Origin of the sequence: Nocardia sp. NPDC058519, from assembly GCF_042719755.1 — a bacterium.
Taxonomy (GTDB): Bacteria; Actinomycetota; Actinomycetes; order Mycobacteriales; family Mycobacteriaceae; genus Nocardia.
This window is the reverse complement of the sequence record NZ_JBHXNK010000030.1, coordinates 1-57,671: the sequence shown is the minus strand read 5'-3', so window position 1 is coordinate 57,671 and position 57,671 is coordinate 1. Positions and strand designations below refer to the sequence as shown.

The window sequence follows — 57,671 nt, the reverse complement described above, 5'->3', positions numbered from 1 at the left end:
CGCGGGCGCCCCACAACTCACCCACACCGAACTGGTTGTGCTCCGCCAGCTTCCCTCCGGCATGACGGCAGGCAATATCGCCGCCGACCTGGGCGTCTCGGTGAACACCGTCAAGACGCACCTGCGCGGCATCTACCAGAAACTCGCCGTCAACGCCCGCGCCGAAGCGATCGCCCAGGCCCGCGTGCTCGGTCTGCTCTGAGCTCAGTCCGGTGCCTGCAACGCGGGGAACCAGACATCGGTGAGGACGGTGGCGGCCTTCTCGGCGGTGACCTCGATGGTGCCCTGCATGGCCCACCGGGTGAAGAACCGTTCGAGCTGGGCGACCAGCAGTTCGATCCGCAGCCTGGCCTCGTCGCGGCGCTGTTCGGGCCAGCGCGCGAGGTAGGCGGGCATGCTGTCGGCCAGCGTCATGATCCCCTCGCGCGCCAGCGCGCGGAACTCCGGCTCGAGCGCGGTGGCTTCGTCCCAGGCCGGGAGCATGTCCCGGTTGGTGAGGAACCAGTAGATCGCGCGGGTCATCCACTCCTGCAACGCGGCCCGAGAACCGGTGGTGAGCACCCGGTCCAGATCGGCGTAGAACTCCCGGACGCTGGTCAGTGTGCCTTCCTGGGCGATCGCCCGCAGCACCTCGCTCTTGCTCGTGAAGTGCAGGTAGAAGGTCGCCCGGCTACAGCCGACGGCGGCGACGATGTCGTCGACACGGACATCGGAGTAGCCCTGCGTCTCGAACAGGCTCCGCGCGGTCTCGACGATCCTGGCCTTCGTCAGGCGCTTCTGTTCCTCGCGCAACGATCCACGACGGGCGGGTTCGGTCGTCATCGGCCTAGCTTAGACGATCCGCCCATTCACTAGACACAATGTCCAGTGAGACGCTATCCTGTGGTCTACGTCACTCGGCATGGTCAAAGGTGACCGAGGCCGCTCAGGAGTTGTGCATGGATTCACGTCAATTACCCAAGGTTTGCGTCGTCGGCGCCGGACCTTCGGGTATCACCGCCGCCAAAAGGCTGGCCGAGAACGGAATTCCGTTCGACTGCTACGAGGCATCCGACGAGGTCGGTGGCAACTGGTACTTCAAGAACCCCAATGGCATGTCGGCTTGCTATCAGAGCCTGCATATCGACACCTCGAAGTACCGCCTGCAATTCGAGGACTTTCCGGCGCCGGCGGATTGGCCGCACTTCCCGCACCATTCCCAGTTGCTGCAGTACTTCAAGGATTATGTCGACCACTTCGGGCTGCGCGATCGGATCCGGTTCAACAGCCTGGTCACCGCCGCCGAGCGTGACGACGCGGGTCTGTGGCGGGTAACGACGGCGACGGGCGAGACCGAGGTCTACGACGCGTTGATCGTCTGCAACGGTCACCACTGGAATCCCCGATTCCCGGACTATCCAGGCGAATTCGACGGCGTGCTCATGCACAGCCACGCCTACAACGACCCGTTCGACCCGATCGACATGCGCGGCAAGCGGATCGTGGTGGTCGGCATGGGTAACTCGGGCCTCGACATCGCCTCGGAACTGTCCCAGCGCTTCCTCGCCTCGAAGCTGTTCGTGTCCGCCCGCCGGGGCGTGTGGGTGCTCCCCAAATACGTGAACGGGCAAGTGGGCGATCGGGCTTCGATGCCCGCGTGGATTCCCGACAAGATCGCGCTCAAGCTCAAGCAGCGCTTCGTTCGCAAGAATCGCGGCGAGATGTCGACCTATGGTCTGCCGACACCCGATCACGAGCCCTTCGAGGCGCATCCGTCGGCGAGTGAGGAATTCCTGCACCGGGCCGGCTGTGGTGACGTGGAGTGCAAGCCCGCGATCACCCGATTGGCAGGTGACACTGTGCATTTCGCCGACGGCAGCAGCGAGCAGGTCGACGTGATCGTTTGCGCGACCGGCTACCACATCAGCTTCCCGTTCCTCACCGACGCCGAGCTGGTGCCCGACGCGGCCAACCGGTTCCCGTTGTTCCAGATGATGATGAAGCCCGGTGTGGACAACCTGTTCTATCTCGGTCTCGCCCAGCCGATGCCGACGCTGGTGAACTTCGCCGAGCAGCAGAGCAAGCTGGTCGCCGCGTATCTGACCGGCCGCTATCACCTGCCCCCGCGCGCGCAGATCGACGAGGTGCTCGGGGCGCAGGAAGCCAAACGTAGTGGGCGCTACTACGATTCGCCCCGGCACACCATCCAGACCGAATTCGAGCCGTACGTGCGCTCGATGACCAAGGAGATGGAGCGCGGGGCGAAACGTGCCGCTGCCGCGGGCAATGCACTGCCGGTGCCCGCTCGGGTGACGGTCGAGGTGGCGCGATGAGCACCTCTTCGGGCTTCTGCCGCGACGAATTCGCCGGGGTGCGTGCGGCATTCGACGAACACCTCACCTCCGGCGCCGAACTCGGTGCCGCCCTGTGCGTCACCGTCGACGGCGATCCGGTGCTCGACCTCTGGGGTGGCTACGCCGATCCTGAGCACGAGACCCCGTGGGGCGCCGACACCCTGGTCAACGTCTTCTCGGTCACCAAGACGATGACCGCGCTGTGCGCGCTGCTGCTGGTCGACCGGGGCGAACTCGACGTCGACCAGCGCGTCGCCCACTACTGGCCCGAGTTCGCGGCGAACGGCAAGGCCGACATCGAAGTCCGCCACCTGCTCTCGCACACCTCGGGCGTCTCGGGCTGGGACAAGCCGATCGAGCTGTCCGACATCTACGACACCGATGCCGCCGCCGCCCGGCTGGCCGCGCAGGCGCCGTGGTGGGAGCCGGGCACCGCCTCGGGCTATCACGCCATCAACTACGGCCATCTCATCGGGGAACTGGTGCGCCGCATCACCGGTCGCTCGCTCGGCCGGTTCTTCGCCGACGAGCTGGCCGGGCCCCTTGGCGCGGATTTCCACATCGGCACCGGCCCCGAGCACGCCGACCGGATCGCCACCCTGATCCCGCCGGAGATGCCGGATTTCGACCTGTCGACCCTCGACCAGGACAGCGTGCTGATCAAGACGCTCACCAGTCCCTGGCTGGAGGTCGCCGAAACCGCGACACCGGCTTGGCGTGCGGCCGAGATCGGCGGCACCAACGGGCACGGCAACGCGCGCTCGGTGGCGCGCGTCCAGTCGCTGATCGCCAACGGCGGCGAGCTGAGCGGCAGGCGGTTCCTCTCACCCGCGACGATCGAGCTGATCTTCCGCGAGCAGGCCGACGGGATCGACCTGGCATTGCTCGCCCCGCTGCGCTTCGGTATCGGCTACGGGCTGCCCCGGCCGCAGACCTTCCCGCATATTCCGGACGGGCGGGTGTGCTGGTGGGCCGGGTACGGCGGCTCGATGGTGGTCAACGACCTGGATCGCCGAATCACCTTCGCCTACACCATGAATCGGATGGCCACCGGTTTGATCGGTTCCACTCGGTGTGACAGCTATCTGAAGGCCACGTTCGACGCGGTCGGAGGCGCCCGATGACCATGCGCGCGATGCAGTTGACGGCCCCGGGCACCCTCGAATTGCGCACGGTGCCCGTGCCCGAGCTCGGACCCGATGATCTGCTGCTGCGGGTCGGTGCGGCCGGGATCTGCCATTCGGATTCGTTCGTACTCGGCTTGCCGTTTCCGATGAGCGAGAAGCCACTCACATTGGGCCATGAGATCGCGGGCACGATCGAGGCGGTCGGCTCGGCGGTGACGGGCCGACGGGCCGGCGAGCGGGGCATCGTGTACCTGTGCTGGTCGTGCGGTGCATGCCGGGAGTGCCTGCGCGGCAACGAGAATGTCTGCCTGGCCGCCGGTCGCACCGCGATGCCGCCGTGCCCTGGTCTCGGGCCCGACGGTGGCATGGCCGAGTACGTCCGCATCCCGATGCGCTCGTTCGTGCCGATCGCCGACGAACTGGATTTCGCCCACGCCGCACCCCTGGCGGACGCGGCACTGACGCCGATGCACGCCATCCGCGGCGCCATGGACCAGCTGTGGCCCGGCGCCACCGCGGTCGCCATCGGCATCGGCGGACTCGGCCACGTCGCGGTCCAGCTGTTGAAGACCCTCACCCAGACCACGGTGATCGCGGTCGACGTGGACCCCGACAAGCTCGCCCTCGCCACCGAATGCGGCGCCGACATCGCGTTGAAGGCCGACGAGAACACCGCGGCCACCATCTTGGAGCTCACCGGTGGACGTGGCGCCGAGGCGGTGTTCGACTTCGTCGGTTCCGATCCCACCGCGAAACTGGCCGTCGAAACGGTCGCCCCGAACGGCGCCTACCGGATGGTCGGCCTCGGCGGCGGTATCCCCGGCATCGACTCGGGACCGGCGGGCGGACCCGGGCTGCCGTGGGGTGCCACCGTTCGAAAGTCCTACGGCGGCACCAGAACCGACCTCATCGACGTGGTGGCGCTCGCCGCCGCCGGCAAGGTGCGCGCCGAGGTCGAGCGGTTCGACCTGGCCGATGCGCGCACCGGCTTCGACCGACTCGACGCCGGCGCGATCCGTGGACGCGCCGTCCTCATTCCCTGATGGAGAAGAAGAACATGACCAACGCTGTAGACCCGCAGGAATTCGTCGCCAAGGTCGCCGCGGGCCTCACCGCCCCCGGCGCGCCGTTCGAGATGACCGTCGAACCCGTTCTCGGCGTCCCGATTCCGGTTTTCGCCAAGCGCTACGCCAGCTTGCGTGAACTGCTGGAGCACTCGCTGAAATGGGGCGAGCGCGACTACCTCGTCACCGAAGACCGCCGGATATCCTTCGCCGAGCACGCCGCGGCCGCGGGCGCGCTGGCTACCGCGCTCGCCGCCAGGTACGGCATCGGCAAGGGCGATCGCGTCGGCATCCTGGCCGCCAACGGCCCGGACTGGGTGATCGCGTTCTGGGCGGCGCAGTGCCTCGGCGCGATCCCGGTCGGCTACAACGCCTGGTGGGCACCTCGGGAGATCGCCTACGGGCTGGAGCACACCACGCCGACCGTGGTCATCGCGGACGCGAAAAGGGCCGCACTGCTGGCCGAGGCGGGGACCGAGCTGCCCATCTTGACCATGGACGAGGATCTGCCCGCCCTGATCGCCGAGTTCGGTGGCGGCGAGATCCCCAGCACGCCGGTCGGCGAAGACGATCCGGCCGTCATCCTCTACACCAGCGGTACCAGCGGCAGGCCGAAGGGTGTTGTCCATTCGCAGCGAAACATGGTGGCGATCAGCGACTACCACCGTTTCACCGACGCCGTGCTCGCCGCGTTCATGGGTCAGGAGCCCGGCGACGGGCCGAGCGAGCGCCGGTACCTGGTCACCGCGCCGCTGTTCCACATCGCCAGCCTGCACAACCTCGTCATCCCGCGGCTGCGGACCGGTGCGGCCGCGGTGTTCCCGCACGGCGGCTTCGAAGTCGGCCGGGTACTGAGCCTGGTCGAGCGCGAGAAGGTCACCAACTGGGCCGCGGTGCCGACCATGGCCTCGCGCCTGCTGGAACATGATGTGGCCCAGCATGATCTGTCCTCGCTCACCGCGCTCTCGCTGAACTCCGCGCCGTCCTCGCCCGCGTTGCTCGCCAGCCTGCGTGCGAAGATCCCGGCCCTGCAATTCGCGCTGACCACCAGCTACGGGCTCACCGAGAGCGGCACCGCGGCGACGGTCGCCACCCCGCTCGACCTGGCCGCGGACGACGCCTCGGTCGGCAGGGCGATCATCGGGGTCGCGATGGAGATCCGCGACGCGCAGGGTAACGCCGTCGGCGACGGTGAAGAGGGTGAGATCTGCATCCGCAGCCCCTATGTGATGCTCGGCTACTGGAACGACGACGCGGCGACCAAGGCCTCGATCGACGACCAAAGGTGGCTGCGCTCGGGCGATTTCGGCACGCTGAACCAGGGCAGGCTGACCGTGTCCGGCCGCCGAACCGACCTGATCCTGCGTGGCGGCGAGAATGTGTACCCCACCGAGATCGAGAACGTGCTCGTCGAACACCCGGCCGTCCTCGATTGCGCGGTCTTCGGCGTGAGCCATCCCGATCTCGGCCAGGAAGTGGCGGCCATCGTCGTCGCCGAACCGGGCACGGTGGACCCGGAGGAATTGCGCGCCTTCGTCGCCGAACGCCTCGCTTATTTCAAGGTGCCCGTCCGCTGGCGCATCACTTCGGACGCGCTGCCGCGCAACGCGACCGGTAAAGTCACCAGGCGCGAGCTCGCGATCTAAAAGGGGTCAGAAATGTTCGACAGCATCATCAAAGGTGGCCGGTTCTTCGACGGCACCGGCGCCCCCTCCGCGGTTCGCCACCTCGGCATCACCGACGGCAAGGTCGCCGAGATCTCGGAGACCCCGCTCGACGAAACCGGCTGCGCCCGGGTCGTCGACGCGACCGGCAAATGGGTCATGCCCGGCATGATCGACATCCACACCCACTACGACGTGGAGGTGCTGCTCGACCCGTCGCTGTCGGAGTCGGTGCGCCACGGCGTCACCACCGTGCTGCTCGGTTCGTGCTCGCTCTCGACCGTGCACGTCGACGGTGAGACCGCGGGCGACCTGTTCGGCCGGGTCGAGGCCATCCCGCGTCAATACGTGGTCGGCGCGATGAACGAAGTCCAGACCTGGAGTACCGCAAGCGAATACATCGACGCGCTCGAGCAGTTGCCACTCGGCCCGAACCTGGCCGGCTTCATCGGCCACTCCGACATCCGTGCGGCGGTGATGGGGCTCGACCGCTCCACCCGCAAGGAAGTTCGGCCGTCCAAGGAGGAGCTGGCCGAGATCGAGCGCATGCTCGTCGACGCGCTCGACGCCGGATTCGTCGGAATGTCCTCGCAGCAGCTGCTTTTCGACAAGCTCGATGGTGAGACCTGCCGTTCGCGGACGCTGCCGTCGACGTATGCCAAGGGCAAGGAACGCCACAAGCTCAACACGATCCTGCGCAAGCGTGGTCGCGCGTTGCAGGGCGGGCCCGACATCACCAACCCCAAGAGCCTGGTGTCGATGGCGGTGTCGAGCATCGGCCTCTGGCGCGATCCGCTCAAGGTGAGCCTGCTGTCGGCGGCCGATGTGAAGGCCGTGCCCGGCGCGTCCAAGATGTTCCCCGCCGTCGGCAAGATCATCAACGGGCTCGACGGCAACTTCCGCTGGCAGCATCTGCCGGTGCCGTTCGAGGTGTACTCCGACGGCATCTCGCTGCCGGTGTTCGAGGAATTCGGTTCCGGCGCCGCCGCTCTGCACCTGTCCGATCACATCGACGAGCAGCGTCACCTCATGCAGGACGAGGACTACCGCCGCTCGTTCCGCAAGGACTACGACAACAAGTACGGCCCCCGCGCGTGGCACCGTGACTTCTTCGACGCCGATATCGTGGACTGCCCCGACGAGACCGTCATCGGCAAGACCTTCGGTGAGGTCGGTGTCGACCGCGGCGGCCTGCACCCGGTCGACGCGTTCCTCGATCTCGTCGTCGAGCACGGTGACAAATTGCGCTGGCGCACAACCATTTCCAACCACCGCCCCGAGGTGGCCGACGTGCTGTCCGCCGACCCGTCGGTCCAGCTGGGCTTCTCCGACGCGGGCGCGCACCTGCGCAATATGGCCTTCTACAACTTCGGCCTGCGCCTGCTGCGCCGGGTCAACGACGCCGTGGACCGCGAAAAGCCGTTCATGACAGTCGAACACGCGGTGCACCGCCTCACCGGCGAGCTCGCCGACTGGTACGGCCTCGATGCCGGTCACCTTCGGGTGGGTGATCGCGCCGATGCCGTCGTCATCGACCCCGCCCACCTCGACGACACCCTCGACGCCTATGCCGAGGATCCGATCGCTGTCTTCGGCAATCTCTCGCGCATGGTCAACCGCAACGACGAGACCGTCACCGCGGTCTTCGTCAACGGGCGCTATGTCTTCGGCGAGGGCGAAGCCGACCCCGCACTCGGCACCGAACGGGTGGGTGCCTTCCTGCGCGCCGAGTAGGACGAGCACAGTCCGTCGACCTGGCCGCGAGGCAGCCGCACCTGTTCGCGGCCGGGTCCTCGGTAGGCGACCCGTCGCGCACGCGCAGCCCGGTGCGCGACGGGTCAACCTCGATCTGCGACCCTCACCTGATGACCGAGCGGTGTTCGACCTGAATCCGGTCGCCACCGCACATCAGCGAGAGGACTCGACATGTCGGACGCGAAACGGATCACCTGGGGCAAACCCCGCCACCCCACCGACGCCGACCGCGACGCCCTACGCGAAGACCTCCTCGCCATGGCTCGCTCGGTCCGCGCCGACGGTTGGGCGGACTACCGCACCGAGTGGTCGGCCGGTCAGGTCGCCGTCGTCGCCTATGTCCTCGGCGATGCCGACGTGCTGGCCGAATTCGACGAGAACGAGGGCACGGTCCTGAGCCGCTACGCCGCCGACCTGTTCGGATTCATCAAGGGACGCAAAGACATCGAGGCCGGACTCGTGGGTACGCAGGCATGGTTCGACACGGTGCGCGCGGCATTGGGTGGCAGCGCCGACTAGTCCGCGCGGGGCCTCACCCAGCGAGGCCGGTAGTCATCGAGCATCGCCGCGATCGTGGGCGACGACGCGGGTGCGCAGAGTGGGAGCGCCCGGTCCGGTGAGGTCATCGCAGTAGGCGGCGCGTCCGGCCATCGCCATGGTCAGCGCGATCGTGGTCCCGCTGACCAGTGGCCCGGTGCCGGTGGTGAACGGGCCGTCGGTGGCTTCGAGGCGCACACCTTGGATGAGGGTGCGGCTGGGGACGGTGAAGTCGCGGCCTGCGAAGAACTCGGCGACGGCGGTGGTGGCTTCGATCGACGGGGTGTAGGTGAGCCCGAGTGGGCGGCGGATGTCCTGGGCGTGGACGACGACCTCGCCGAGCCAGGCCACCGTGGGTCCTGGTGCCGAGGTGGTGCTGGGGATGATCGCCCTGAACTGTCGCAGGGTCTCGGCCGGCGTGCTGCCTCGGTGCTCGGCCTTGCGTCGTTCGTTGTGCTCGTCGAAGTCGAAGCGGGCGGCGAGGACGCTGGTCACCCAGCGCACCCGGCCGACGCTCGCCACGGCCGTGAGATGGGCGAGCGCATCCTCGACCGTCCAGGATCCGCACAGCGACGGGCGGCCCCACTGCTCGGCGTCCAGGTCGGCGAGGTCGTCGGCGAGGGCACCACGTTCGGCGTGCGCCATCGCCCACAGCGCGTCGCGGGAGTAGCCACGGCCGGGGCGGGCGGAGCCTGCGGGCTGGTCAGGCACGGAAAACCTCGATTCGGGCACCAGCGGGCGCTGGAACGCGACGGTGCCGAGGCCGCGTTCCGAAATAGTGACGGTGCGGACTCCTCGAAATCATCGGTACCGGGTCAGCGTGTCCGCTCAGGTCGTTCGCAGGACACCGCGGGTCTTCCGTACACCGTGAACGACGACGGCCCGGCTGATGCGAGATCAGCCGGGCCGTCGAACGGTCGCGCGGACTACCAGCGGTCGGGTGTGACCGGTGCGTCCCACGCCTTGGCGAAGCGGGTCTTGTCCTTGGTTTCCACTTCCTTGCGGCGGTAGACGATGTACGGGCGGGTCATATAGCCGATGGGGGCGCTGAACATGTGGACCAGGCGGGTGTAGGGCCAGGCCGCGACCAGGGCGAGGACCACGAGGCCGTGGAGCTGGAAGGTCCAGGGGACGCCGACCATCAGACCCGGTTCGGGGTTGATCGAGAACAGGCTGCGGAACCAGGGCGAGACGGTGGTGCGGTAGTTGTAGGTGCCCCAGAGCAGGTTGGAACCCCAGGTGTTGAGCAGGCCGGTGACCAGGGCCAAGGTCAGCAGCGTGTACATCATCACGTCGTTGCGGCTGGTGTTCTTGCGCACGGCGGGGATGGCGATCCGGCGGTAGCACAGGATGGCGACGCCGAGCACGACCATGAGCCCGGCGACGGAACCCGCGCCGACCGCGACGATGTGATAGGCGTGCTCGGAGATGCCGATCGCCGCGGTCCAGGATTCGGGGATCAGCAGGCCCATCACGTGACCGAAGAAGACGCCGAGCATGCCGAAGTGGAACAGCGGGCTGCCCAGTTGCAGCAGCTTGGACTCGTAGATCTGCGAGGAGCGGGTGGTCCAGCCGAACTGATCGAAGCGGTAGCGCCAGACATGGCCGAGCACAAAGGAAGTCGCCGCGATGTAGGGCAGGATCAGCCACAGGCCTTCGGGGAGCGGAATGGTGGCGTTCATCGGCGGCCTTCCGTGGCTTCGAAGAGGGCGGGGTCCATGGCGTACGGTTCGAGGCCGACCTCTTCCTCGGGCGGACCCTGGGCGGCGAGTTCGGCGATGCGCCTGCGGTCGGCGGTGGTCACCGGCGGCAAGGTGGTGAGCACCGCGCCGAGTACCCCGCTGTAGGGAGAATTGTTGTCGCCCAGCGACAGCCGAAGCAGCTCCATCACCGGCACGTGCTCGCCGAGCAGGCGTTCGCCGCCGATCGGGTCGATGGTGGCGGCGAATTCCAGCAGCACCGGCAGGTGGTCGGGCAGTTCCTCGTCGCCGAGTTCCACCCCCGCCTGGCGGTAGGCGTGCTTGAACCGCAGCAGCGCCATCCCGCGTTTGCGGGTGTCGCCGAAGGCGTAGAACGTCAGGTGCAGGCTGGCGCGGCGGCGCATGTCGAAGGTCTCGACATAGCTCTGCGCCACCTCGATCGCCGGGGTGTCACGCAGGTAGGCGAAGATCTCGGCGAAGTGCGACTGCACCTCTTCGGGCAATTGCGCTGCGGCTTCGGACAATTGGTCGAGCATGGCCAGGGTCTGCTCGCCGGGGTAGTCGAGCAGGAACGCGGCCAGCCGCCACACGACCAGGCGGTCGCGCTCGGCCATCTCGGTAACCGGTTGGGGCCGTTTACGAATCGACAGCAGACTCATGGCGCGACACCGCTCACCGGAGTGTCGGCGACGGCAGCGCCGTTGCTGCCGTTGCCGTTACCGGCGCCGTTGCCGGTCTCCCCGTTGTCGGCGGTCTTGCCATTCGCGGTCGGCAGGAGTCCACTGGTGCTTCGCCCGTCCCAGTTGAGCAGGTTGATCCGGCCCGACTTCTCCTCGGGCGCGGCCTGATTGGTGTCCGACAGCGAGAACTTCTCGACGACCTGGTCGAACGCGGTCATGCCCGGCCCGCCGTCGGTGTCGAGACTGCACCCGGTGGCCAGCGAATCCAGTTCGTGCGCCTTGGACGTCGCGCCCATCGGGATCACATACCGGTGCTCGTACTTGGCGATGGCGAGCAGCCGGTACATGGCTTCGATCTCCTCGGGCTCGAGACCGATCGACGGCGCGATATCGGGTTCGGGTTCCTCGCCGAGGTTCACCGAACGCATGAACGCCCGCATACCGGCCAACCGCTGCAACGACGAGCGCACCGGCCCGAGCTCACCCGCGGTGAACAGCTCGGCCAGGTACTCCACCGGGATGCGCAGCGCGTCGATGGCGCCGAACAGGTTGCGCGCGTCCTCGCCGTCGTGGCCGGTCTCGGTGAGCACATCGACCACCGGCGACAGCGGCGGCACGTACCAAACCATCGGCATCGTGCGGTATTCCGGGTGCAGCGGCAGCGCCAGCTGGTAGTCGACGATCAGCTTGTAGACCGGCGAATCCTGTGCGGCCGCAATCCATTCCGGTGAGATCCCGGCCTTCTCGGCTTCGGCGATCACGCGCGGGTCGTGCGGGTTGAGGAACACACCGAGCTGCGAGGTGTAGAGATCCTGCGGATCGGTGACCTGCGCCGCTTCGAGCACCGCGTCGGCGTCGTAGAGCATCACGCCGATGTAGCGCAGCCGCCCGACACAGGTCTCCGAGCACACGGTCGGGATGCCGACTTCCACACGCGGGTAGCAGAAAGTACATTTCTCCGCCTTGCCCGTCTTGTGGTTGAAGTAGATCTTCTTGTACGGGCAGCCGGTGATGCACTGCCGCCAACCACGGCATTTGTCCTGGTCGACGAGCACGATGCCGTCTTCCTCGCGCTTGTAGATCGCGCCGGAGGGGCACGACGCGGCGCAGGAGGGGTTGAGGCAGTGCTCGCAGATGCGCGGCAGGTAGAACATGAAGGTCTCTTCGAACTCCAGTTTCACCTTGGTTTCCAGCTTGCCGAGCATGGGGTCCTTGCCGACCTGCTCGGGACCCGAACCCAGGTCGTCGTCCCAGTTCGCACCCCAGGTGACCTTGGTGTCCTCACCGGTGATCAGCGACTTGGGCCGCGCGACCGGGGTGGTGTCCATGGGCGGCGACGACAGCAGGTTGTCGTAGTCGTAGCTCCACGGCTCGTAGTAGTCGTCGACCGTGGGCAGGTCGGGGTTGGCGAAGATGTTCATCAGGCGCTTGAAACGCGAGCCCGACTTGAGGGTCAGCTTGCCGCGCTTGTTGAGCGTCCAGCCACCCTTCCACTTCTCCTGGTCCTCGTACTGACGCGGATAACCCTGTCCCGGACGGGTTTCCACATTGTTGAACCACACGTACTCGGTGCCGCCGCGGTTGGTCCACGCCTGCTTGCAGGTGACCGAGCAGGTGTGGCAGCCGATGCACTTGTCCAGGTTCATGACCATGGCGAGCTGAGCCATTACACGCATGTCAGTACTCCACGTTCTGGTTGCGGCGGCGGATCGTGGTGACTTCGTCACGCTGGTTTCCGGTGGGGCCGTGGTAGTTCAGGGCGAAGGACTGCTGGGCGTAGCCGCCGATCAGGTGCGAGGGCTTGATCAGCACCCGGGTGAGCGCGTTGTGGATACCGCCGCGCTTGCCCTTGGCTTCCTTCGTGGTGTCCTCGGCGCCTTCGATGCGTGGCACGTCGACCGCGCGGTCCTGGGCGTGGTACATGAAGACCGTGCCCTCCGGCATGCGGTGCGAGACGATCGCGCGGGCGACGACGACACCGTTGCGGTTGATCGCCTCGATCCAATCATTGTCCGCCACACCGATTTTCACCGCGTCGCGGTCCGACATCCAGATCGTCTGACCGCCGCGCGAGAGCGTCAGCATGTGCAGGTTGTCCTGGTAGGCCGAGTGGATCGACCACTTGGAGTGCGGCGTCAGGTACCGCACCGTCAGGCCGTTGCCACTCACATTGCCGATGCTCGGCTCCGCGAACAGCGCCGACATATCCAGGGGCGGACGGAAGATCGGCAACTGCTCGCCGAGTTCGATCATCCAGTCGTGGTCGAGGTAGAAGTGCTGGCGACCGGTGAGGGTGTGCCACGGCTTGAGCCGCTCGACATTGATGGTGAACGGCGAGTACCGGCGGCCACCGGATTCCGAGCCCGACCATTCCGCCGAGGTGATCACGGGTACCGGGCGAGCCTGGGTGTCGGCGAAGGTGATCCGCTTACCCTCGGCCTCTTTCGCGAGGTCGACCAGTTCGGTGCCGGTGCGACGCTCCAGCGCCTCGAACCCTTCGACCGCGAGGCGGCCGTTGGTGGTGCCCGACAGCGACAGAATGGCCTCGGCCGCGTGGGTGTCCTTGGCCAGCGACGGACGGCCCGCGGCGATGCCGGAGACGATGGTGCCGTTCTGCCCGGCCAGGTACGCCACTTCTTCCTCGGGGAAGGTGGTGATGCCCTTGGTCGTCAGACCCAGCTTCTCCACCAGCGGTCCGAGCGCGGCCAGCTTCTCCGCGATCTTGGTGTAGTCGCGTTCGATCTCCACGATCTTGGGCATGGTCTTGCCCGGAATCGGCTCGCACTCGCCGGCTTTCCAGTCCAGCACCTTGCCACCGGCCTGCGCCAGCGCGTCGGGAGAGTCGTGCTGCAACGGCACCGCGACGATGTCCTTGCGGGTGCCGAGGTGCTTCTCGGCCAGCCAGGAGAACCCACGCGCGATCCGGTGGAACGCCTCGAAGTCGGTCTTGGCCTCCCACGGCGGCGAGATGGCGGGGGAGAACGCGTGCACGAAGGGGTGCATGTCGGTGGAGGACAGGTCGTGCTTCTCGTACCAGGTGGCGGCGGGCAGCACGATGTCGGCGAACAGAGTGGTGCTGGTCATGCGGAAGTCCAGTGCGAGAAGCAGATCCAGCTTGCCCTCGGCACCTTCCTCACGCCATTCCAGTTCCTTCGGGCGCACTCCGGTCGCGTCGGTGGTCTGCAGGTTGGAGCCGCAGCCGAGCAGGTGCTTCTGGAAGTACTCGTTGCCCTTGCCCGAGGAGCCGAGCAGGTTCGCGCGCCACACGGTCAGCACGCGCGGGAAGTTCTCCGGAGCGTCGGGGTCTTCGCAGGCGAAGCGCAGGTCGCCGGATTTCAAACCGTCGACGACATGCTCGGCGGGGGTCCTGCCCGCTTCGGCGGCCTCGTCGGCGAGGTCGAGCGGGTTGCGGTTGAACGTCGGGTAGCTGGGCATCCAGCCAAGACGACTCGCCAGGGCGATGTTGTCGGCGGCGGTGCGACCGGCGAACTTGCCCTTGCCCAGCGGCGATGCGAACGAGTCCGAGGTGAAGGGGTCGTAGCGCCACTGATCATTGGTGAGGTACCAGAACACGGTGCCCTGCATCTGGCGGGGCGGGCGCTGCCAATCGGACGCGGAAGCCAAAGTGGCCCAGCCGGTGACGGGACGGCACTTCTCCTGGCCCACGTAATGGGCCCAGCCGCCGCCGTTCTTGCCCTGACAGCCGGTGAGCAGCGTCAGGGTGAAGAAGGCACGGTAGATCTGATCGGAGTGGAACCAGTGGTTGGTGCCCGCGCCCATCAGGATCATCGAGCGACCGCCGGAACGTTCGGCGTTGTCGGCGAATTCGCGCCCGATCCGAGCGGCCTGCGCGGCGGGAACGCCGGTGATGTTCTCCTGCCAGGCCGGGGTGTACGGCGACTCGGCGTCGTCGTAGCCCTTGGCCCACTCGCCCGGCAGGCCGTCGCGGCCGACGCCGTACTGCGCGAGCAACAGGTCGAAGACGGTGGTAACCCGTTTGCCCGCAACGATTTTCGTCGGCACGCCGCGGATGATCGATCCGGCGACATCGGTGTCGAAACGCGGCAGCGCGATGGTGGCGGGCGCGTCGGCGGAATGGCCGAGCAGGGTGAGCAGCGGGTCGACGCCCTCGAGGTCGAGGTTCCACTTGCCCGCGTCGCCCTCGCCGAAGCGGTGGCCGAGCGAGCCGTTGGGCACGACCGGGTTGCCCGCCTGGTCCAGCAGCACCGGCTTGTGTTCGACGCCTTCGCCGGTGTGGCCCAGATCGGCGGCGGTGAGGAACTTGCCGGGAAGGGCGCCGTCCTGATCTGCCGCCTCGTCGAGGCAGATCAGGTACGGCAGGTCGGTATAGGACTTGATGTAGTCGGTGAACATCGGAGTCTGCTTCTCGATGAAGAACTCCTTGAGCACCACGTGGCCCATCGACATCGCCAGCGCGGCGTCGGTACCGGGGCGCGCAGCCACCCATTCGTCGGCGAACTTGGTGTTGTCGGCGTAGTCGGGGGAGACCACAACGACCTTCTGGCCGCGGTAGCGCGCCTCGGTCATGTAGTGCGCGTCGGGGGTGCGGGTCACCGGGACGTTGGAGCCCCACATGATGAGGTAGCCCGCGTCGAACCAGTCGGCGGACTCCGGCACGTCGGTCTGGTCACCGAACACCTGCGGAGAGGCCACCGGCAGGTCGGCGTACCAGTCGTAGAACGACAGCATGTAGCCACCGATCAGCGACACGAAGCGCGCGCCCGTGGCATGGCTGACCATCGACATCGCGGGGATCGGCGAGAAGCCTGCCACGCGGTCGGGTCCGTACTGCTTGATCGTGTACACATGCGCGGCAGCCGCGATCTCGGCGGCTTCCCACCACTCGGCGCGGACGAAACCGCCCTTACCGCGCGCGGTCTTGTACGCCTTGGCCTTGACCGGGTCCTCGACGATGGACTCCCAGGCCAGCACCGGGTCCTTGAGCTCGGCCTTGGCCTTGCGGTACAGGTCGAGCAGGGTGCCACGCACGTACGGGTAGCGCACGCGGGCAGGGGAGTAGGTGTACCAGGAGAAGGAGGCGCCACGTGGGCAGCCGCGCGGCTCGTACTCGGGCTTGTCCGAGCCCACCGACGGGTAGTCGGTCTGCTGGGACTCCCAGGTGATCACGCCGTCCTTGACGTAGATCTTCCAGGAGCACGAGCCGGTGCAGTTCACGCCATGGGTGGAACGCACCACCTTGTCGTGCGACCAGCGGTCCCGGTAGAACTCGTCGGCATCGCGGCCGCCGACCTTGTAGACGGACCGGTTGTCGGGCGAGACCTCGCCCCGCTGGAAATACTTACCGAGGTTCAGCAATGTGTCGCCGAAATCGGCGGGCGACGGACCTTGCGTACGCGAATTAACCACGACGCCCCCTTCGAGCTGTGAAATCGGGCTGTTGGGAAAACTGTAAGGAGGCGGACTCCTTCGGCAAAACGAACTTTTCACATCCGGATTCGGGCGTCGGTGAGGTGTGAGGTCGGCGAAATGTCGTGGTCACGGGGGAGGTACGCGGCGGCGCCCGCGATCAGGGGCTCACCAGGGTGAATGTGCCGCGAGCTGGCCGAACGCGGTGATCGGGGGGTGCGTCGGGGGGTCGGCGGTGATGCTTCGGAAACGCTTGGTTCTCCCGCGGTTTACATTTGTTTACACACCCGGTGTGCCCGTTGAACAGCGCGGATGTGACGCCACACACAGCTATGGTCGAGCGGGGACGGCATTGCGCGCGGTGTCGAGCCGGTCGGCAGCGGCAGGGCGAACCCGGTCGTACCGGACGATCGTCGCGCTCCGTGGCAGGGGTCGCGGAGTCGATCCGGGGAGCGTCCGGTCGGCGGCGGGTGTCCGGCGGGGGGCTGCGATCGCGACGGCCGTGGTGGCCACGGTCGAGCGGTGCGGAATCCTATAGCAATGCTGAACGGAAAGAATTAGAATCCTTTTAATTCGGTTCAGCACACCGCATTTCGTGACCACGAACACAGTTGCCGAAGGTTAACTACCCAAATGGCGCGGCGCCAATATAAAGAAACGGCATCTTTTCCGGTCGGCGGTTGGTTCGAGCTTGAATAGTCCTCCAGGATGAGCCTGTGCAGACAGGAAGGGTTGGGGTGCTACCGAAGCCATCGTTCGACGGACCCGATGGGCCGCCGAAACCGCCGACGCTCGGCGGATTGCTGCGGCGACTTCGCGACGATCGGCGGATTTCGCGGGAAAAACTCGCCTTCGCGGCGGGGGTCAGCTCGAGCTACATCACGCATTTGGAGAGCGGGGATCGAGACCGGCCGACACGTGCGGTGATCGAAGCGCTCGTGCGCTACCTCGACCGGATCGCACCGGTGACCGATATCGAGCGCAGACATCTTTTCGATCTTGCCGGGCTCGCCCCTGTCGACAATCCGACGGTCGAGGATCTGCGAGCCGAGATCAGCGCCGAGATGCGCCGGACATTGGCGCTACAGGAACCCGATCTGGCGGCCTATGTCGACACGCGCTGGAACGTGCTCGCGGGCAACGAATCCTACGACCGCGCGTTCCCGGGACTGGTCTCCGACGTCAATATTCTGCGCTGGTTCTTCGGCAATCCGCTCTCACGCAAAGTAATGGTGGAATGGGAGAAGGAGTCCACGCTCACCGTGCACTGGCTGCGCGGCCTGATCGGCCAGCAGGTCGGCGGTGACTGGGCTACCGAACTGCTCGACGAATTGGCGCAATATCGCGACTTCCGCCGAATCTGGGACGACGGCGACACCGTCTACGGTCGCGAGCACACCGCCATGCGGCTGTGTGATCTGCACACCGGCGCGAACTACACCGTCGACGTCCAGCTGTTCCGGCTCGACTCCGTCGCCTATCCCGGCCGCATCCAGTACTACCTGGGCGTTCGCGGTCCCGACCACTAGATCCCGGCGACCGCCACCGGCTCGACGGCGTACGGGGCGCAGGCCGTGACCAGCGCGGCCAGCGCCGCGGCGACCTGCTCGGGATGGGTCAGCGCGCAGCCGTGGCCCGCACCCGCCACCGTGCGCACACCGCTCGCGCCCCTCAGCCCGTCCGCCAGCCGCGCGCACTTGTCCGCGGTACTGCTGTGGTCGTGTTCGCCGCGCAGAACGAGCGCGGGCACGCTGATCTCACCGAGCCGTCCACAGACCGAATCGCGCCCGATCAGGCAGTCGGCCGCCGGCCGGATCGCGGTGCGATCGGCGGCGAGCCAGCGGGTGATCCAGGTCTGCCAGATCTCCGGGTCGGTGCCGCCGATCAATCGCGGCGCGAGGTCCTCGGCCAATGGCCGCAATGCGCCGCCGCCGCACCATTCGTCGAAGAAGTTCTCGTAATAGGTTTCGTCATCCCTGGTGCACGCGTCGGCCTCGGTATCGAGCAGCGCCAGCCCGGTGACGCGTTCGGGGGCGAGTAACGCCATCCGCAGTGCCGCGTAACCGCCCTGGCTCACGCCGCCGACAATCGCGTTCTCGATGCCGAGTGCGTCGAGCACGCGCAGTCCGTCGGTGGCCAGATCCCAGTAATCGAAGCGTGGGTTGTCGCCGTATCCGGTGCGGCCGTGACCACGGGCATCCCAGGCCACCACATTGATATCGGTGTGTGCCAGCACCTTCCGGATCGGGTCGAACATGGATTCGTCCATGAGGAATCCGTGGGCGAGCAGCAGGGTCGGACCACGGACGGCATCGGTGCGGAAATGGATCTTTACAGAATCGGAGTGCACGAAGGGCATGGTCGAAACATACAAGCGAATGAGTGGATTTCGCCCGGTTGCGGGCCGAATGCGGTGCCGCCTGTTCGGTGGAGCGCCGGTCCCGTGAATTCACTGGCGAGTGTTGGTACCTCGCCGGGGACAACTATTTGTGCGCGCCCTGTGGACATGTCTGTTCATGACGGATTGGATAGGAGGCGTACCGATATTCGGCTCGAATCGGAAAACGGGGATATTGATGAGGGTTACGGAGCAGGGGCTGGACGCCCACATAAGTTTGGCCGCCGCGGGCGACAGCGTGTCGGCGACATTCGCGGTGTGCGACGCGGAGGGCAGGGCGATCTGGTACGGCCCGTTCATCGACGCCGACGCCGACCATCCGCGCGGCGACCAGCTCGCTGCCGCGATGGGTGCCGCAGGCCGCGCGATCTGGCTCGCGGGCCGAGCACGCGAGGACACCGGGGTCGAGAAGGTGACATTGCACCTGGCGGTCAGCGAGGACGGACTCGACGCCATCACCCTGGCCTGCACCGCGTCGATGGCCGGCCTTGCCCTGGATCTGATTGTCACCGAGGACAATCCGGCGCTGGACTGGTGCCAGGCGTTCGGCGGGCTCGACTGGACGTCGGGCCCGTTGACCGACCTCGTCGATCCAGAGGTACCTCAGACTATTCCGACGCTGCGCGCGATCACCGGCGGCCTCGACCAGCAGTCCGAACCACAGGAAAGGCTCGACATGCACGAACTAGCCCTCGATCCCTCGATGGAACTGCGCTCGGCACTGGAAAGTCTGTTGCTGCACGACGCCATCGGCATGGATGCCAAGATGCGCCACGCCATCGCCGCCGTCGTCCACCTGGCCGTCGACACCCCGCACGGCCCGCCCGAGGACGCCGAGGAATTCCTCGGCCGCCTCGACGCCTCCTGGCTGGTAGCGGCCTGGCTCGGCCACGACACCGAACTCTCCCTCATCGCCACCCTCGCCGCCGGCGAGATCCCCGCCCTGTCCTGGTGCGAACTGATGTTCACCACCACCCTGGCACCGTGGTCGACGAGCCCCGTCGCGGTACACGCGCGCCGGGTATTCGGGACGGTGCAGCGGGGTGCGTCGTTGGGCGCGGTCAGGGCCCAGGTCGGCTGAGCAGCGCCGGGAGTCAGAACTCGATATCGGCGAAGGAGCTCACCCAGTGGTGGGGTGGGCGTGCGGGGTTGGGTTCGCCGGGGCGACGGATGCCGATGACCTGCCAGCCCGCGGCGACCGCGGCATCGAGTTCGTCGGGGTGGTCGGACAGGAACAGGATTTCCGGTGCCGGGACGGCGATGCGGTCGGCGATGACAGCGTAGGACCCGGGCTCGCGTTTGGGGCCTGCGCTGACCAGGTCGAAGTGATCGGTGATGAGACGGGAGAGGTCGCCGGCTTCGGCGAAGGTGAACCAATCTCGTTGGTTGCGTTCGGATCCCGAGGAGTAGACGTACAGGACGAAGCCGGCGTCGTGCCAGGATTTGAGGGCGGGGACCACGTCGTCGAAGAAGCGGCCGTGCAGTGCGCCCGCGCGGAAACCCTCGGCGCAGATGGCGCCCTGGGCGGCTTTGAGTGGCTCGGCCTTCACGTCGGAATGCAGCCAGGCGGTGAGGACGGCGGCGATTCGGTCGGTGTCCGCGGTGGGTTCTTCGGCCAGTTCGCGGGTCTGCGCGATGACCGATGCGGCGGGGCCGGAGGCGTTTTCGGCCAGCCAGGCGGGTAGATGCTGTTCGGTGTAGCCGTAGAGGTCGGTGCGGACCGCATCGGTGGGACTGGTGGTGCCCTCGATGTCGAGGACGATCGCGCGGGTCACGCGAGCAGTTCGTCGAGGGTGGGGAAGCCCGCGCTGATCTTGTCGCCGGTGAAGTCGCCGACCCAGCCGTCGGCCTCCTCGAAGAAGCGGATGGCGATGAAGTCGGGGGTGGTGCTCATGTCGAACCAGTGCAGGGTGCCCGCGGGGACCGAGAGCAGGTCGCCCGCCTCACAGACCGTCGCGAGCACGGCATCGCCCACGTGCAGGTAGAAGCAGCCGCGGCCGGCGGCGAAGAAGCGCACCTCGTCCTCGGCGTGGCGGTGCTCGTCGAGAAACTTCGCGCGCGCACCGGCGGCCGTGGCGGGCCACTCCGGGTTGTCGGCGTCGGGGTGGATGCGGGCGATGTCGATGTGCTGGTAGCGGCCCGAGGCGTTGAGTTCGGCGATCTGCGGGCCGTAGTGGGCGAGCAGGGTGTCGGAGTCCGTGGCGGCGGCGTCGGCGAGCACGTCCCAGTGCGAGTAGGCGATGCCGTGCTGTGCCAGCTCGGCGCCGATCTCGGTGGGGTCGGTGGTACGCACCCGGACGTCGGCGGCGTTGTCGGCGGCCATCACTTGCAGCAGGGTCATGTCGGTCCGATCTCGAGAGGCGTGGCGTCGGTACGTCCCGTGCGCGCGATCAGCTCGCACAGGGCTTCCAGGCATTCGGCGCGATCACGCGCCTGCGCAAGAGTGTCACCCCAGGTGGTGATCCCGTGCCCGGTGATGAGCAGAATCGGTGGGGCATCAGGGTTTTCGCGGAGATAGGTTTCGATATCTGTGCCGATGCGTGGGACGTCCGGCCAGTTCGGGAACACCGGGATCGCCACCGACGACGGGTCGGCGAGGCCGAATCCCTTGAGTAGTTCGAAACCGGTGATCCGCACAGGAGTCACCGTGCCGCCGGGCCGCGCGGCGGTGGTTGCCAGCGCGGTGGCGAACGGGGAGTGCACGTGCACGACCGCACCGGCGGGGCGGGTGCGGTAGACGGCGGTATGGATGCTGGTCTCCGCGGACGGTTTCCGGTTCTGGCCGGGGCGCGCGGTGGTGTCGGCGATCGCGACGAGCACTGTGTCGTGCGCGCTCAGTTCGCCTTTGGACAAGCCGCTGGCGGTGATGAGGGCATCCTCGCCGCCGGGGACCCGCACCGAGATATTGCCTGCCGTGCCCGGCATCCACCCGCGCTCATAGAGTTGACGCGCGGTGGCGGCGATCTCCTGACCTCGGGCGTCGAACGAATCCGAATTGCGGTAGACCACACCGTTTTCCGTGACCACCGCGGTGACGAGGTCGGTAGGTGTCACGTCGAAAGCCGGGTTGAACACCGCAGTGTCCGCCGGTGCTGTCGCGACCCCGCCGAATCCGGTGACCTCGGCAGCGGCTCGCTGTTCCACCACGATCTGCGCGCCGGTCGCCATCGCGGTATCACGGGTGGATTCCGGGGCGACCACGATGAACGGGATGCCGTGGTGGCGTGCGGCCAGCGCCAGGGTGAAGGTGCCGATCTTGTTGGCGACGTCACCGTTGGCGGTGATCCGGTCCGCACCGACGAGCACGGCGTCGACCTGACCGGTCGCCATCGCCCATGCGGCGGCGGAGTCGATGGTCAGCCGGTGCGGGATGCCCGCCTCGGCCAGCTCCCACGCGGTGAGCCGGGCGCCTTGCAGCAGCGGACGGGTCTCGTCGACGATCACGTCCTCGACGGCGCCGCGCTCGTGCAGCACCCGCAGCGCGCCGATGGCGGTACCCACCGCGCTGGTGGCAAGGCGGCCGGTGTTGCAGTGGGTGAGCAGCCGGAGCGGACGGTCACCGCACAGACGTTGCACCAGGTCAGCGGCGTGGGTTGCGGCGGCCAAGTTGACTCGCCCGTCCTCGGCGAGCATGTCGAGGGTCTCGGCCAGCACCGCGTCGACACCGTCGGCGATTCGGCCACGCACCCGGTCGACCGCCCACGCCAGGTTGACGGCCGTCGGTCGAGCCGCGGCGATCCGGTCGGCCTCGGCCTGCACCGCGGCCACGTCGACCACCCCGTCACGCGTGTGTACCCGCGTCGCGATGACCACGCCGAACGCGCCCGCGATCCCGATCGCCGGAGCGCCGCGAATGGCGAGCGTGGTGATCGCGTCGATGATCTCGTCGACGGCGCGCAGGCGCAGTTCCCGCACCTCGTGCGGCAGTCCGCGCTGGTCGATGGTGACGAGCGCGCCGTCGTCCCAGATCAGGGAACTGTCGTCCATCTCCGGCGTCCTGTCTGCGTGGCATTTCTGGCTGGTAAACGGTATCCGACCTGGTCGCGCCGCGATCCTCGGGGCCCGCGCTGAGCGTGCGCCCGTCGCGCGGACGGTCGAAGTATCGGCGACCGGCGATCGGCGCACGCTGCGGTCCATCACTCCGCGGCGTACTCAGCCTCCCGCTCCACCGCCTCGATCGTCCGCTGCGGGACCTGGATAGGCCCCGGCGTGTAGGTGATCGCGCGCAGGCCACCGGAATAGCGGAACGGTCCGCGGCGCTCGCGCAGGTCCCACGAGACCGGGCCGCGCGCGTCGACGCCGACCGATATCCCGGTCCACGGCGCCATGCCGACCAGTTGCACCTGGTCGGTGAGCTCCGCGAGCGGTGTGTCGTCGACCTGGAGGGTGAAGTCCCAGCGCAGTCGCGGCTCGACGGTGGCTCGCACGGTGATCTCGCGCGTCCCGACGGGCAGCGGCACGCCGACTGACGCATACCGCCCGTAGCTGTTCACGCCGAGCACTACTTCGCCGTCCTCGATGTAGAGCAGGTACCCACCGAGCGGGTCACCGTGCGCGACGAGCACGCCCTCGTCGCCGAGCTGGAAGCCCTGAGCACCGGTCAGATCGGCGGTGATGGTGAAGTCGCGGTAGGCGATGAGGCGTTGGGAACGGTAGCGCTCCAGGGTGGGGGTACCGGGCAGAAGCCGCACGGGAGCGGCGAAACGCGCTTCCTCCGGGCGGCGGCGGAACAGGTCGGCGCGGGTCAGGAGCGGGAACACCGTGTTGGCCCACGCTGATTCGTCCCAGGCGGCGGCCAGTTCGGCAGCCTTGTCCGGGTACTGCGCCGAAAGATCGTGCAACTCTGTCGGATCGGCGCGCACATCGAACAGCTGCCAGTTCGGAGCGTCGATGTCGGCATCGGAGTCGTGCAGCGACAGCAGTTTCCAGCCGTCGCGGTAGAAGCCACGGTGGCCGGTCATCTCCGAGTACTGCTCGGTGTGCCGCGTCGGTGCTGCCGCATCGCGCAGCAGTTCCGCCGCGGAGACGCCGTCGAAGTCCTTGGCGGGCAGCCCGTTACGCACAGAAGGCCGGTCCAGACCCGCCAGCTCGAGCAGCGTCGGCGCGAGATCGGTGACGTAGGCGTATTCGTGGCGGATGCCGAAATCGGTATCGTTGCGCGGCAATCCCTTCGGCCACGACACGACCAGTGGCACGCGAACGCCGCCCGCGAAAGTCTGGCCCTTGTAGAACCGGAACGGGGTGTTGGACGCCTGACCCCAGCCGCGTGGGTAGTGCACGCCCAGTTTCGCGGTGCCGATCAGGTCCTCGTCGTGCGGGACATCGCCCACCCAATCGGGGTCGTCGACGTGGGCGAACTCGGCGAAATAGGAGCGGGTGCCCTCCGGCCCGCCCTCGGCGGTACCGCCGTTGTCGGAGGTGAACACGATGATGGTGTTGTCGAGTTCGCCGAGGTCTTCGAGCAGGTCCACGATGCGGCCCAGGCTCTGGTCGATGCTGTCGACCATGCCCGCGTACACCTCCATGTACTTGGCATAGCGCCGCTGCTCGTCAGCCGACAGCGAATCCCACTCCGCCGCTTCGTAACCCGGCTCGGTATTGCGCGGCTTCTGTTCGGTGCCCGGTGGGAACAAACCCTGGGCCAGCTGCTCGGCGAAACGGCGCCTGCGCAGCTCGTCCCAGCCCTCGGCGTAGCGACCGCGGTACTTGGCCTGGTCCTCGGCCTTGGCCTGGAGTGGTCCGTGCATGGCCACGTGCGCGAAGTAGAGGAAGAACGGCTTGTCCGCGTCGTGCGCGCGCAGGTCCTTGATGTAGGACAGCGCCTTGTCGGTGAGATCGTCGGTGAGGTAGTAGCCCTCCGGATACTCCTCGACATCGACCACCGAGCTGTCCGACACCAGCTGGTTCGGGTAGTGGAAGGAGTTCAGGCCTTCCAGCGATCCGTAGTAGCGGTCGAATCCGCGCTGGGTCGGCCAGGAGTCCCGATGCGCCGACGGGTTCATCGTGGCATCGCGCACCAGGTGCCATTTGCCCACCGCGTAGGTGGCGTAACCGTTGCCGCGCAATATCTCCGGCAGTGTGAGTACGTCGTCGGCCAGTTCCAGCCGCAGGCCCGGATAGCCGGGATCGGCATTGGCGACGAAGCCGAAACCCGCACGGTGGGAATTGATTCCGGTCAGCAGTGCCGCCCGCGAGGGCGAGCACAGCGGCGTCGTGTGGTAGTTCGACAGCCGCACACCCTCGGCCGCGAGACGGTCGAGCGTCGGCGTCTCGATCTCCGAACCGAAGGGGCCGATATCGCTGTAACCCATGTCGTCGACGAGGACGACGACGATGTTCGGCGAGCCCTCGGGCGCGGTGGGCGGGTAGGTCCAATCGGGTGTCGACTCCGCGGACGTGCGACCGGCCGAGCCGCCGAAGGATGCGTAGCCGCGAGCATGGGGTGGAACAGGCATTCTGGCAGTAAAGGCGACATATCCGCTGGTCACCAGGGTTATGTGCAGTGTGCGTGGAATCGGTGACCGGTGCGCCGCAACTTGTTAGCGTCACTGCCGTGCCCACGAATCAGCCACCCTGCTGCTGTTCGTGTCGCGTCCTGCGCGGCTGACGAACGCCCACGACGTTCGCGGCTGAGCCGTGTGTTCCCTTCCCTGCGGTGCGCTGTGCACCCTCCTCGGCCCGCCGCGCGGGCCGATGCGTCTTCGAGGATCTTCACGATGAGTTCTACGTCGAGTGGCTTCGGCCGCCGAAACTTCCTGCGCACCAGCGGCATCGCCGCCGCGGCCATCTTCGGCGGTGCCGCGCTGGCGGCCTGCACCTCGGCGGTCTCGGAACAGAAGGCCGGTGGGGACGACGCGACGCCGGTGCGCGGCGGCACCCTGAAGGTCGGCATCCGTGAGGACCTGGTGCCCGCGAACCTGCTCACCAACACCGCGGCGACCCCGATCGTGATCGGCTTGGTGTACGAATCGCTGATCCGCTACCCGAACGACAGCCTGGAACCGCAACCGTTGCTCGCGAAGTCGTGGCAGCTCGCCGCCGACGGTCGCTCGCTGAGCCTCGACCTGCGCGACGACGTGAAATTCCATTCCGGGCGCACCTTCACCGCCAAGGACGTGGAGTTCTCGCTGCGTACCTACGCCGACGCCAAATGGTCGGCGCAGCTGCGTAGCTCGGCGGCCGCCGTCACCGGGTTCGACATCGTCTCGCCGACGCGGATCGTATTGCAGCTCGCCCACCCGCTGAGCAATATCTACGACCTGCTCGACACCGTGCCGATCATGGACAGCGAAACCGCCGACAAGCTCGGCACCGGCGACACCTATATCGGCACGGGCCCGTTCAAATATGTCGAGCGGGTCCCCAACTCGCAGTTGATCTTCGAGAAGAACCCCGACTACTGGGTGCCCGAGCGTCCCTACCTCGACCGGGTCGAGGTCTCGATCATCCCCGACCCGAACGCGCTGCTCAACGCATTGAAGTCCGGTCAGATCGCCGCCGCGCGCGAACTCGGCTACCGCGATGCCGAAAACCTCGGCAAGAGCGGCGGATTCACCGTGCACGATCTGGAAGGCGCGGAGCTGCAAGCCTATGTCGGCGTCAATGTGACCGAACCGGCGCTGGCCGATGTCCGGGTCCGCCAGGCCATCGCCTACTCCCTCGACCGCGAGCGCATCATCAACGAGGTGTTCCGGGGCGCGGGATATCCGCTGAACGTGCCGTGGCCCAAGAACTCGCCCGCCTTCGACGAATCCCGCAATACCAAATACAGCCGTGACATCGGCAAGGCCAAGCAACTGCTCGGCCAGTCGGCCAAGCCGCCGAAGCTGCCGCTGACCTTTCCCCCCGGCTACGGCGAGGTCGCCCAGATCGTGCAGGCCAACCTCGCCGATGTGGGCATCGAGGTCGACCTCGACCCGGTCGACGCCGCCACCTTCGTCAAGCAGCTCACCGGTCAGCAGTTCCGTGGCCTGTGGGTCACCGACCATTCGTGGGCGCAGTTCGTCCCGTCGACGCTCACGGTGAGCGCCTACCCGTTCAACGCCCGCCGCAATGCCTCGCGCTACGAATCGCCCGCCTACACCGCGGCCGCTGACACGGCCTGGCAGCTGCCGAAAGGCACCGGGCCCGATGCGGTGCGCGCCTATCAGGCCGTCACCGATCAGCTGCTCGAAGGGCTGTTCCTGATCGAGATCGGCGTACGTTTCCAGCAGTACTCCACCGTCAACAAGGTGCACGGTTTCGCCTGGACCAAGCGACGCGAACCCGTCCTCACCGACACTTTCCTGTCATGAGGCGCTACCTGCTGCACCGTCTCCCGTCGGCGCTGCTGGTGCTGTTCGGCGCCTCGGTGCTGATCTTCCTGCTGCTGCGGCTCGTCCCGGGTGACCCGGCCACCATCCTGGCGGGCAACGACGCGACACCCCAGGCTATCGAGGTGATCCGTCACCAGTTGGGTCTCGACCGATCGATCCCGGTGCAGTACTTGCAGTGGCTCGGTGATCTGTTCACCCTCGACCTCGGTCGCTCCTACATCATCGGCGGAGAGATCACCGACCTGGTCGGCCGTGGGCTCACCAACACACTGGTGCTCACCGTGACCGCGCTGCTGCTGGCCGTGCTGGTGAGTCTGGTCGTGTCGGTGGCATCGGTGCTGTGGCCGAGCCGCTGGTTGAATACTGCTGTCGCCGCGGCCAATACGATCGCTGTCGCGCTGCCGACGTTTGTGGTGGGCCCGCTGCTGGTGCTGGTGTTCGCCGTCGCGATTCCGGTGCTGCCCGCCGGTGGGGTGCCGCCGGACGGATTTATCGCGCGGCCCGATATCGCGGTGCAGTACCTGCTGCTGCCCGCGATCTGCCTCGCGCTGCCGGTGTCGGCGGCGCTGACCCGGTTCCTCACCGAAGCGCTACGCACCGAACTCGCGAAACAGTATGTGCTGACGGCACGTTCGCTCGGTGTCGGCTATCGCGAGATCGTCACCCGTGGGGCGCTGCGCAACGCACTGCCGACCATGCTCACCGTGCTCGGCATCCAGACCGGGCAACTGCTCGGTGGTGCGGTGCTGGTCGAAGCGGCCTTCGTGTGGCCGGGGATCGGGCAGCTCATCGAACAGGGCATCAGCCGCCGCGACTATCCGCTCGTGCAGGTGCTGTTGCTGCTGTCGGTGGCGGTGTTCGTGGTGATCCAGCTGATCACCGATGTCGCGCATGCGTGGCTGGACCCGCGAATTCGCATCGGAGGACGGTCATGACGACGACGAAACCTGCTGTCAGAGCGCCCGATTCATCGCGAAACGAAGGTCCGTTGCGGGCACTCGGTCATGGACAGGGCCTGGCCGGGGTGCTGCTGGTCGTCGTGGTGGCGCTGGCCGGGGTGTTCGCCGGGCTGCTCAGCTCCTACGACCCGCTCACCCAGATCCCCGGTGCCAACCTGCTCGGGCCGAGCGCCCAGCACTGGCTCGGCACCGACCATCTCAACCGTGACGTGGCCGCGCGGGTGCTTGCCGGTATCCGGATCGACCTGCTGATCGCGCTGCTCGCGGTACCGATCGGCGCCGTGATCGGTGCGCTCATCGGGCTGGCCGCCACCGTCCATCCGATCGCGGACGTGACTGTCCAGCGGGTCTTCGATCTGATTCTGGCCTTCCCCACGTTGATCTTGGGGATCACGCTCGCCGCGATCACCGGGCCCGGCTGGCACGCGGTGGTCATCGTGATCGTCGCCGCCGAGATCCCGATCTTCGGTCGGCAGATCCGCACGGCGGTACTGGCCGTGCGCGAACAGCCGTTCGTCGAAGCCTCTGAGGTGATCGGCGCCGACACCTGGTGGACCCTGCGAAAGCATGTGCTGCCCAATGTGATCGAGCCACTCGGCGTGCAGTTCGCGCTGTCGCTGTCGGTGGCGGTGTTCATCGAAGGCGCGATGAGTTTCATCGGGATCGGCGTGCTCCCGCCGCAGCCCTCCCTGGGTTCGCTGATCGCCGCCTCGATCGCCAACCTCGACGCGAATCCGTGGATCGCGATCGGACCCCTGGTTGTGGTGGCCGCGTTGACCCTGGGATTCCTGTTGATCGCCCAAGCATTGGGCCGGGCAAGGAGATTGGCATGAGCACACCACCTGATCAGCGCGACCCGCTGCTCGAGATCGACGAGTTGACAGTGGGATTCGGGGACAAGACGGTCGTCGACGGGGTGAGCTTGCGGGTACGCCGGGGCGAGGTCGTCGCCCTGGTCGGTGAGTCCGGTTCGGGAAAATCGCTCACCGCGCGATCGGTGCTCGGGCTGCTGCCGGAGACCGCGCGGGCGGGCGGGTCGATCCGGCTCGCGGGCACGCAGGTCGTCGGTGCGGCTGAATCCGTGTTGCGGGACCTGCGCGGTACCAAGGCAGCCATGGTCTTTCAGGAGCCGCAGACCGCGCTGAACCCGGTGCAGAAGATCGGCACCCAAATCGCCCAGGCGCTGCGCGCGCACGGTGTGACAGACAGGGCTGCCGCGCGAACCCGCGCGATCGAACTGCTGACGGCCGTGGATATCCCGGAACCGGACAAGCGTCTCGACTGGTATCCGCATCAACTCTCCGGCGGGCAGAAGCAGCGCGTGGTCATCGCGCTCGCCCTGTCCGGCGAGCCCGAACTGCTCATCGCCGACGAGCCGACCACCGCACTCGATGTCACCGTGCAGGCCGAGATCCTCGACCTGCTGCGCTCCCTGCAACGTCAGCGCGGCACGGCGATCCTGTTCATCACCCATAACCTCGGGGTGGTCGCGGAGATCGCCGACCGGGTCGTGGTGATGCGCGAGGGGCGGGTGGTCGAGGAGCAGACGGTGTTCGGGTTGTTCGCCGAACCGGGGGAGGAATACACCCGGACGCTGCTGGCCGCGGTGCCACGGTTGCCCGCGGTGTCGTCGCGGGGTGAAGATCCAGAACCTGCGATCGATGCGGATTCCGCCGCCGTTGCCTCGGGTAATGCCGAGGTCAGCGAGGCTGCGTCCGGTGCCGGTGCGAAGGTTCGGGGTGAGGCCGCGGACAACGGCGAAGCTGGTGGGGTTGTCGACGTGGCCGGCGCGTCCGATCCCGTCGACGATGAGTCGGAAGCCCTCGCGGCCGAACCGGATGACGACGTTCCGACGGAATCCTCGGAACGGAGTGTCCGCCGGATTCTGCGGCGGGTCGTCGTCCGTGGGCCTGCCGTTGTCGCCGAAAAGGGCGGCGGGCGAGCTGAATCCGACTACCGGGATGTGCTGCGGATCGACGATCTGTCGGTGGTATATCCGGGACGCCATGGCGGTGCGTCTTTCCCCGCGCTGCAAGACATTTCGATCACCCTCGGCCCGCGTGAAGTCCTCGGGCTCGTCGGTGAATCCGGGTCGGGCAAGAGCACGCTGGGACGCACCGCGCTCGGACTCGTCCCCTCGACGTCGGGACGCGTTGAGCTGCAAGGTGTCGCGCTGGCGGGATTGTCGCGGCGCGAGCTGCGTGGACTGCGCAAACATGTCGCTCTGGTGCATCAGGATGTGAGCGCCTCGCTCGATCCGCGGCGCACAGTCGCCGACGCGATCGGCGAACCTTTGCAGGTGCATCGGGCGGCATCAGGCGCGCTGTTGCAGGCCAAGGTCGCGAACTTGCTCGAATCGGTGCGGCTGCCAAGGGATTACGCGCAGCGTCGGCCGGGGGAGCTGTCCGGCGGGCAGCGTCAGCGGGTGGCGTTGGCACGCGCGCTGGCCTTGGCGCCGCGACTGCTGGTAGCCGATGAGCCCACCAGTGCGCTCGATGTGTCGGTGCAGGCGCAGGTGCTCGACCTCTTCGCCGACCTACGCGCCGAATACGGCTTCGCCAGCCTGTTCATCAGTCACGATCTGGCCGTGGTGCACCAGGTCGCCGACCGGGTTGTGGTGCTGCGGCAGGGCCGGATCGTCGAAACCGGCGAGGTGCGCGCGGTATTCGCCGCACCGGCTCAGGAGTACACCCGCCGCCTGGTCGATGCGGTGCCCGTTCCCGATCCGTCGACGGCGCGGCGGGGGCGGGACGAATCCGCGGCAGGCGCGCTACTGAGCATCGGGGCATGACGTGGACGAGCCGCCGGTAGCGATACCGGCGGCTCGTCGACACACGTATTTCAGTGATGGCCGGGGCGGCGCTGCTGATCACGCCGATCGTCCTGGCCTGCTCGCGTCATCCCTTGCGAGTCCTGCCCCTGCTCCTGCCGCTGCTCCTGCTGCTGGCGCGGCATCTGCTTGGGCATCTTCTTCGGTGCTTTTTTAGACTTGTCAGCCATCTCCACACGGTCCTTTCCGAGGGATAAGTGATTAAGCCTTCAACGCACTGTCCGACGCAATCCACCTCGCGTGCGGGGCGTCCCACGCCTGACTCGTCCAACAATAAGCACCAATACGGCGCGAGGGTAGACCTGAGGCCAAAATAGGTTTCCTACCGGCGTGAATGCGGCGTGTCAGTGCCTCCGATCCATCGGTCCGGATAATCCGGACCCCGCCATTCTGTGCCTACTCGAGAATTGTGGCGAGAACGGGGTATTCGATCTCGGTCATATTCACGAGCCCCGGCAAGAGTTCGGTCAGGAGGGGAGTGGGAGGAACTCGACGGTTGATCCGTCGGTGGCATCCGGGGGGACGATGACCAGGCCGTCGCGGTCTATCAGGCCGGCCAGATGGGCGGTGCGGACTGTGGGGTCGCCGAGCCAGCCGCCGTCGGGGGCGTGGCGGGCGGGGGTGATGCGTTGGACCGGGGCGGTGATCTCGGCGGCGTTGTGGAGGGGGCCGAGGATTTTTCGGAGGAGGGGGGAGCCGGTGCGGGCGGCGACGATCGCCGGGGTCAGGGCGAGCAGGACCGCGATCGCGGCGAAGGGGTTGCCGGGGAGACCGAGGATGGTCGGTCCGGTGGGGAGTTCGGCGACGATGGTGGAACCGCCGGGGCGCAAGGCGAGTCGGGGGACCAGGATGCGGGCTTCGGCCCGGGCGATGGCGGTGCGGAGCTGGTCGGCCGCGCCGCCGCCGGTGGCGCCGACCACGACGAGTAGGTCGAAATCGGATGTGTTGGTGAGCATGTCGTCGAAGCCGTGCGCGGTGTCGCGCAGGTGGACGCGGTCGATGACGCGAACCCCGCAGCCTGCGAGTAGATCTGGCAGGACGGGGCCGATCGAGTCACGGGTCTGGCCGGTCTGGAGGGGGCCGGTGCTGCGAATCTCGTCGCCGGTCATGACAATTCGAGCGCGAACCGGCCCGCGGACCGTACCGGTGGTGACCTCGACCGAGGCCGCGGCCGAGCGCAGGGCGACGGTGACCGGCGTGCCCGCCGGTGCCACGAGATCGCCGGTCTTCCTGTCCTCGCCGCTCTTTCGGACATCGCCGCGGATCGGGGTGTCGGGCAGGCGGGTCAGTTCGTCCCCGGTGATGGTGGCGAATTCGTCGCGCAGGACCGACGTGGTGCCGTCGGGGACGTGGGCGCCGGTGGCGATACGCACCGCTTCGCCGGGACGCAGACCCTCCGGCCGCGCGCCGCCCGCGAATCCGACGTCGCGACGTAGCTGCCACGGGCCGTCGCCACAGACGGCGTAACCATCCATGGCCGAGACGTCGAAGCGGGGCAGTGGGCCCGCGGCGGTGATCGGCGCGGCCAGAGCGGCACCGGGTACTTCGCTCAGCGCGGCGTCGTAGGCGACCAGGGGAGTCAGGCCGGTGCCGATGCGTTCGCGCGCTTCGGTGAGGTCGAGGCGGGCCGACGCGCGGTCGGTGGCCAAGGATTCGCGGGCGCGGCGGACCTCTTCCTCGGTATCGCAGTCAGCGATATCCGGTAGCTCGACCAGGATGGTCTCGGCGGGCACGATGGCCTTCATCGGCTGGTTCACCAGTGAATCCAGGCCGGCCAGCGCGGTCACCAGCGCGCTGCGCCGCCAAGCGCCGACCAGATACTGCGGGCGACCGGAGGCATCGATCGCGAAAACGGCGTCAGCGGTGGATTCGGTCGCGCTGCGCAGCAATTCGTGGACGGTGGCGTCGGTGAGGAAGGGCATGTCGGCCGCGAGCACGACCACCCAGGGCGCGGCGGAATCGAGTGCGGTGAGGCCGGTGCCGATCGCGGAGACCGGGCCGGAACCCGGCGGCACCTCACGAACCTGCCCGAACCGGGGATCGAGCTGACGATGCGGCCCGACCACGACGACCTCGGCGCAGTCGCGCACCGAGTCCAGGGCCGCGTCGAGCATCGACCGACCACCGATCACGATCGCCGGCTTGTCGACCCCGCCCATCCGGCTGGCTCGCCCGCCCGCGAGCACGATGGCATCGGCGGCGGTCATCGGCTGATCCTGGATCGGGTAATCGGCACGAAAGCCATGCTAGTAGGCGTACTGCCCGTGCTCGAGCCGCGCGACCGAGCGCCGCTCAGAGTCGCGCCGTGCGCAGGACGACACGGCCGTCGACGATCGGCACGCCTTCTTCGGTGAGCAGCCGCAGCTGGCGGGTGGCGAGGTGTGCGGCGGGGCGGCCGCTGGCGCCGATGACGCGGTGCCATGGCAGGTCCGCGGAATCGGTGCGCATGATCCAGCCGACGGTGCGAGCCGAGGACAGCCCGGCCGCGGCGGCGATATCGCCGTAGGTCGAGACGCGGCCGGGCGGGATCGCGGCGACGAGTTCGCGAACCTTCTCCACCTGTTCCTCCGTCGTCACGGCCATCGGGCTACAGGACCGTGGCGATCAGCGCGGCGGTCTCGGCGGGGCGGGCCTGGGCGACCATGTGGTCGCAGTCCCAGACCTCGGCGGTGAAGTTGTCGAGGTGGGCCGTGAGGGCGGCCAGGAACTCCGCGGTGACATACGGCGGCTCCACCTTGGCGGCGCGAACCAGCACCGTCGGCAGGTCGGCGGGCGGCAACACGAACGGTCGCGCCAGCTGACCCCAGTACGAGGTGATCGCGGGCTGGAAGATGCGCCAGCCGACCCGGCCACCCTCGGTCGGCACGAGGTGCTCGGCCAACTCCCGCTCCAGGATCTCGGGCGCTACTTCGTCGGGTCCCCACGCACTGACCTGCTTGTCGGAGCGGGCTTCGGCTAGGTCGGTGTAATCGGGGGAGGCGAGGTTGGCCGCGGCGACCTGCTCGATCAGTTTCGCGTCGATGCCGATGGCGGGATCGAGCAGGACCAGCGCGCGCACGAGGTCGGGGTGCTGCCGGGCCAGATGGATGCCGGTCGCGCCGCCGAAGGAGTGGCCGACCACGACGACCGGGCCGTCGGTCTCGGCGCGCAGCAGCTGCGCGAGATCGTCGACGATCGTGTCGAAATCCCACGGCGGCAGCGAGGTGGAGCGGCCGTGTCCGCGCAGGTCGGGGGCGATGATCCTGGCCTGGGGCAGGTGCTCGGTGCCGAGGGTTTCCCACCGGTTGCCATGGCCGGTGAGACCGTGCAGGGCGAGGACGACGGGACCGTCGGCGGGGCCGAATCGGTGCACATGAAGCGACGACACGACTGTCATTCTGGCCGGTCGCGCCCGGTCGCGCAGCGTGTCCCCCCGGTAGGGGTGCGCCGGTGTGTCGGACTGGTCTGTTGCAATAGCCGATGTGGTGCGATCGGATAGCTCGGTGCGACTCGTGCGCCGGACAACGCGGGCGCCCCGGCCGCGGGCCTGGGGTGCGTCCGTTCGCGCGCTGTTCGCCGAGCAGGCCCAGCCCGCGCCGGCACGGCCGGGGTGGCGGCCGTGGCAGGTGCTGGGTGGGCCGGGCACGGGCAAGACCGCGCTGCTGGTCGACCTGGTGACCGCGCGGATCGCCGACGGCGCCGACCCGGCATCGGTGCTGGTCCTCACTCATACCAAGCACGCGGCCGCCGCGCTGCGCGATGCGATCACCCACCAGCTGGGACCCGCCGCGGGTGGTATTCCGGGCGCGAGCCGGGAACCGATGGTGCGGACGCTGCACTCCTACGCGTTCTCGGTGCTGCGCCGGCACGCGGAACTGCACGGTAATCCGCCGCCACGGCTGCTCACCGGCGCCGAGCAGGACGCGGTGCTCAGGGAGATGCTGCTGGGAGATCTCGCCGACATCGAAGACGGGGCAGGCGGCTTGTGGCCGCCGCGATTGCAGCCCGCGCTGGCATTGGGTGGGTTCGCCGAGCAACTGCGCGATCTGATGTTGCGCGCTACCGAGCGCGGACTCGGGCCGGAGGACCTGATGGCACTCGGTCGTGAGCACGACAACGATGCGTGGGTGGCGGCCGGGCGCTTCCTCCAGCGCTACGAGCAGGCGTCGATGCTGCGCTGGTCGGTCGGTGTCGCCGCGCCGGAGGCCACCGCGCCCGCACTCGATGCCGCGGAACTGGTCGGCGCGGCTCTCGACGCGCTGGCAGGCGACCGGAATCTGCTTGCCGCCGAACGGGATCGGATCCGCTACCTGCTCGTCGACGACGCACAGCACCTCGACCCGCAGGCCGCGACGCTCGTACGCGCCATCGGCAGCGGCAGCGCGAGCACCGTGGTCACCGGCGACCCGGATCAGGCGGTCTTCACCTTCCGTGGCGCGGATTCGCGCTTCCTCGCCGACCTCGACACTGTCCCGCAGCGTCGAATCATCCTGCGGCACAACTATCGCAGTGGTGCGCCGATTCGATTGGTGAACGCGCGCATCGCGGCGAGGTTGCCAGGCAGCGCACGGCACCGGGTACTACCGGGACAGGAGAGCGACTCACCCGAGCCCGCCGAAACCTGGGGACGGCCGGTAGCGAGCGAGGATTCGGCTCCGGGTGACATCGATCTGTTCGCACCCGGAAACCGAACCGATCGTGCCGGACACGATTCGGCGGGTCCGCATCATGGCGAGTTATCGCACCGGGCAACCACATCCGACGATGTGCCGCCTGGGAACGAATCAGACGTGTGGCCAGGGCCGGAGTATCTGCCGCCGCTCGATGAACCGCCTCCGGATGACGAGTCGGAGTCATGGGTGCCGCCGGAGGACCTGCCGCCCGTCGACGAGTCGAGTGTGCGGGTGCGTGTGCTGTCGACGCCCGCCAAGGAGGCGGCGCTGATCGCCGACCATCTGCGCCGCGCGCACCTCACCGATGGTGTGCCGTGGTCGGCGATGGCGGTGATCGTGCGGTCGGTGCCGTTGTCGCTGGCGCCGTTGCGGCGGGCCCTGCTGGCGGCGGGGGTGCCGGTGCGCAGGCCCGCGGTGGCCGAGCCGTTGGCGCGGCGGCGAGGAGCGGCGTGGATGGTGCTCGCGCTGCGGGTGCTGTTGGCGGGGGATTCGTCGCGGCCGGGTTCGCGACGGGCGATCGATGCGATGTTCTCGCCCGACGACGCGATGGATCTGCTGTCCGGACCGCTCGGCGGGGCAGACCAGATCGCGCTGCGCCGATTGCGTCGCGGGGTACGGCGCAGCGTGCTCGACCTGGAACGCACCGGTGCGCTGGCCGAGCCCTTCGCCGATGGCGCCGACCAGTTCCTGCTGTGGGAGGAAGCCGCGCCCGCGCCGGAAATGCCTGAGCCCGAACCGGATCCGGTCGACGACGACTGGCTGCCGCCGCCGGACCCGGATGATCCGCTGCGCCCGGAACCCGAACCGGACTGGGATATCGCCGAGCGGCTGCCCGACGATATCGACCTTCTCGATGTCGAGAACCCGCCTGCGGCGAACACAGTCGTGGAAGTCGTCCGCCCGCAAGCGCCCGCCGTGCCGCTGATCGACCAATCCTCCGCCGAGGTACTGCGGGACCTGATCGTCGGCGTCGGTGAAGAGCGGTTGCTCGACGGGCTCACCGAAGTCGAAGCCGCGCCCCTGCGTCGCGTGTTGCGTGCGGTGGCGAAGGCGAAACAGACCCAGGCCAGGGGGCAGGGTCTCGAAGACGTGCTGTGGACATTGTGGACGAATTCGCGGCTGGAGCGGCGCTGGTTCCGGCAGTCACGGCGCGGCGGCGCGTCGGGCATGCAGGCCGATCGCGACCTCGATGCGGCCGTCGAATTGTTCGACGCCGCGGCCGCCTACGTCGACCGGCTGCCGAAGGCGAGCATCGACGGATTCGTCGAATACCTTCTGCACCAGCAACTTCCGCAGCAGGGTCGCCCGTTGACCGCCGAGGGTGAGGCGGTGACACTGCTCAGCGCGCACGCCGCCGCGGGCCGGGAATGGGATGTGGTGGCGGTGGCGGCCGTGCAGGAGGGCATCTGGCCCAACCCGCGCTCGCGGGGCACGCTGTTGCACACCGAGGATCTCGTCGACCTGGTCGCCGGGGTGGATCCGAGCGCGACCGTGAGCCGGGCCGCGCCGATCCTGGCCGAGGAACGCAGGCTGCTGCTCGTCGCGTGCAGTCGGGCGCGACGGTCATTGCTGGTCACGGCTGTCGAATCCGCTGCGGGAGACCAGGATCTGGTGCCGTCGCGGTTTCTCACCGAACTCGTCGGCGACGACGACAGCGGCGAACCCGGCGCGTTGCCCGTCGCCGATCCGGGGCGTGCGCTGGTGATGCACGCGCTGGTCGCCGAATTGCGTGGGGTGGTGTGTGATCCCCGGGCCGACCCCGAGCGTCGCGACCGGGCCGCACGCCAGCTGGCGCGGCTCGCCGACGCGGGCGTGCCGGGGACCGACCCCGACGACTGGTACGGCACCGCCGAACTCAGCTCGCAGCGCGAACTCTGGGACGACGACGATTCGCCGATCGGCTTGTCGCCCTCGACGGTCGAACTGCTGCGCACCTGTCCGCTGCGGTGGGCACTGGAACGGCACGGCGGCACCGACGGCGACAACCCGCACGCCGTGAAGGGCAACCTCGTGCACACGCTCGTGCAGGCGCTGGCGGGCGATGTCCCCGAGGCGCAGGTACGGGCGGCGCTCGACCAGGCGTGGAAAACGGTCGACCCGGCCGACGGCTGGCATTCGCGACAGGAGCTGCGCCGCACCGAGACGATGCTGGAGACCTTCCTCGCCTGGGTGCGCACGACACGCGGTGAGCTCACCCAGGCCGGGGTGGAGGTGCCGGTGGACTGCGTGTTGCCCGCGCGCACGGAAGGCGCACGGGCGGTGCGGATCCGGGGACGCATCGATCGGCTCGAACGCGATGCGCAGGGGCGCTTCGTCATCGTCGACGTGAAAACGGGCAAGACCCCGGTCAGCGAGAAGGCGGTGGCCGACCACGCACAGCTGGCGACCTATCAGGTGGCGGCCGCTCACGGCGCCCTGGACGAGGAGGAGCCGGACGAGCCGGCCCCGGTGGTCGACCCCGGTGGCGCGCGGCTGGTCTATGTCGCCAAATCGAACCGCAAGACCGGCGCGGCCGAACGGACGCAGAGCGCACTCGACAGCGACGGACTCGACCAGTGGCGCACCACCATTCACGATGCCGCCGACGCGACGCGCGGGCCCGGCTATCTGGCGGTGCGCAATGACGGGTGCAGGCATTGCCCGGTCGCGGGCAGCTGCCCGGTGCAGGACACCGGACGGCAGGTGACCGACGAGTGAGCGGCGTGCGCGTCACCCCGCAGCGGTTGGCCGACGCGCTCGGCCTGCCACCCCCGACCGATGAGCAGGCGGCGGTGATCGCCGCGCCACCAGGGCCCACCCTGGTCGTCGCGGGCGCGGGCGCGGGGAAGACCGAGACGATGGCCGCGCGCGTGGTGTGGATGGTGGCCAACCAGCTGGTCGCCCCGGACGAGGTGCTCGGGCTGACCTTCACCCGGAAAGCCGCCCAGCAGCTGACCTCTCGTATCCGTACGCGGCTGGCACGGTTGGCGGGCGCGCCGCTACTGCGCGAGATAGACCCCAGCGGCGCGTTGCGCACGATCGTCGCCGGGGCCGAGCCGGAGATCAGCACCTACCACTCGTACGCGGGCAGGCTGCTCACCGCACACGGGCTGTTGCTGCCGGTGGAGCCCTCGGCGGCGCTGCTCACCCAGACCCAGCTGTGGCAGCTCGCGCACGAGGTGGTGCGGTCCTGGGACGGTGACCTCGACACCGACCGCACCCCCGTCTCGGTGACCGAGGCGGTGCTCGCCCTGTCCGGGCAGCTCGCCGAACACCTGGTGGAACCGGAGCAATTGGCCGAGGCGCACGCCGAGCTGGAGAAACTCGTCTACACGCTGCCCGCCGGTCCACGTCAACGCGGCGGACCGAGTCAGGCGCTGGTCGGCGTGGTGACCGCGCAACGTGAGCGCGTCGCCCTGTTGCCGCTGGTCCACCAGCTCGCCGAAGCCCTGAACCGGCGCGGCGCACTGGATTTCGGCTCCCAGATGTCGCTGGCCGCGCAGCTCGCCGTCGACCACCCGGAAGTCGCCGCCGCCGAACGCGCTCGATTCAAGCTGGTCCTGCTCGACGAATACCAGGACACCGGGCACGCCCAGCGTGTGCTGCTCTCGGCCCTGTTCGGCAATGCCGAAGCGGTGCAACAGGGTCGGCCGAGGAAGCCGGTTCGGATTCGGGGTGACGCGCAGCCGACTTCGACGCACGAGGCCGACACCCTGTTCTCGGTGGACGATCAGGATTCGGCACTCCCGCAGGTTCGCGACGACGGACATGCGGAGGCCGCCACAAGCGGGGGCAACCGATCCTCGCAGGCACTCGCGGTGACAGCGGTGGGTGACCCGATGCAATCCATCTACGGCTGGCGTGGCGCTTCAGCGGCCAACCTGCCGAGGTTCGCCACCGACTTCCCCGCTGCGCCAGGAGTTCCCGCGCCGGTGCTGCCGCTGTTGACCAGCTGGCGGAATCCGCCCGAAGCGCTGGCGTTGGCGAATCTGGTGGCCGACCCGTTGCGGATGGTGGCGCGTGCGGCCGGTGGGGCGACGGTGGACGCGTTGCGGGCCAAGCCGCAATCGCATGCGGGGGTAGTCGAGTTCGCGCTGACCGAAACCATCGCGCAGGAGCGGGACTGGATCGCCGAGCGGTTCGCGCGCGAGTGGGCGACGGCGCGGGAGCACGAAGGCCCGCCACCTACTTCGGCGGTGCTCATTCGGCGTAATGCCGATGCGGCACCACTCGCCGAGGCGTTGCGCGAACAGGGGTTGCCGGTCGAGATCGTCGGGCTCGGTGGGTTGCTGGCGACGCCGGAGGTCGCCGATATCGTCGCCACGCTGCGGTTGATCGCCGAACCGGGGACCGGGAGTGCGGCGGTACGGATTCTCACCGGGGCCCGGTGGCGGATCGGGGTGACGGATCTGGCCGCACTGGCGCGGCGTGCGCAGATGCTGTCCATCAGCAGCGTGTCGGGTGCAGGCGACGCCATCACCGATGCCGCCGGACTCGCTACGGCGCTGCGTGAGGTCGCACCCGAGCCGACCGAGCGGGCGGGTCTCGCCGATGCCATCGCCGACCCCGGTGCGGTGGAACAGTATTCAGAGGCAGGGTTCGCGCGGATCGCGGCTCTGAGCGAGGAGCTGGCCGCATTGCGGGAGCGCAGTGGGCAGCCGCTGGTGGAACTCGTCGCCGATGTCGAACGGACCATCGGCGTCGGGGTCGAAACCCAGGCCAGGCGCGCTATCGCAGGTGGCGGCGCGGGGCGCGAGCATCTCGACGCCTTCGCCGAGGTGGTCGCCGGGTACGCGGCCGACTCCCGGGCATCGCTGAGCGGCCTGCTCGCCTTCTTCACCGCGGCCGAATCGGTCGAAAACGGTTTGGAGCCGGGCGAAGTCGAGGTCGCGCGCGACCGCGTGCAGATTCTCACCGTGCACGCCGCCAAGGGCCTCGAGTGGGAAGTCGTCGCCGTGCCGCATGTGAGCGCTACCGTGTTCCCGTCGACGACGGCGTTGAGCACCTGGCTCGGCGCACTCACCGAACTGCCCACCACCCTGCGCGGCGACCGCGCCCAGCCGGACGCGTCCGAGGGCGTGCCCGTGCTCGACCTGAGCGCCGTGGGGGACCGTTCCGAACTCGAACACGCGATCGCCGACCACAAGGACGCGCTCAAGAGCCGCCGACTCGACGAAGAACGCCGCCTGTTCTATGTAGCTCTCACGAGAACCGAACGGGTGCTACTTGTTTCGGCCTACTACTGGCCGGAGACGGGCAGCTCGCAGAAGGGTCCGTCGGAGTTCCTGCTCGAACTCAAGGAAGCGAACGAGAATCCGGACAGTGCGGCCCACGGCGTCGCCACCATCGCCCGCTGGGACGACAAGCCACCACCGGATGCCGTCAACCCCTTCGCCGACAACCCGCCGACCGCCCAGTGGCCGCGTGACCCGCTCGGCAACCGTCGCGATCCCATCGAACAGGGCGCCGCGCTGGTTCGCGAAGCTCTCGACACATTACGAAGCGGCACAACGATTTCCGGTAGCGCATCCGGCGATCAACTCGAGTCGGCGGAGCTCGTGGACGACGACCCCGAAGGCTGGGTCAACGATGTCGACGCGCTCCTCGCCGAATTCACCGCGGCCGAACTTGCCGAACAACAGGTGGAACTCCCGGGCCAGCTCCCCGCCACCGCCCTGGTGGAACTACGGGCCGACCCGACCCGGCTGGCCGCTCGGCTGCGCCGCCCACTTCCGTACCCCCCGAACCCGATGGCCCGGCGCGGCACCGCCTTTCACGCCTGGGTGCAATCCTGGTTCGGCACCGAACAGCTGCTCGGCCTCGACGAACTGCCCGGTGCCGCCGACAACACCACCGAAATGGGCCGCGCCGACCAGGAACTCGCCGCCATGCAGTCCGCCTTCCGCCGCTCACCGTGGGCGCACCGCAACCCTGTCGATGTGGAAGTGCCGTTCGAAACCAGCATCGCGGGCACGGTGATTCGTGGCCGCATGGACGCCGTGTTCGCCGAACCCGGTGGCCGCTGGATCGTGGTCGACTGGAAGACCGGCGCCGAACCCGGCCCCGCCGACGAGCCCGCCGTCGGCATGCAGCTGGCCGTCTACCGCCTCGCCTGGGCCCGCCTGATGGCCGCCCGCACCGGCGAGACCGAGGACCGGATGCTCCAACGCGTCGGCGCCGCATTCCATTACATCCGCTCCGGCCGCACCATCGCCCCCGAGCAACTCGCGGGACCGGCCGAACTGGAGCGCCTCATCCGCGACGCCGCACCGGAAAACACCGACACAGATCCACACGAGACCGACTGAGCCGATAGTCTTGCCATCGCTGAGGAAAGCTCGAGGTACACAAGGCCGGTCACGCGGCGGCGCAGCCGCCGGTTTTCGGCCGCCTTGATCTGGACTGACCAGAGGGTGCGACGAAGGAGTGCCCGCCGGGAGGGAAGATCAAGGTTAATAGGCCGAAAACACGCGGCGCCAGCCGCCAGAATTACAGGAGCAGCATGTTCGGTGACACGCGCAACCCGGTGGGGTTGAGTAGCAGTCCCGACTACGCCCTGGTCGGTCTGTTGCGGATCCCGGCGGCGCAGTCCAGCCCGTGGGTTTCGCTCACTCGTCGCGTGTTGTTCGCGATCTCACTGCTGTTCACCGCCGCGACCGTGGTTTATGTCGGCCGCCACGGCTACAGCGACAACACCGGCGACGAGCTGTCGTTCCTCGACGCGATGTACTACGCGACGGTGTCACTGTCGACCACCGGTTACGGCGACATCGCCCCGGTGACCCCGACGGCACGGTTGGTGAACATCATCGTCATCACCCCACTGCGCGTCCTGTTCCTCATCGTGTTGGTCGGTACCACTCTCGGCGTGCTGACCGAACGGTCGCGGCAGGCATTCAAGATTCAGCGATGGAGGCACACCGTGCGTAATCACACCGTCGTCGTCGGCTACGGCACCAAGGGCCGGACCGCGATCGATGCGATGGTCGGTGACGGGATTCAGGTGTCCGACATCGTGGTGGTCGATACCGACCCCGTCGCCCTCGAGGCAGCCGCCGCCGCGGGGCTGGTCACCGTGCACGGTTCGGCGACCAAATCCGACGTGCTGCGGCTGACCGGCGTGCAGCGTGCCTCCGCGGTCGTCGTCGCCACCAATCGCGATGACACCGCCGTGCTGGTGACGCTCACCGCCCGCGAACTGAACAAGACGGCCAAGATCTCCGTGGCCATCCGTGAAGCGGAGAACACCCACCTGGTCCGTCAGTCCGGCGCCGACTCGGTGGTGGTGTCCTCGGAGACCGCGGGTCGGCTGCTCGGTATCGCCACCACCACACCGACAGTCGTGGAGATGATGGAGGACCTGCTCACGCCCGAGCAGGGCTTCGCCGTCGCCGAGCGCGAGGTGGAGGCGGGCGAAGTGGGCGGATCGCCGCGCCATCTCAGCGACATCGTGCTCGGGGTGGTGCGCAACGGCGCGCTGATCCGGGTCGGTGAACCCGAGGTCGACGCCCTCGACGCGGGCGACAAACTGCTCTACATCCGCCGCGCCGGAAAGTAGTCGCGTCGGCGCCCACTATGCTCGGCATCGTGTCGTTCCGGCTGAAAAACGTTCCGCTGCTGTCACGTTCCACCATCGACCGGGCCGAGCACGCCCGCCTCGATCCCGGCGCCCTGCGCGAAGGGTGGGGAAAAGCGAAGATTCTGCGTATCGACGCGCGCGGGAAAGTGCGGGTGGAGGGCGACAAGATCGTCTTCGACGCGGCTGTTTCGGTGGCCGAGGAGCCCGGCGCAGGCGCGGTTTTCCTCGGTGTCGTCGATGGCAGTCACCTCTGGGCGGTTCGGGCGCACGACCTCGACGGGACGCTGAAGGATCTGCGGACGCTCGGCGCCGTCGACGACTTCACCGCGGAGCTGCTGTCCACCGCGTACGCACTGCTCAACTGGCACGATCGGGCCGGGTTTCACGGTGGCGACGGCACGGCGACCACCTCTGCGCGCGGCGGTTGGTCGCGGCTGACCACAGCGGGCGAGGAAGAATTCCCGCGGATCGACCCCGCGGTGATCTGCCTGGTCCACGACGGTGCCGATCGCGTGCTGCTCGCCCGTCAGCAGAGCTGGCCGGAGACGATGTTCTCGCTGCTGGCCGGCTTCGTCGAGGTGGGCGAATCGCTGGAGCACTGTGTGGAACGGGAGGTCCGCGAGGAGGTCGGCGTCGACCTGCGCGAAATCCACTACCTCGGCAGCCAGCCGTGGCCGTTCCCGCGCTCGCTGATGGTCGGCTTCGCCGCGGTCGGCGACCCCGCCCAGGAACTCGTGTTCTCCGATGGCGAGATCGCCGAAGCGTATTGGTTCACCCGCGACGAGGTCCGCGCCGCCTTGCGGGTCGGCGACTGGTCGGCGCGGCAACCCGGCGCACGGCTGCTCGTTCCCGGATCCATCTCGATCGCGCGATCGATCATCGAGTCCTGGGCGGACTGACTCGGCGAATCAGGCCTGCTTTGCGGCCAATGCCTGCTTGACCGCGGCCAGCGACGGGTTGGTCGCGGTGGAGCCGTCGCGGTACTTGATCGTCGGCACGACGTGGTTGCCGTTGTTGACGCTGCCGACGAACTCGGCCGAAGCGGGATCGTCCTCGATATCGATCACCGAGTAGGTGATGCCCGCCTCGTCGAGCTGGGTCCGCAGGCGCCGGCAGTAGCCGCACCAGGTGGTCGAGTACATCGTCAGATCTGGGGTTGCTTCAGTCACGCGATGTGCAACGTCGCGAAGTGGCGTCGTGTTCCTCGGATCGGCGGGCGTCGCGGTTTGTTGTCGGGGGGCGCTGTCATGATGGTGCGCGTGCCAGCACTCGATCTCACCGCCCTCGACCCGGAACAGGCCGCCGCGGTGCGAGCACCGCGGGGGCCGGTCTGCGTTCTCGCCGGTGCGGGCACCGGAAAGACCAGGACGATCACGCATCGGATCGCGCACCTGATCGCGGGTGGGCATGTGAAGGCCGACCAGGTGCTCGCGGTGACCTTCACCGCACGAGCGGCGGGGGAGATGCGCAACCGGTTGCGCACGATGGGGCTCGGGGGCGACGCCGGACAGGTGCAGGCGCGTACCTTCCACGCCGCGGCGCTGCGGCAGCTGCGGTATTTCTGGCCGCAGGTGGTGGGTGATGTGCCGTGGCGATTGCTCGACAGCAAGTTCCCCGTGGTCTCGCAGGCCGCGCAACGGGCGGGGCTGCGCGCCTCCACCGAAATGGTGCGCGACCTGCTCAGTGAGATCGAATGGGCCAAGGCCTCCCTGATCGCGCCGGAGGACTATCCGGCCGCTGCCGCCAGGCATCATCGGGACGCGCCGGTCGATGTGGCCAAGGTCGCCGAGGTGTACCAGGGCTACGAATCCGCGAAAGCCTCCGCCGACGGCCTGCTGCTCGACTTCGACGATCTGCTCCTGCACACCGCGGCCGCGCTCGAGGACTACCCGGCCGTCGCCGACGAATTCCGCGGTCGCTATCGCAGTTTCGTCGTCGACGAATACCAGGACGTCACGCCGCTGCAGCAGCGGGTGCTCGACGCGTGGCTGGGCGAGCGCGACGACCTCACCGTCGTCGGTGACGCGAACCAGACCATCTACTCGTTCACCGGCGCCACCCCGTCCTACCTGCTCGACTTCTCCCGGCGCTTCCCCGATGCCACCGTGGTCCGGCTCGAACGCGATTACCGGTCGACACCCCAGGTGGTGTCGCTGGCCAATCAGGTCATCGGTGCCGCACGCGGCCGCATCGCGGGTACTCGCCTGGCGCTGATCGGCCAGCGGCCGACGGGTCCCGAACCGGAGTTCGCCGAGTACGCCGATGCGCAGGCCGAGGCCGTTGCCGTCGCCGTGCAGATCGAGAAACTGATCGCCGCCGGGACGCCGGCTGCCGAGATCGCGGTGCTGTACCGGACCAACGCGCTGTCGGAACCGTTCGAACAAGTACTCGGTGCGCGCGAGATTCCGTTCCAGGTGCGCGGTGGCGAGGGGTTCTTCCACCGTCAGGAGGTGCGGCAGGCGGTGTCGGCGTTGCGTCAGGCCGACGCGCGCGACGACCTGCCCGACGAGGCACGCAGTGGCTCGTCACTGATCACGCTGGTCCGCGCCGCGTTGGCACCGGTCGGGCTCACCGCGGAGGAACCCGCCGGTGCGCAGGCGAAGGAACGGTGGTCCTCGCTGCTGGCGCTGGTGCAGCTCACCGAGGAACTGGTCAGCCATGACGACGAGATGGATCTCACAGCGCTGCTGCGCGAGCTCGCGACCCGCGCCGAGGCCAAGCATCCGCCGACGGTCGACGGCGTCACCCTGGCGTCGCTGCACGCGGCCAAGGGCCTGGAATGGGATGCGGTGTTCCTGGCCGGGCTCACCGACGGCACGCTGCCGATCTTCCACGTGCTCGGCCGGAAGAACGCGGCTGTCGACGAAGCGGGACTGGAGGAGGAGCGCCGGCTGCTCTACGTCGGCGTCACGCGAGCCCGCGAACATCTGAGCCTGTCGTGGACCCAGCGGCGACTGCAAGCGGGCGGGGACTACCGGCCGGTGACCCGGTCGCGGTTCCTCAACGGGCTGATTCCGGACGGTTCTTCGGCCTCGCGGATCGCCGTCGAAGTCCCGGCCAAGGCCGATGCTCCACGTCCGCTGTGCCGGGTCTGCCTCAAGCCGTTGATCGGCACCTACGCCACCATGCTCGGCCGCTGCAGGCGCTGCCCGGGCGAGGTCGACCCGCAATTGCTCGAGGCGCTGAAGGAATGGCGAGCCGAGAAGGCCGAGGCGCTGCAGCGACGTGACTTCGTGGTGTTCACCGACACCACACTCACCGCCATCGCCGAGCAGCTGCCCGCCGACGACGCCGCGCTGGCGGCCATCGCGGGGATCGGCGCGAAGAAGATCGAACAGTACGGCGCCGACGTGCTCGCCATCGTCGCGTCACGTTTGCGGGCAACGGCACAAAACCCCAGGTAGAAAATAGGTTGTTAGGTTCTCGATCATTGCCTATGGTTGAGAGCACGCACCGAGAGTGATCTCGGTGCGCGGTAATTGTTCACACACGAGTTCAGGAGGGAGGCAGACACATGAACACGAACACGAACACCACGTTCGATGCGATGAGCAATCGCGTCCTGGTGAACGCATTTGTCATGTCCGCCTCCCGGGGGGTCCTCGCTCTGCAGGGGACCGGCCTGTCCGGCGGCGATGCCAAAGCTTCAATTCATCTCCTCCAGGACAAGCCCAGCGTGGGTTGGCAGCCGACCGCCGTTTCGGCACCGGCAGCAATCGCCGATGAAGCCGGTTACGCACCGGAGTTCACCGGCGCAATCCGCCTTCGCGTCCACCCAGCGACCGTGATCAGGTCTCGACAGAGATGTCGAACTAGGTAGGGAACACCTCCCAGACCTCCTGGCCACGGATCGCGAGAAGCGAAATCCGTGGCCATATTTTTCGGCTCCACAGCCGTAGGCACCGGGTTCGCACACCGAACATTCGACCGCTGCAAACGAGCTGAAGGAGAACGACGTGTTCACCGCCCAGGACTGGCCGACGGCCACTACTGACGTGACATGCCGAACCGTGGCGCAGACCCCTCGCGTCCGTGAGGTCACCAAGACTCTGCCCTGTAGGGGCGGAAACCCCGATCTGTGGTTCGCCGAGAGCCCCACAGATCTCGAGCAGGCCAAGGAACTGTGCGCGGCCTGCCCGATCCGCAAGGGCTGCCTGACCGCGGCCATCGATCGTGCCGAGCCGTGGGGCGTGTGGGGCGGTGAGATCTTCGACCAGGGTGTCGTGATCGCCCGCAAGCGCCCCCGCGGTCGCCCGCGCAAGGTCGCGATCATGGCATGAACCCGGGAAAAGGGTTGTACCGCAAGCGAACCGCTCACCTCGTCATGGTGAGCGGTTCGTTTTGCGTTGTGGGGGATGTGTGTCGACGCCTAAGAGGCTTGTTCGGCGCGGAAGCCAGGCACCCAGGTGCGAACCAGGTTCATGAAGCCGAGTTCCGCGTCGAGCTGGGCCAGGATGCCGACCGAACCGCCGAGCACCCGGAAGACGGTGAGGTACTCGGCCGGAAGTTGCAGGGCGCGAGCGGTTTTCATCTCGGGGCTGGTGAACTCGGAGGCCTTGCCCGCTACCCGCTGCATCCATGTGCGGGTGAAGTGGAACGTGTCGGTGCGAATCGGGTCGCTGAACGGGCGCAGGTACGCCTCGATCTCCTCGTGGGTCACCACACGTCCCGGAATGACCCAGCCGTGCTCGTAGAGCAGCTCGGTGAGCGCCGCGTGCTCGTCGGCGACAGCGAGGGCCAGCATTCGGCCCAGAATGTCCGGGAAGCCGTCCGGCATCGGCGCGCAGGCGCCGAAGTCGAGCACGGCCAGGGTGCCGTCGGCGCGCACCAGGAAATTGCCGGGGTGTGGGTCGCCGTGCAGCAGGCCGACCAGTTCGGGCGAGCTGAAGTGGAAGGTCCCCATCAGCTCGGCGATCCGGTTGCGCTGCGCCAGGGTGCCCTCAGGATCCTCGGCGCCCGCCTTGATCAGCGCCGATACCGGGGTGCCGTCGAGCCACTCGGTGACGATCACCTTCGGGGCGCCCGCCACCACCTTCGGGACCGTGATGGTGGGGTGCCCCTCGAACGCGGCCGCGAAGCGGCGCTGGTTGGCGGCCTCGATGCGGTAGTCGAGTTCTTCCTCGGTGCGTTCGGTGATCTCGGCGAGCAGCGGCTTCACATCGGCACCGGGGATCACCGACGAGAGCAGTCCGGTCATCCGGGACAGCGTTTTCAGGTCGGCACGCAGCGCGTCGTCGGCTCCGGGGTATTGCACCTTCACCGCCACCGCGCGCCCGTCGGACCACACCGCACGGTGCACCTGGCCGATGCTGGCCGAGGCGGCCGGGGCGTCGTCGAAGGACTTGAAACGTTCCCGCCACTTGGTGCCGAGCTGCTGGTCGAGCACACGGTGCACGGTCTCCGCAGGCATCGGCGGTGCCGCGGCCTGCAGCTTGGTCAGCGCTTCGCGATAGTGCTCGCCGAACTCCTCCGGGACGGCGGCCTCCATCACGCTCAGCGCCTGCCCGAACTTCATCGCTCCGCCCTTGAGCTCACCGAGCACGGTGAACAACTGCTCGGCGGCTTTCTGGTTCAGGTTCGCGTTGATCTGCTTCTTGTCACCGCCGACGAGCTTCTTGCCGAACCCGACAGCGGCTCGTCCGGCGATGCCGAGGGGAATCTTGGCCAGCTTGGCATTGCGGCTGGAACTGCGGCGCACGATCTCGGACACGGTACCCATCATGGCTGAACCCGCGGGGTGTGTGCCATGGGAATGCTCACACCGGCCGATGCGGCGCCCGTCACCGGGAGGTTTCCGGCGTACGTGCGGTCATCTTCCGGCACCCGCATTCCTGATGCGGTAGCCACGGTCGGCGCTGGATCTCGTGGGTATCGAGGTCCAATTCCACGGTGGCGTCGAGTGTGCGCGGTGCCCGCCGAGGTGAACAGGCCACGATTGCCTCGAGTTCGCGCAGTGCCAGCGCGGTCGTCGCCGCGATGCCTGCGGGGGAGGCGTGTCCGGTGCGGCCGAGGAGCTGGGCGGCCAGATGCGGCCAGTCGGTATCGAATCCGGCCCGGGTCAGGTCGGCACAGCGCAGGCAGCTGGTCTCGCCGGGCAGCACGAGCGGGCCGACCACGCCGACCCCGTCGCGGACTCGCACCTGCAGGTGCGGTACCCGGCGCAACACCAGATCCACCGACAGTCCCGGATCGATCATCAACGCGTCGGTGAGCACCACCAGATCGCCCGCGGCGGCGCCGACCGCAGTGCCGGGCCGGTACTCGCGCGAGCGGGTCGGCCGAAAACCCATGCGCCGCAATCCGATCGCCACGGCATCCGAGATCGGACCGAGCCCGTGCACCGTGATGCCGCGGATCTTGCCCAGTTTGGGTTCGGGTTCGAGCAGCAGGCCCGCACGCTCGATCGCGGCGAGCATGCCCATGGTGCGGTCGGGGCTGATACCGAATTCACCCGCACGCCAGATGATCTGGGGCCGCGATCGCAAGCCGTCGAGCAGGCGCAGGAAGGCGAGCACGGTACCGGTGTCGTGGTCGGTGGTTTCCAGGAGCAGGGCGCGTTCGGGGTCCCAGCCGAGTTGGACCGTGCCGGACGGGCGAACCAGGGTGGTCACTCGCGGGTGGAGCATCGGGCCGCGCAGTGGGGAGGTGGTCGTCATGCCAGAAGTATCGGTACCCGGCGAGCGCCCAACGTGCGCCGAAAGTGTAGTTATCCACAGGCTTTCGGCGTGTCGGCCTATGGATCTCGAATTGTGAACAGCCGCTGCACGGCGGGTCGTCGCCACATTTTCCGGCGAACGTTAGCCGCGGAACCGTGTTGCGCCACCGAGATCGGAGATTTTCTCACCGACCTCGGTGGCGGTGCCGATCAGGACTTGCCGGTGCCGGAATCCGGGCCGGAATCGCCCTCGTCACGCGGGGTTTCGTCGGAATCGGTCTCATCGGCCTCGGCTTTGCCGAGATCGGCCGCGTGGCGCTCGCGCGCCTCGGTCTCGGCCAGCTGGGCCAGCGGATCGTCGAAAGCGCCTGTGCTGCCACCGATAATGGAGTCGATGAAACCGGCAGGTGAGTCGAGGTCGGTGGAATCGGGCAGCAGATCGGGGTGTTCCCACACCTTGTCGCGCCGCTCCATCCCGACATCGGTGGTCAGCCGCCGCCACAGCGCCGAAGCCTCACGCACCTTGCGCGGCCGCAACTCCAGTCCGACGAGCGTGGCGAACGTCTGCTCGGCGGGCCCACCGGTCGCCCGGCGGCGGCGCAGCGTCTCCGACAGCGCGCCCGCGCCAGGCAGGCGCTCACCCACCGCATCGGTGACCACGACATCGACCCAGCCCTCGATCAGCGCCAGCAGGGTCTCGAGGCGCTCGAGCGCCTGCTTCTGCTCGGGCGTGGTCTGCGGCTCGAACGTGCCCTGGGAGAGCAGTTCCTCCAGCTTGGACGGGTCGCTCAGCGACATCGGGTCGATGCCCTGCGCGGCTTCCTCGATCGCGGAGAAGTCCATCTTGATGCCGCGCGCGTAGTCCTCGACGGCGCCGAGCACCTGCTGACGCAGCCACGGCACATGCGCGAAAAGCCGCTGGTGGGCGGTCTCACGCGCCGCCAGGAAGACCATGATCTCGCTCTCGGGCTGTTCGAGCCCCTCGCTGAACGCCGAGATCGCGGTCGGCAGCAGCGCCGCGGTACCGGCCGGGCCCAGCGGCAGACCGATATCGGTGGAGGTCAGCACCTCCTTGGCCAGCTGGCCGAGTGCCTGACCGAGCTGGGAACCGAACGCCAGCCCGCCCATCTGGCCGAGCATGCCGACCATCGGTCCGGCGAACTGCTTGGCTTCCTCGGGCAGCTGCGCGGTCCACATGCCCGAGATCTGCTCGGCCACCGGATCGCACAGGCGCTTCCAGGTGGGCAAGGTCTCTTCGATCCAGTCGTTCGGGGTCCACGCGACCGTCTTGGTGGCGCCTGCGGGCAGCACGGTGGCGCCGTCGAGCCACAGTTCGGCCAGGTGCGCCGCGTCGGTCACCGCGGTGGTGGTGCCCGCGGTGATGGGGGCGATGGTGGAGCCGAGCTGCTGGCGGGCCAGTCGCTTGGCGACGTCGTAGTTGACCGGGCCGGACTGCGCGCCGCCGGGACCCATGCCCTGGCCCATGCCGCTGATCATCTGCCCGAGCTGGCTCAGCATCTGGCCCAGCTGCGACGGATCGAACCCGCCTGCGCCGCCCGCTCCGAACCCGAACGGATCGTTTCCGCCGGGTCCGTTGCCCTCGTCGCGACGCTTGCGGGAATCGTCGTCGTCGCCGGTCGAGAAGCCGAAGGGGAGATCGCTCATACCTCTTACGTTACGCGGGACCCAGGGGCCCACGGTGTTCGCGCATCGCGAAATCGCGGCGGCATCGGCCGCGCCGCAAAAGCGTGCCACTACCGTCGGTCGCGGTTGCTGATCACTACTGTGGTCCGAGTGAATCGTCGGATCCTCACCCTGATCGTCGCCCTCGTCCCTGTCCTCGTGCTCGGCGTGGCCGGCAGCGTGGTCACCGTGCCGTTCGTCGCACTCGGCCCCGGCCCCACCTTCGACACCCTCGGCCAGGTCGAGGGCAAGCAGGTGGTCGATGTCACCGGCGCACCATTGGATCCCACGAGCGGGCACCTCAATATGACGACCGTGTCGGTGCGCGACGGGCTGAACCTGTTCGAGGCGTTCGGGTTCTGGGTCAGCGGTGAGCACGGTCTCGTGCCGCGCGCCGAGGTGTACCCGCCCGGTGTGTCGCGCGAGGAGGTCGACAAGTCCAATCAGCAGGACTTCAAGGATTCCGAGAGCGATGCCGAGGTCGCCGCGCTGCACTACCTGAAGATGCCGACCGTCGTGCTGGTCCGCGGACTCGGTGAAGAGGGCCCGGCCAAGGGCGTGCTCGAAGTCGGCGACGAGCTGATCAGCATCGACGGCACCCCGATCACCACGCCCAAGGACGTGATCGACATCGTCGGCACCAAGGCTCCCGGCACGACCATCACCGTGGTCTACCGCCGCGGCGACGCCGAACAGACCAGCCAGATCACCCTGGCGCCGCGTCCCGACGACGAGGCACGGGGCTACCTCGGCATCACCCCCGGCGAAGGTGGACGTCCGCCGCTGCAGGTCGAGTTCAACCTCGCCGATATCGGTGGGCCGTCGGCCGGGCTGATGTTCAGCCTGTCGCTGATCGACAAGCTCTCGCCGGGCGAACTCAACGGCGGCAGGTTCGTCGCGGGCACCGGCACCATCGACCAGGACGGCAAGGTGGGCCCGATCGGTGGCATCCAGTACAAGATGATCGCCGCGCGCGAGGCAGGCGCGGAAACGTTCCTCGTCCCCGCCGACAACTGCAACGAAGCCGCTCAGCGGGCTCCCGAGGGCCTGCGATTGGTGAAGGTCGACACCCTCGACAGCGCGATCGCGTCGCTGGCCGAGATCAACGCGGGCCGCGAGGCGATCACCTGCGGGTAGCTCACTCCAGCGTGTGGTGCAGGGCCTCGACCAGGCCCGGTGCCAGGTTGGGGTAGGTGCGCAGGTCGAGATCGCCGAAGCCGTCGTCGTCCTCGGGGCGGATCTGCAGCAGGCACAGGGTGGCGCCGTGGCGCAGCACGCCCGCGATGAGGCGCGCGTCGCGGCGACCCGGATGCGCGTGCGCGGCGGCACGCCCGGCCGCGTCCGCGGCCTCGTCGTCGGCGAGTAGCGGAACCAGCGCCTCGTCGAGATCGCTCTCGGCGTCGGGCGGCAGCACCACGATCTCCTGCACCAGCACACAGCCCTCGACCGCGGGCGGCCAGGTGGTGGTGGCCAGGAACTCGTCGAGCGCCATCGACCCGCCGGTGATGTCGTCGGGGAAGGCTTCCTGGGCAACGGGGGTCAGCTCGCTGCCGTCGTCGAGCTGGTCCTGCAGGTCGGGTTCGGCCGCGGCCAGGTCGGCGGTCGGCACCAACGCGAACATCTGCGGCGGGTTTCCCCAGCCCTCGGCGTCGGCGAACTCGACGACCTCGCGCACACAGCGGGCGAGGAGAACTTCGGCGTGCTCGTCTTCGGTCACCCGCACATCCAATCATTTTCGGCCCAGACGCTTGCACGGTGTCCGATTTCCGTAGAGTGGGCGCCAACGGTCCGGTAACGGATCGCCCGCAACATTCGGACTGCGGTGACTGCGCCGATCACGGTGTGGAACCGCCGGAGCATGGAGAGTGGCACCGTGGGCATGCGGCCCCCCACCGGCTTACCTTCGTTGTCCCGACGCAGCCGTGTGCTGCTGGTGACAGCAGTCGTCCTCGCGGCGTTGCTGCTGCTCGGGCCCCGCTTCACCGATGCCTATACCAATTGGTTGTGGTTCGGTGAGGTCGGTTATCGCAGTGTGTATCTCGGCGTGTTGCGCACGCGGCTGATCCTGTTCGTGGTCGTCGCGTTGCTCGTCGGCCTCGTGGTCTGGGCGGCGCTGCTGCTGGCCTATCGGTCGCGTCCGGTCTTCGTGCCGGTCGCCGGGCCCAACGATCCGATCGCGCGCTACCGCACGACCGTGATGAGCAAGCTGCGGCTGTTCGGCGTCGGCATCCCGGTGCTGCTCGGCGTGCTGTCGGGGCTGGTCGCGCAGTCGAACTGGGCGACCGTGCAGCTGTTCCTGCACGGTGGCGAGTTCGGTCAGCAGGACCCGCAGTTCGGACTCGACATCGGTTTCTACACCTTCGATCTGCCGTTCTACCGGATGGTGCTGAACTGGCTGTTCGTCGCCGTGGTGATCGCGTTCTTCGCGAACCTGGTGACCCACTATGTGTTCGGCGGCCTGCGGCTGGCCGGGCGTGAAGGCACCCTCACCAGGGCCGCGCGCGTGCAGCTCGCGGTGATCGCGGGAATCTTCGTCCTGCTCAAGGCGGTGGCGTACTGGTTCGACCGGTACGACCTGCTGTCGAGCACACGCAAGGAGCCGACCTTCGGCGGTCCGTCGTTCACCGATATCAACGCGGTGCTGCCCGCCAAACTGATCCTGCTCTCGATCGCGGTGATCTGCGCGATGGCGTTCTTCGCCGGGATCGTCTTGCGTGATCTGCGGGTTCCCGCCATGGCGGCGGCGCTGCTGGTGCTGTCGTCGATCCTGGTCGGTGCGGTGTGGCCGATGGTGGTCGAGCAGTTCTCGGTGCGCCCCAACGCGGCCGAGAAGGAGAGCCCCTACATCGAGCGCAACATCATGGCGACTCGCGAGGCGTACGGGATCACCGACGACAAGGTCGAGTATCAGGACTACCGGGGTAGTTCCACGAAGAGCCCGCTCGAGGTACCCGCCGACGCGGCGACCATCGGCAACGCGCGCCTGCTCGACCCGAACATCCTCTCGCCCACCTTCACTCAGCTGCAGCAGCGCAAGAACTTCTACGGCTTCCCCGAGTCGCTCGACATCGACCGCTACAACCTCAACGGCGACCTCCAGGACTACATCGTCGCCGCCCGTGAGCTGCACCCCCAGGCCCTGTCGGGCAACCAGAAGGACTGGATCAACCAGCACACCGTCTACACCCACGGCAACGGGTTCGTCGCCGCGCCCGCCAACCGCGTGAACAAGCCGCAGTCCGAGGCGCAGAGCGCCTCGGGTGGCAGCGATTCGGGTTATCCGCTGTTCATGGTCAGTGACCTGTTCACCAAGGTCGAGGATCAGCAGATCAAGGTCGACCAGCCGCGCATCTACTACGGCGAGCTGATTTCCCAGACCGACCCCGACTACGCCATCGTCGGTACCGCCGAGGGCCAGGCGCCGCGCGAATACGACTCCGACGAGGCCCAGTTCACCTACGACGGCAGTGGTGGCGTGCCGATCGGGAACTGGTTCAACCGGCTCGCTTTCGCGGCCAAGTACGCCGAGCGCAATATCTTGTTCTCCTCCGCCATCAGCGAGGACTCCAAGATCCTGTTCAACCGCGGTCCGCGTGATCGGGTGCAGAAGGTCGCACCGTGGCTGACTACCGACGGCAACGCCTACCCGGCGGTGATCGACGGCCGCGTCAAGTGGATCGTCGATGCCTACACCACGCTGGACAAGTACCCCTACGCTCAGCCGACCTCGCTCGACGGCGCGGTCGAGGACAGCATCGACAAGAAGACCGGGCGCGTGATCCCGCGCAAGGAGGTCAGCTACATCCGTAACTCGGTGAAGGCCACCGTCGACGCCTACGACGGCACCGTCACCCTGTACGAGACCGACACCGTCGACCCGGTCCTCAAGGCCTGGCGCGGGGTGTTCCCGGACGCGGTGAAGCCGCAGAGCGAGATCTCCCCCGAGCTGCGCGCGCACTTCCGCTACCCGGAGGACCTGTTCAAGGTCCAGCGCGACATGTTGACGAAGTACCACGTGGACAACCCGCGCGAGTTCTTCACCAACAACGCGTTCTGGTCGGTGCCGAGTGACCCGACGATCGAGGGCGGCACCTTCAACCAGCCGCCGTACTACGTGCTGCTGGGCGATCCGAAGACCACCAAACCGGTCTTCAACCTGACCTCGGCGATGGTCGGCTACAACCGGCAGTTCCTGTCGGCCTACATCTCGGTGCGCTCCGACCCCGACGGGTACGGCAAGTTCACCGTGTTGCAGCTGCCCACCGATTCCCAGACGCAGGGCCCGCAGCAGACACAGAACTCGATGACCACCGCCGACGCGGTGTCCCGAGAGAAAACCCTGCTGTCGAACTCGAACAAGATCCGCTACGGCAACCTGCTCACGCTGCCGGTGGCCGACGGCGGCATCCTCTACGTCGAACCGTTCTACAACGAACGCAACACCGGTTCGTCGACCTTCCCGCAGCTGCTTCGCGTGCTGGTGAGCTATCGCGACGCGGCGGGCAGCGTGAAGGTCGGGTACGACTCGACATTGGCCGGGGCACTGAATCAGGTGATGCCGGGTGCGGGTTCGCTGGCGACACCGTTCGGTGGCGATCCGGCGGTGAAGCCGAAGCCGGGAGCGACCCCACCGGTCGACCAGGGCACCGTCACGCCGCCTGTCGGCGGGACGACACCGCAGCCGGGGACCACACCGCCCGCGAGTTCGCCGACCCAGGAGGCCGCGGCCGCCGAGGTCAGCCGCAAGATCGAGGCGGTGCGCACGGCGATGCGGACCGGCAACTTCACCGATTACGGTAAGGCGCTCGAAGAACTGGACGTCGCGATGAAGGCGTACCAGGACGCCGCAGGCCGGTAACCACCGGCACGCAAGAAAGGCCCCGTCGCGATGACGGGGCCTTTCTTGTGCAGGGGGAACGGTGGATCAGCCGCCGATCGAAGCGATCAGCGGAGCATTGGCGTTCAGCAGGTCCCGGTACTGACCCGAGACACCGTACTGGTCGGCCAGGGCCTGGCCCGCGGCCTTGGCCTGGTCGACGGCAACCTGGACATCGGTCTTCGCCTGGGCGGGCAGCTCGACCGGCAGTTCGACGGCGGGCTCTTCGGCCACCTCGGGCTCGGACGCCCCCGACTGCAGGAACTGGCCGCAGTGCGGCCAGGCGCCGACGCCCTGGCTGGCGAGCACGTTCTCCGCGACGCGGATCTGCTCTTCCTTGCTGGCGTTGTGCGCCGAACCCTGGCCGCCGTTGGCCGCCCAGGTGCTCTGCGAGAACTGCAGCCCGCCGTAGTAGCCGTTGCCGGTGTTGATGCCCCAGTTGCCACCGCTCTCGCACTGAGCGACGCCGTCCCAGTTGTAGGCGGCGGCGGAGGCGGTGCCGGTGGCGAGGCTGAACGGAACGGCAACCAGGGCGCCCGTGATGGCGGCGACGCCAAGGGCGCGGGTGCTGAATTTCCGGGTCTCAGTCATGGGGGAGACGCTAACCAATGAATCGGCACCGATCACATCTTGATAACGAGCGGATTCTATGAATGGAATAGGCGTCTTATCAATGTTTACGCTGCATAGCCAGTGGGAATACCTAGATTCCGGTCGGTCTGTTATTGGTCCGTTATGTGTTCGGGATCACGGGGTGATAGTGACGCCGCTCACCGAAACTCGCCTCCGACGCGCGTGGTTGCCAGAATGTGTGATGGCTGCCACATTTCGATGACCTCGAAGTGTGGTGTTGCGTGGCGAATCGGTCGGAAAACTGGTGCTGACCTCGCGATTTGGCGCCTGCTCGCACCTGTGTGTAATGTTGTGTTCACACCGACGCGGGGTGGAGCAGCTCGGTAGCTCGCTGGGCTCATAACCCAGAGGTCGCAGGTTCAAATCCTGTCCCCGCTACAAAACGAAAGGCCCGGAACCACTGGTTCCGGGCCTTTCGCGTTATTCGAGACTAAGCGTCGAGGTCGCTGGCGACGAGCTCGGCGATCTTGTCCAGGGTCGGCTGATCGTCGCTGGTGATGGTCACCTCGGCGCCCTGACCTGCGCCGAGGGTCATGATCATCAGCGCGGAACCCGCGTCTACCGGGTCGCCGCCGGTGACCGCGATGGTGACGGGAACGCCCGCCGCGCCGACCGCTTCGGCGATCAGGGCCGCGGGGCGCGCGTGCAGGCCGACCGAGGAGCCGACGGTGACGGTGGTGCTTGCCATGGGATATCTCCTACTTATCTGGTAACGACTGGTTCGGATGCACCCGACGCCTGCATAGTTCCTGACCCGTTGAGGTCTTCTGCGAGGCTGAGCGTGGGTGCGATGGGTCGATCGTTCGCGGCGTGACCGGGTGACTCTTTCGATATCTCCTAGGGCGATCGACCCTTCACACAAGG

Annotated in this window: 44 protein-coding genes and 1 tRNA gene (1 of these 45 running past the window's edge); 23 read left to right on the top strand and 22 right to left on the bottom strand. The window is 67.9% G+C overall.

Translation table 11 applies throughout. From position 1 onward, the window contains the following. Positions 1 to 202 carry the final stretch of a LuxR C-terminal-related transcriptional regulator gene (locus ACFWPK_RS27445; RefSeq protein ID WP_378920536.1) on the top strand. Its footprint begins 2,396 nt before the window's first position, so 202 of the gene's 2,598 nt are visible here — the last part of the coding sequence; the start codon falls outside the window, past its left edge; its stop codon occupies positions 200 to 202. Between the two features lie 2 nt (positions 203 to 204). On the opposite strand, the gene ACFWPK_RS27440 is transcribed toward ACFWPK_RS27445, so the two are convergent. After that, the gene (locus ACFWPK_RS27440) at positions 205 to 822 is read right to left on the bottom strand and encodes a TetR/AcrR family transcriptional regulator (RefSeq protein WP_378920534.1); all 618 of its coding nucleotides are present in this window, start codon (positions 820 to 822) and stop codon (positions 205 to 207) included. A gap of 116 nt (positions 823 to 938) precedes the next feature. On the opposite strand from ACFWPK_RS27440, the gene ACFWPK_RS27435 reads away from it, so the two are divergent. From ACFWPK_RS27435 to ACFWPK_RS27410, 6 genes are all read left to right on the top strand, one after another. Then, positions 939 to 2,312 carry a flavin-containing monooxygenase gene (locus tag ACFWPK_RS27435; RefSeq protein WP_378920532.1) on the top strand — a complete coding sequence of 458 codons (1,374 nt, stop codon included), beginning with the start codon at positions 939 to 941 and terminating at the stop codon, positions 2,310 to 2,312. Then, on the top strand, positions 2,309 to 3,457 hold the full coding sequence (locus ACFWPK_RS27430; protein ID WP_378920530.1) for a serine hydrolase domain-containing protein: 1,149 nt from the start codon (positions 2,309 to 2,311) through the stop codon (positions 3,455 to 3,457). The genes ACFWPK_RS27435 and ACFWPK_RS27430 overlap by 4 nt, the downstream gene beginning before the upstream one ends. A 2-nt stretch (positions 3,458 to 3,459) precedes the next feature. Beyond that, on the top strand, positions 3,460 to 4,503 hold the full coding sequence (locus tag ACFWPK_RS27425) for an NAD(P)-dependent alcohol dehydrogenase (protein ID WP_378920589.1): 1,044 nt from the start codon (positions 3,460 to 3,462) through the stop codon (positions 4,501 to 4,503). A 14-nt stretch (positions 4,504 to 4,517) separates the two neighbouring features. Beyond that, positions 4,518 to 6,170: a class I adenylate-forming enzyme family protein gene (locus tag ACFWPK_RS27420; RefSeq protein ID WP_378920528.1), complete on the top strand. Its 1,653-nt coding sequence runs from the start codon at positions 4,518 to 4,520 to the stop codon at positions 6,168 to 6,170. Positions 6,171 to 6,182: 12 nt separating this feature from the next. Then, the gene (locus ACFWPK_RS27415) at positions 6,183 to 7,922 is read left to right on the top strand and encodes an amidohydrolase family protein (protein ID WP_378920526.1); all 1,740 of its coding nucleotides are present in this window, start codon (positions 6,183 to 6,185) and stop codon (positions 7,920 to 7,922) included. A 192-nt stretch (positions 7,923 to 8,114) separates the two neighbouring features. Further along, positions 8,115 to 8,462 (top strand): hypothetical protein, encoded by a 348-nt coding sequence (locus ACFWPK_RS27410; protein WP_378920524.1) that lies wholly within the window; start codon positions 8,115 to 8,117, stop codon positions 8,460 to 8,462. A 33-nt stretch (positions 8,463 to 8,495) separates the two neighbouring features. Here the strand turns inward: ACFWPK_RS27410 and ACFWPK_RS27405 are convergent, their stop codons facing one another. The 5 genes from ACFWPK_RS27405 to ACFWPK_RS27385 all read right to left on the bottom strand — a co-directional run bounded on the left by ACFWPK_RS27405 (position 8,496) and on the right by ACFWPK_RS27385 (position 16,248). Next, the gene (locus ACFWPK_RS27405; protein WP_378920522.1) at positions 8,496 to 9,191 is read right to left on the bottom strand and encodes a maleylpyruvate isomerase family mycothiol-dependent enzyme; all 696 of its coding nucleotides are present in this window, start codon (positions 9,189 to 9,191) and stop codon (positions 8,496 to 8,498) included. 215 nt (positions 9,192 to 9,406) lie between these two features. Next, positions 9,407 to 10,162 carry a respiratory nitrate reductase subunit gamma gene (gene narI / locus ACFWPK_RS27400; RefSeq protein ID WP_378920520.1) on the bottom strand — a complete coding sequence of 252 codons (756 nt, stop codon included), beginning with the start codon at positions 10,160 to 10,162 and terminating at the stop codon, positions 9,407 to 9,409. Next, positions 10,159 to 10,839 carry a nitrate reductase molybdenum cofactor assembly chaperone gene (gene narJ, locus ACFWPK_RS27395; RefSeq protein ID WP_378920518.1) on the bottom strand — a complete coding sequence of 227 codons (681 nt, stop codon included), beginning with the start codon at positions 10,837 to 10,839 and terminating at the stop codon, positions 10,159 to 10,161. Before narJ ends, narI begins: the two co-directional genes overlap by 4 nt. Further along, a complete protein-coding gene (narH, locus tag ACFWPK_RS27390; protein ID WP_378920588.1) occupies positions 10,836 to 12,527 on the bottom strand; it encodes a nitrate reductase subunit beta in 1,692 nt (563 codons plus the stop codon). Before narH ends, narJ begins: the two co-directional genes overlap by 4 nt. A 10-nt stretch (positions 12,528 to 12,537) precedes the next feature. After that, the gene (locus tag ACFWPK_RS27385) at positions 12,538 to 16,248 is read right to left on the bottom strand and encodes a nitrate reductase subunit alpha (protein ID WP_378920516.1); all 3,711 of its coding nucleotides are present in this window, start codon (positions 16,246 to 16,248) and stop codon (positions 12,538 to 12,540) included. Positions 16,249 to 16,985: 737 nt separating this feature from the next. Here ACFWPK_RS27385 and ACFWPK_RS27380 point away from each other — a divergent pair. Then, positions 16,986 to 17,777, top strand: coding sequence for a helix-turn-helix transcriptional regulator (locus ACFWPK_RS27380; protein ID WP_378920514.1), 792 nt, complete (start codon positions 16,986 to 16,988; stop codon positions 17,775 to 17,777). On the opposite strand, the gene ACFWPK_RS27375 is transcribed toward ACFWPK_RS27380, so the two are convergent. After that, positions 17,774 to 18,607 carry an alpha/beta fold hydrolase gene (locus ACFWPK_RS27375; protein ID WP_378920512.1) on the bottom strand — a complete coding sequence of 278 codons (834 nt, stop codon included), beginning with the start codon at positions 18,605 to 18,607 and terminating at the stop codon, positions 17,774 to 17,776. The genes ACFWPK_RS27380 and ACFWPK_RS27375 overlap by 4 nt on opposite strands. A 217-nt stretch (positions 18,608 to 18,824) precedes the next feature. Here ACFWPK_RS27375 and ACFWPK_RS27370 point away from each other — a divergent pair, with 217 nt between their 5' ends. Further along, positions 18,825 to 19,727, top strand: coding sequence for a hypothetical protein (locus ACFWPK_RS27370; protein ID WP_378920510.1), 903 nt, complete (start codon positions 18,825 to 18,827; stop codon positions 19,725 to 19,727). A gap of 13 nt (positions 19,728 to 19,740) precedes the next feature. Here the strand turns inward: ACFWPK_RS27370 and mtnC are convergent, their stop codons facing one another. From mtnC to ACFWPK_RS27350, 4 genes are all read right to left on the bottom strand, one after another. Then, the gene (gene mtnC, locus ACFWPK_RS27365; protein ID WP_378920508.1) at positions 19,741 to 20,421 is read right to left on the bottom strand and encodes an acireductone synthase; all 681 of its coding nucleotides are present in this window, start codon (positions 20,419 to 20,421) and stop codon (positions 19,741 to 19,743) included. Continuing rightward, complete coding sequence (locus ACFWPK_RS27360) at positions 20,418 to 20,987, bottom strand: acireductone dioxygenase (RefSeq protein WP_378920506.1); 570 nt, start codon at positions 20,985 to 20,987, stop codon at positions 20,418 to 20,420. Before ACFWPK_RS27360 ends, mtnC begins: the two co-directional genes overlap by 4 nt. Further along, on the bottom strand, positions 20,984 to 22,633 hold the full coding sequence (gene mtnA, locus ACFWPK_RS27355; protein WP_378920504.1) for an S-methyl-5-thioribose-1-phosphate isomerase: 1,650 nt from the start codon (positions 22,631 to 22,633) through the stop codon (positions 20,984 to 20,986). The genes ACFWPK_RS27360 and mtnA overlap by 4 nt, the downstream gene beginning before the upstream one ends. A gap of 149 nt (positions 22,634 to 22,782) precedes the next feature. Next, positions 22,783 to 25,101 carry an arylsulfatase gene (locus ACFWPK_RS27350; protein ID WP_378920502.1) on the bottom strand — a complete coding sequence of 773 codons (2,319 nt, stop codon included), beginning with the start codon at positions 25,099 to 25,101 and terminating at the stop codon, positions 22,783 to 22,785. A 261-nt stretch (positions 25,102 to 25,362) separates the two neighbouring features. Between ACFWPK_RS27350 and ACFWPK_RS27345 the strand changes: the two genes are divergently transcribed. Genes ACFWPK_RS27345 through ACFWPK_RS27330 form a run of 4 tightly spaced genes read left to right on the top strand, consistent with a single transcriptional unit; the run spans position 25,363 to position 30,711 of the window. Then, entirely contained in the window at positions 25,363 to 26,940 is a 1,578-nt protein-coding gene (locus ACFWPK_RS27345) for an ABC transporter substrate-binding protein (RefSeq protein WP_378920500.1), read from the top strand. Beyond that, a complete protein-coding gene (locus tag ACFWPK_RS27340) occupies positions 26,937 to 27,896 on the top strand; it encodes an ABC transporter permease (protein WP_378920498.1) in 960 nt (319 codons plus the stop codon). Before ACFWPK_RS27345 ends, ACFWPK_RS27340 begins: the two co-directional genes overlap by 4 nt. Further along, positions 27,893 to 28,753: an ABC transporter permease gene (locus tag ACFWPK_RS27335; RefSeq protein ID WP_378920496.1), complete on the top strand. Its 861-nt coding sequence runs from the start codon at positions 27,893 to 27,895 to the stop codon at positions 28,751 to 28,753. The genes ACFWPK_RS27340 and ACFWPK_RS27335 overlap by 4 nt, the downstream gene beginning before the upstream one ends. After that, positions 28,750 to 30,711 carry a dipeptide ABC transporter ATP-binding protein gene (locus tag ACFWPK_RS27330; RefSeq protein WP_378920494.1) on the top strand — a complete coding sequence of 654 codons (1,962 nt, stop codon included), beginning with the start codon at positions 28,750 to 28,752 and terminating at the stop codon, positions 30,709 to 30,711. The genes ACFWPK_RS27335 and ACFWPK_RS27330 overlap by 4 nt, the downstream gene beginning before the upstream one ends. Positions 30,712 to 30,761: 50 nt before the next feature. Here ACFWPK_RS27330 and ACFWPK_RS27325 read toward each other — a convergent pair whose 3' ends face one another. The 4 genes from ACFWPK_RS27325 to ACFWPK_RS27310 all read right to left on the bottom strand — a co-directional run bounded on the left by ACFWPK_RS27325 (position 30,762) and on the right by ACFWPK_RS27310 (position 34,126). Beyond that, positions 30,762 to 30,920: a hypothetical protein gene (locus ACFWPK_RS27325; RefSeq protein WP_378920493.1), complete on the bottom strand. Its 159-nt coding sequence runs from the start codon at positions 30,918 to 30,920 to the stop codon at positions 30,762 to 30,764. A gap of 297 nt (positions 30,921 to 31,217) precedes the next feature. Beyond that, positions 31,218 to 32,957, bottom strand: a complete 1,740-nt coding sequence (locus ACFWPK_RS27320) for an NTP transferase domain-containing protein (RefSeq protein ID WP_378920491.1) — start codon at positions 32,955 to 32,957, stop codon at positions 31,218 to 31,220. 85 nt (positions 32,958 to 33,042) lie between these two features. Continuing rightward, positions 33,043 to 33,333 (bottom strand): MGMT family protein, encoded by a 291-nt coding sequence (locus tag ACFWPK_RS27315; protein WP_378920489.1) that lies wholly within the window; start codon positions 33,331 to 33,333, stop codon positions 33,043 to 33,045. 4 nt (positions 33,334 to 33,337) lie between these two features. Then, the gene (locus tag ACFWPK_RS27310) at positions 33,338 to 34,126 is read right to left on the bottom strand and encodes an alpha/beta fold hydrolase (protein WP_378920487.1); all 789 of its coding nucleotides are present in this window, start codon (positions 34,124 to 34,126) and stop codon (positions 33,338 to 33,340) included. 115 nt (positions 34,127 to 34,241) lie between these two features. On the opposite strand from ACFWPK_RS27310, the gene ACFWPK_RS27305 reads away from it, so the two are divergent. The 4 genes from ACFWPK_RS27305 to nudC all read left to right on the top strand — a co-directional run bounded on the left by ACFWPK_RS27305 (position 34,242) and on the right by nudC (position 43,859). After that, positions 34,242 to 38,099: an ATP-dependent helicase gene (locus ACFWPK_RS27305; RefSeq protein WP_378920586.1), complete on the top strand. Its 3,858-nt coding sequence runs from the start codon at positions 34,242 to 34,244 to the stop codon at positions 38,097 to 38,099. Beyond that, positions 38,096 to 41,689: an ATP-dependent helicase gene (locus ACFWPK_RS27300; RefSeq protein ID WP_378920485.1), complete on the top strand. Its 3,594-nt coding sequence runs from the start codon at positions 38,096 to 38,098 to the stop codon at positions 41,687 to 41,689. Before ACFWPK_RS27305 ends, ACFWPK_RS27300 begins: the two co-directional genes overlap by 4 nt. A gap of 194 nt (positions 41,690 to 41,883) precedes the next feature. Continuing rightward, positions 41,884 to 42,939, top strand: a complete 1,056-nt coding sequence (locus ACFWPK_RS27295) for a potassium channel family protein (protein WP_378920483.1) — start codon at positions 41,884 to 41,886, stop codon at positions 42,937 to 42,939. Positions 42,940 to 42,965: 26 nt separating this feature from the next. Further along, positions 42,966 to 43,859, top strand: coding sequence for an NAD(+) diphosphatase (nudC, locus tag ACFWPK_RS27290; RefSeq protein ID WP_378920584.1), 894 nt, complete (start codon positions 42,966 to 42,968; stop codon positions 43,857 to 43,859). A 9-nt stretch (positions 43,860 to 43,868) separates the two neighbouring features. On the opposite strand, the gene ACFWPK_RS27285 is transcribed toward nudC, so the two are convergent. Next, positions 43,869 to 44,102 carry a mycoredoxin gene (locus tag ACFWPK_RS27285; protein ID WP_378920583.1) on the bottom strand — a complete coding sequence of 78 codons (234 nt, stop codon included), beginning with the start codon at positions 44,100 to 44,102 and terminating at the stop codon, positions 43,869 to 43,871. Positions 44,103 to 44,207: 105 nt separating this feature from the next. Here ACFWPK_RS27285 and ACFWPK_RS27280 point away from each other — a divergent pair, with 105 nt between their 5' ends. The 3 genes from ACFWPK_RS27280 (at position 44,208) to ACFWPK_RS27270 (ending at position 47,240) form a co-directional block, all read left to right on the top strand. Next, complete coding sequence (locus ACFWPK_RS27280) at positions 44,208 to 46,364, top strand: ATP-dependent DNA helicase UvrD2 (RefSeq protein ID WP_378920481.1); 2,157 nt, start codon at positions 44,208 to 44,210, stop codon at positions 46,362 to 46,364. 110 nt (positions 46,365 to 46,474) lie between these two features. Then, the gene (locus ACFWPK_RS27275; RefSeq protein ID WP_378920479.1) at positions 46,475 to 46,780 is read left to right on the top strand and encodes a hypothetical protein; all 306 of its coding nucleotides are present in this window, start codon (positions 46,475 to 46,477) and stop codon (positions 46,778 to 46,780) included. Positions 46,781 to 46,916: 136 nt separating this feature from the next. Continuing rightward, complete coding sequence (locus ACFWPK_RS27270) at positions 46,917 to 47,240, top strand: WhiB family transcriptional regulator (protein ID WP_101468522.1); 324 nt, start codon at positions 46,917 to 46,919, stop codon at positions 47,238 to 47,240. Between the two features lie 89 nt (positions 47,241 to 47,329). On the opposite strand, the gene ACFWPK_RS27265 is transcribed toward ACFWPK_RS27270, so the two are convergent. From ACFWPK_RS27265 to ACFWPK_RS27255, 3 genes are all read right to left on the bottom strand, one after another. Then, a complete protein-coding gene (locus ACFWPK_RS27265) occupies positions 47,330 to 48,679 on the bottom strand; it encodes an ABC1 kinase family protein (protein ID WP_378920477.1) in 1,350 nt (449 codons plus the stop codon). 61 nt (positions 48,680 to 48,740) lie between these two features. Then, complete coding sequence (locus ACFWPK_RS27260) at positions 48,741 to 49,616, bottom strand: TOMM precursor leader peptide-binding protein (protein WP_378920475.1); 876 nt, start codon at positions 49,614 to 49,616, stop codon at positions 48,741 to 48,743. Between the two features lie 209 nt (positions 49,617 to 49,825). Then, positions 49,826 to 51,280 carry a zinc-dependent metalloprotease gene (locus tag ACFWPK_RS27255; protein WP_378920473.1) on the bottom strand — a complete coding sequence of 485 codons (1,455 nt, stop codon included), beginning with the start codon at positions 51,278 to 51,280 and terminating at the stop codon, positions 49,826 to 49,828. 129 nt (positions 51,281 to 51,409) lie between these two features. Here ACFWPK_RS27255 and ACFWPK_RS27250 point away from each other — a divergent pair, with 129 nt between their 5' ends. Further along, positions 51,410 to 52,435: a PDZ domain-containing protein gene (locus ACFWPK_RS27250; RefSeq protein ID WP_378920471.1), complete on the top strand. Its 1,026-nt coding sequence runs from the start codon at positions 51,410 to 51,412 to the stop codon at positions 52,433 to 52,435. A 1-nt stretch (position 52,436) separates the two neighbouring features. Here ACFWPK_RS27250 and ACFWPK_RS27245 read toward each other — a convergent pair whose 3' ends face one another. Further along, positions 52,437 to 53,015, bottom strand: a complete 579-nt coding sequence (locus ACFWPK_RS27245) for a PPA1309 family protein (protein ID WP_378920469.1) — start codon at positions 53,013 to 53,015, stop codon at positions 52,437 to 52,439. A gap of 156 nt (positions 53,016 to 53,171) precedes the next feature. On the opposite strand from ACFWPK_RS27245, the gene ACFWPK_RS27240 reads away from it, so the two are divergent. Further along, a complete protein-coding gene (locus ACFWPK_RS27240; protein ID WP_378920467.1) occupies positions 53,172 to 56,156 on the top strand; it encodes a UPF0182 family protein in 2,985 nt (994 codons plus the stop codon). Between the two features lie 66 nt (positions 56,157 to 56,222). Here ACFWPK_RS27240 and ACFWPK_RS27235 read toward each other — a convergent pair whose 3' ends face one another. Continuing rightward, positions 56,223 to 56,765 (bottom strand): transglycosylase family protein, encoded by a 543-nt coding sequence (locus ACFWPK_RS27235; protein ID WP_378920465.1) that lies wholly within the window; start codon positions 56,763 to 56,765, stop codon positions 56,223 to 56,225. Positions 56,766 to 57,111: 346 nt separating this feature from the next. Between ACFWPK_RS27235 and ACFWPK_RS27230 the strand changes: the two genes are divergently transcribed. Next, positions 57,112 to 57,185, top strand: a tRNA-Met gene (locus tag ACFWPK_RS27230). A gap of 52 nt (positions 57,186 to 57,237) precedes the next feature. On the opposite strand, the gene ACFWPK_RS27225 is transcribed toward ACFWPK_RS27230, so the two are convergent. Continuing rightward, positions 57,238 to 57,495: an HPr family phosphocarrier protein gene (locus ACFWPK_RS27225; protein WP_378920463.1), complete on the bottom strand. Its 258-nt coding sequence runs from the start codon at positions 57,493 to 57,495 to the stop codon at positions 57,238 to 57,240. Positions 57,496 to 57,671 lie beyond the last annotated feature (176 nt).

What these genes read in the sequence shown, in the direction of transcription:
- ACFWPK_RS27440 (WP_378920534.1), bottom strand. Translation starts at nt 822, where the DNA reads ATGACGACCGAACCCGCCCGTCGTGGATCGTTGCGCGAGGAACAGAAG.
- ACFWPK_RS27435 (WP_378920532.1), top strand. Translation starts at nt 939, where the DNA reads ATGGATTCACGTCAATTACCCAAGGTTTGCGTCGTCGGCGCCGGACCT.
- ACFWPK_RS27430 (WP_378920530.1), top strand. Translation starts at nt 2,309, where the DNA reads ATGAGCACCTCTTCGGGCTTCTGCCGCGACGAATTCGCCGGGGTGCGT.
- ACFWPK_RS27425 (WP_378920589.1), top strand. Translation starts at nt 3,460, where the DNA reads ATGCGCGCGATGCAGTTGACGGCCCCGGGCACCCTCGAATTGCGCACG.
- ACFWPK_RS27420 (WP_378920528.1), top strand. Translation starts at nt 4,518, where the DNA reads ATGACCAACGCTGTAGACCCGCAGGAATTCGTCGCCAAGGTCGCCGCG.
- ACFWPK_RS27415 (WP_378920526.1), top strand. Translation starts at nt 6,183, where the DNA reads ATGTTCGACAGCATCATCAAAGGTGGCCGGTTCTTCGACGGCACCGGC.
- ACFWPK_RS27410 (WP_378920524.1), top strand. Translation starts at nt 8,115, where the DNA reads ATGTCGGACGCGAAACGGATCACCTGGGGCAAACCCCGCCACCCCACC.
- narI (WP_378920520.1), bottom strand. Translation starts at nt 10,162, where the DNA reads ATGAACGCCACCATTCCGCTCCCCGAAGGCCTGTGGCTGATCCTGCCC.
- narJ (WP_378920518.1), bottom strand. Translation starts at nt 10,839, where the DNA reads ATGAGTCTGCTGTCGATTCGTAAACGGCCCCAACCGGTTACCGAGATG.
- narH (WP_378920588.1), bottom strand. Translation starts at nt 12,527, where the DNA reads ATGGCTCAGCTCGCCATGGTCATGAACCTGGACAAGTGCATCGGCTGC.
- ACFWPK_RS27375 (WP_378920512.1), bottom strand. Translation starts at nt 18,607, where the DNA reads ATGCCCTTCGTGCACTCCGATTCTGTAAAGATCCATTTCCGCACCGAT.
- ACFWPK_RS27370 (WP_378920510.1), top strand. Translation starts at nt 18,825, where the DNA reads ATGAGGGTTACGGAGCAGGGGCTGGACGCCCACATAAGTTTGGCCGCC.
- ACFWPK_RS27360 (WP_378920506.1), bottom strand. Translation starts at nt 20,987, where the DNA reads ATGACCCTGCTGCAAGTGATGGCCGCCGACAACGCCGCCGACGTCCGG.
- mtnA (WP_378920504.1), bottom strand. Translation starts at nt 22,633, where the DNA reads ATGGACGACAGTTCCCTGATCTGGGACGACGGCGCGCTCGTCACCATC.
- ACFWPK_RS27350 (WP_378920502.1), bottom strand. Translation starts at nt 25,101, where the DNA reads ATGCCTGTTCCACCCCATGCTCGCGGCTACGCATCCTTCGGCGGCTCG.
- ACFWPK_RS27345 (WP_378920500.1), top strand. Translation starts at nt 25,363, where the DNA reads ATGAGTTCTACGTCGAGTGGCTTCGGCCGCCGAAACTTCCTGCGCACC.
- ACFWPK_RS27340 (WP_378920498.1), top strand. Translation starts at nt 26,937, where the DNA reads ATGAGGCGCTACCTGCTGCACCGTCTCCCGTCGGCGCTGCTGGTGCTG.
- ACFWPK_RS27335 (WP_378920496.1), top strand. Translation starts at nt 27,893, where the DNA reads ATGACGACGACGAAACCTGCTGTCAGAGCGCCCGATTCATCGCGAAAC.
- ACFWPK_RS27330 (WP_378920494.1), top strand. Translation starts at nt 28,750, where the DNA reads ATGAGCACACCACCTGATCAGCGCGACCCGCTGCTCGAGATCGACGAG.
- ACFWPK_RS27325 (WP_378920493.1), bottom strand. Translation starts at nt 30,920, where the DNA reads ATGGCTGACAAGTCTAAAAAAGCACCGAAGAAGATGCCCAAGCAGATG.
- ACFWPK_RS27320 (WP_378920491.1), bottom strand. Translation starts at nt 32,957, where the DNA reads ATGACCGCCGCCGATGCCATCGTGCTCGCGGGCGGGCGAGCCAGCCGG.
- ACFWPK_RS27315 (WP_378920489.1), bottom strand. Translation starts at nt 33,333, where the DNA reads ATGGCCGTGACGACGGAGGAACAGGTGGAGAAGGTTCGCGAACTCGTC.
- ACFWPK_RS27310 (WP_378920487.1), bottom strand. Translation starts at nt 34,126, where the DNA reads ATGACAGTCGTGTCGTCGCTTCATGTGCACCGATTCGGCCCCGCCGAC.
- ACFWPK_RS27295 (WP_378920483.1), top strand. Translation starts at nt 41,884, where the DNA reads ATGTTCGGTGACACGCGCAACCCGGTGGGGTTGAGTAGCAGTCCCGAC.
- ACFWPK_RS27285 (WP_378920583.1), bottom strand. Translation starts at nt 44,102, where the DNA reads ATGTACTCGACCACCTGGTGCGGCTACTGCCGGCGCCTGCGGACCCAG.
- ACFWPK_RS27280 (WP_378920481.1), top strand. Translation starts at nt 44,208, where the DNA reads ATGATGGTGCGCGTGCCAGCACTCGATCTCACCGCCCTCGACCCGGAA.
- ACFWPK_RS27275 (WP_378920479.1), top strand. Translation starts at nt 46,475, where the DNA reads ATGAACACGAACACGAACACCACGTTCGATGCGATGAGCAATCGCGTC.
- ACFWPK_RS27265 (WP_378920477.1), bottom strand. Translation starts at nt 48,679, where the DNA reads ATGGGTACCGTGTCCGAGATCGTGCGCCGCAGTTCCAGCCGCAATGCC.
- ACFWPK_RS27260 (WP_378920475.1), bottom strand. Translation starts at nt 49,616, where the DNA reads ATGACGACCACCTCCCCACTGCGCGGCCCGATGCTCCACCCGCGAGTG.
- ACFWPK_RS27255 (WP_378920473.1), bottom strand. Translation starts at nt 51,280, where the DNA reads ATGAGCGATCTCCCCTTCGGCTTCTCGACCGGCGACGACGACGATTCC.
- ACFWPK_RS27235 (WP_378920465.1), bottom strand. Translation starts at nt 56,765, where the DNA reads ATGACTGAGACCCGGAAATTCAGCACCCGCGCCCTTGGCGTCGCCGCC.
- ACFWPK_RS27225 (WP_378920463.1), bottom strand. Translation starts at nt 57,495, where the DNA reads ATGGCAAGCACCACCGTCACCGTCGGCTCCTCGGTCGGCCTGCACGCG.